Source organism: Shewanella sp. WE21, from assembly GCF_002966515.1.
GTDB lineage: Bacteria > Pseudomonadota > Gammaproteobacteria > Enterobacterales > Shewanellaceae > Shewanella > Shewanella oncorhynchi.
Genome location: NZ_CP023019.1, coordinates 4,786,070 through 4,843,740, shown reverse-complemented (window position 1 = coordinate 4,843,740; position 57,671 = coordinate 4,786,070). Strand labels below are relative to the sequence as shown.

The following is a 57,671-nucleotide window of genomic DNA, read 5'->3' as shown; positions in this document are numbered from 1 at the left end:
TGTGGCTCAGTCCCATCGAAACGATGTTGTCGTTTATTTGGTGCTAGAAAGTACCCATGATTTTTCCCGCACTATCTGCTTCGATACTCGAAATATTTGCCATATTGGTGGTTTTCACGAGCAAGCTTTGCTCACTAAAATTGCCAAAGCCTTAGATATTTCTCGGGGCATGACGAAGGAGCAAACCCGTGTTGTTGACGAGGGCATCAGTGTTAGCACTATCAGTTTTGAAAAGCTGGTACAGGACCTCGCGGTGGATTATCAATTGTTTATGATGGATAAGAAGGGCACGTCAATCCGTGAGCAAGAGTTTGTGGGGAATCCGTGCTTTTTGCTGACCGATCATATTCCTATGCCGAAGAAAAGTTTTAATACCTTGAAACGACTCGGCGCGCAAAAGATCAGCCTAGGGCCTAAGATGTTGTTTGCTTCTCAGTGTGTGGTATTGATCCATAATGAATTGGATATCAATCAATAGCCTCTGAGCCTTATGTATCCGTTGCTAACGCTGACTATTCCTGTGTGGCAACGTGTGTGTCGAGCCCCATTTTTTAATGGGGTTTTATATTTTCCCCTTTAAAAATGTAATCGCTTTTTGGGCTCTGCGTGACAAGGGCCATTCCGCGCGGTGGATAAGCCAAATAGTGTCTACAACTTGGCTGCCACATTCCACAACATAGATATCTTCTTGTCGTTCAAAGGCTTTGCGGGCGTATTGCGGTATAACCGTAAATCCTAGCCCTTTTGCGACAGGTTCGAGAATGAGGCTGATTTGGTTGGTAAATCCCTTGCAGGGGATCTCTTGAATGCCGGGGTGAGTTGGATATTTACGGCTAAGCAGCCGAGTCGCCATAGCCTCACCATCGGGATGGGAGATAAACCCTAGTCGTTGTAAATCAGTCCATTCATGTTGTTTATGGCTCGCCGGTACCACAAGTTCAAGCGGCTCTTCGGTAAAATGTGTGCTGTGAATACGAGGATCGGAAGGTTTTAAGGTTACCATGCCGATTTCATGTTCATTGGCCAACACTGAGGCCACTATCTCACTGTCAGGGGCAAAACGGTGGCGAATGCTTAACGCCGGAAAGGCTTGTTGTAATTCGATTAATAATGGAAAAAGCGTTAAACCAATGCTACCTGGAGTGATAAGGCTAATATCACCGGCATTGGCGTCATCATGGATAAGTTTCTGTTGTAGGCGTTTTTGCGCGCATTCAACTTCTTTAACGTAGGTCAGCAGGTTTTCCCCTATGGGAGTGATTTCAAGCTGGCGGGTGCGGCGTAAAAACAGTGTGCCGTAGGTTTCTTCTAAGCGACTGATATGCTGACTCACAGCTGCTTGGGTGATACCTATGGCTTCGGCGGTGCGGGTGAAATTGCCTTTCTCGACTAGCACGCTAAAGGTGTGTAACCACTGTGGATTTATCATAAGTAAAATTTATCAAATCTATAATCTGTATGTGCTTTTAATTATGGCACGATAAGACTAGTCTGTCGTCATTCAGTACTCAAATACCTTTTGATCTTAATAGACACAGGAAACACCATGGCCGATCTATTTTCATCCTTCAAACTTAAAGACATTACCCTCAAAAACCGTATTGCCGTTGCACCCATGTGCCAATACCAAGCCACTGATGGACTCATCAACGACTGGCATCAGGTACATTATACTAGCCTTGCCCGTGGCGGAGCGGGTCTTGTTGTGGTTGAAGCCACAGCGGTTTCTCCTGAAGGACGTATTACCCCAAAATGCCTTGGGTTATGGAATGACGAACAAGCACAAGGCTTAGCAAAAGTGGCTAGTGCGATTAAAAATGCGGGTGCTGTTGCAGGCATTCAGATTGGTCATGCAGGCCGTAAAGCGAGTGCCAATATCCCGTGGGAAGGGGATGACCATATTGCCGATAATGACGCGCGAGGTTGGCAACCGATTGCACCATCAGCTGTCGCATTTGGCGCAAACTTACCTAAAGTGCCTACCGCTATGACGATTGAGGACATTGAGCGGGTTAAAGCCGACTTTGTGGCGGCAGCAAAGCGTGCTTTAGCCGCAGGATTTGAATGGTTAGAACTGCATTTCGCCCACGGTTATTTAGCCCAAAGTTTCTTTTCAACCTATGCTAATCAACGCACCGACCAATATGGTGGCAGTGCCGAAGGGCGGGGGCGCTTTTTGTTAGAAACCATTGCCGCTGTAAGAGACGTTTGGCCATCGCATTTACCCTTAACGGCGCGATTTGGCGTGATTGAATTCGACCATAAAGATGAAGAAACACTGACGGAATCGATAACCTTGGTGAAGCAATTTAAGCAAGCTGGGCTCGATATGTTAAACGTCAGCATTTGCTTCTCGACCCCAACGGCAAATATTCCATGGAGTCCTGCATTTTTGGCGCCTATTGCAGCGCGGGTTCGTCAAGAAGTGGGGTTCCCCGTTGCGACTTCTTGGGGTATGGATGATCCACATCAAGCCAATGCGGCCATTGAAGATGAGCAAATGGATTTAGTGATGATAGGTAAAGCGTTTTTAGCGAATCCACATTGGCCGTATCAAGCAGCGCAAACCTTGAAAATTGCGCGCCCATCTTGGGTATTACCCGCTTCCTACGCCCATTGGTTAGCACGCTACTCTACGGTTAAAGCCGATTGATTGTAGAGTGAGTTGATTTAAGCCTAAGCCTTAAAAAGCCGTTATCTAAAGATAGCGGCTTTTGGCTTTAGTGGCAGGTAAGGTCCATCATAAGAGACTAGCTTCAAGATAATGGCCACGCAGCCCCCACGCAGTTAAATCCAAGCTTCGTGCATTTCGTATTCATCCAGTCGCCAGAGAATAAAAAAGCCCCAATCCTGCGGGAATGGGGCTTTTTTAACTAAGATGATGAAGCTCAGTGGTTATAGAAACGTCGACCTTCACGCATCACTTCAATCAATTCAGGCGCGCTCATTTTCTTATTGAGCCTATGTTCATAGTTTTCATCGTAAATACGATATTTACCGTGGCGGTCAATCACTGTCACTTCTGCTTCTTGATAGATAGCAAAAATACGGCTATCACCTATATAGATCCACGTTTCTTTGTCTGGTTGTAATAGGCTGCGGCCAGCGCTGTAATCTGTCGTGTTATTGGTGCAACCTAGCACGTGGGTCATTAAAGTCGGCGCAATGCCGTAATGGCTGGTGCGGTATTTGACCTTAGAAGCACCCGTATTCGGCCAGTGGATCACTAATGGCACTTTGACACTCTGTGGTGACAGGTTGCGATTAGCTTCATCACTATTGCTGGTGAACATTTTGCCACTGACCCCAGTGATAATCACTAAGGTGTCGTTGGACACATTGGCCAGTATTGCCTTGAGTTGTTGATCGACAAAATACAGAGATTGGCGATATTGATTAAACAGTACTTTTTGCGCTGGCATAAGGTCGGTATCGGCTTTCACTGTTTCGATACCCAGAAAACCCACGGGAGTATCAAAATTTTCTGGCGCTTTTAAGTTAACGAGCGCCAACCAAGGTTTATGTTGGATGCTGTGCCACTCGTTAAAACTAGCCACTGTGTGCAAATCGGCATCGGCACTGCCATTGGTTTCTTTGGCTACGACAGGATTAAAGTCATTAAACATCGCCTGTGATGAACGCAAATTGAGATTGGTTTCAGGGAGGAAAAGCCCCAATTCATAGCCTGCTTGTTGAAAGCTTCTGGTCAGTAAAGGACTGGTGCTATTAAAAATTCGCGCATCGCCATAACTGCCTTGCAGGCCATAGAGTAGCGAAAACATGCCCGTTCTAAATTGGTTGCCGCCGCTGAAATGCTGGGTAAAAGATTGATTATTTTCAGTGTATTGGTGTAGGAATGGCATGCTTTTGCCATCGACCATATCCGCCCGTAAACTGTCGATGGTAATCATCAACACGTTGATTTTCGTGTCGGCCTGGCAGGTGAGTGGCTGCTCTGGATAACTGAGTACACTGGTATTGTGATTGACGTCATCGCCTTGGTATGAACCATCGATACCGTGACTTTCCATAAAGGAGCGAGCAGTCGCGGGATAAGATAAAGGATAAGTATCGTCGAAACGGGTAATTTCGGTGATATCGGCGGCATCGGCCCAAATGTGGATCAAGTGGCTGCTGATAAAACAGATACACACTAGGGTGATAACTTTATTGCCTAAATTGAGTTTTTGGATCTTCTCTATGCGTTTCCACAAAAAGTTCGCCATGGTCAGTTCAATGGCGATGATGGCCAGTGGTGTGACGATATAAGAAGTACCACGGAGCAGGGCATTGAGATCCGCCCAAGCTAAATCGAAGGCGAAGGGGCTCAAGTGCATGCCGTAATCGGCGTAAACAATGGTATCGTACAATAAGATACAAAGACTTAGGGTCGCGATCACCGCCGCGACACCTCTTAATATCTTTGAATAGGGCAATATCAAGGTTAGTGGAAATAGGCAGATCAAATATGCGATAAAGGCGAGAAAGCTAAACTGACCAATAGTGCTGACGCTCAGATAAAACCAGCCATACCAAGTTTCTGGATAACCCACGCTGCCAAGATATCGGCTTCCGACTATCATGGCTAATAAGCCATTGAAGAAGGCGAACCAATGCCCCCAGTTGATGAGCCGGGAAACCCGATCGCGGCTCATTTGCTTTTTTCGCTCGACCATAGTGATCCGCTTATTCCTAAAAGGCCTTGTATCTTATATTCTTTTGATGATTATTACCCAGTTAACTTACTGGGATTTAACCGATTGTGCGAGTGCTTTTGCAAATTGTTCGGCCACGGCTTGGCGCGATTCGCTGGGCACTTTACGTTCTAGCAGGTTAGTCACGCAGTTACCCAATGCCATCAGGCTCAGGTCAGTCGGTGCTTTATGCTTTTCTAACACAGCCAATATTTCGGCGATTAATGATTCAACTTGGGTGTTTGAGTATTTCGATTGGATTGCCATAATCAAAAAATGTTTCACTTTGGAATGGATTAGCGGCATATAATAGCGGATTTATCCCAGTATCACTATCAGGGCTTATGAGTATTAACATCGAACACGCAATTATTCACGAGATTTCTCAGGACAGTCAGGGGCAATTACGCTGCCGTTTACGTCCTCAACCTCTGCTGAACGGTCAGGCGGTCGAGGTGATGCTCGACGAGTTGCATCAGACATATACGGGAAAGGCCGGTAAAGGTTTTGGCTATTTTGGTATCCATGGTGACGACGGTGAGGCTAATCCCGCCTTTGCCAATGCGCTAACTCAATACCGTGGCGGCGATTTAGGGTTTGTGGAGTTTTCCGGTCAAGCCAGTAAATTACTGCAAGAAGAATTGTCAAAGTACGACTTCAGTCAAGGCGGTTTCCTGTTGATGTCTTGCTATACCAGCATCACCAGCGATTATTTGTTTGTGGCTTTATTAAGTGCTAAGTCGTCAATGACAGTATTAGACGATATGGAACTGTCGCAAAATAACCATTTGGATTTAAATAACATCCAACTCGCGGCACGTATCGATTTAACTGAGTGGCAAGCCGATAAAGACTCGCGTAAATACATTTCCTTTATCCGTGGCCGTGCGGGACGCAAAGTCGCCGACTTTTTCCTCGACTTTATGGGCTGCGTCGAAGGCGTTAACACTAAGGCGCAAAACAAAACCTTAATGAATGCGGTTGAAGATTTTGTTGCCAGCAGTGAGTTGACGAAAGACGAGCGTCAGCAGTGCCGTAATAAAGTGTTTGAATATTGCAGTGAGCGTTTCGATGAAGGCGCTGACATTGAGATCAAAGACTTGGCCGATGAGTTAGCCGATCAAGGTATGGACTCCTTCTATGATTTTGCCCGTGGCGGCAGTTATGATCTTGATGAAGAGTTTCCGGCCGACAAATCAACCCTGCGCCAATTGAAGAAGTTTTCTGGTACGGGTGGCGGCGTAACGTTAAGTTTTGATGGCGGCCACTTAGGCCAACGGGTGATTTACGATCCCATCTCGGACACTATTTTAATCAAAGGTGTGCCAGCAAACTTAAAAGATCAGCTTGATCGTCGCCTTAAAGGCGAATAGTACTTAATTCATCCATCGTTTTTTAAGCGAACGAATAACTAAAGGCCGAAAGTTTTTACTCTCGGCCTTTTTGCTAACTAAGTCGCGCTGACTTAGTGTCTATGCTTAAGTGAGTACAGCTAAGTGAGTACTTCTTAGTCAGTGACTCGTTGCCTATGTTAATTATTGGAGCTAAATGGCACTGGACGTGGCGTATCTTTATTCGATGGTGGCAAAATAGGTAGCGTGATTTGCGGCTGATCGCCCGTTAAGGACTCAAGGAAGGCGACCATTTCTTTCACTTCTTGGTCAGAGAGTTTTTGCCCTAATTGAATGTCTGCCATGGTATTCACCGCTTCTTCCAAGGTCCAGACGCTGCCATCATGGAAGTAGGGGTAGGTGAGTTCAATATTGCGTAGTGTCGGCACTTTAAACACATATTTATCCGCTTCTTTACCAGTGACCCCCTTACGACCTTCTGCTGGGTTATTGGTGTGGAACGGTTTGATGAGTCCCATTTTCATATACATGGTTCCACCGACAGCGGGGCCGTTATGGCAACTCACGCAACCTTTATCCTTGAAGAGTTGGTAACCCGCTTTGGCATTCGCGCTGATGGCCTCTTGCTTGCCCAGAAGATATTGATCGAAGGGGCTATTAGGGGTGACTAAGGTTTTTTCAAAGGTGGCAATCGCATCGGTTAAACGGTCAATTGTGACTTTTTCATCGCCATAGACCTTGGCGAAGTGCGCTCGGTAGGCGGGCATAGAGGCGATAGTTTCAGTTGCGAGTTCATGGGTAAAGCCCATCTCTTTCGGGTTGGCGATAGGGCCCGCGGCTTGTTCTTTCAAATCACTGGCACGACCATCCCAAAATTGAGCCAGCATAAAGTCGGCATTAAGCACTGTGGGTGAGTTAATTGGGCCTTCCTGCCAATGGTGACCAATAGACGTTGGCAGTGCATCGACACCACCAGTGGATAAATTATGGCAAGAGTTACAAGAGATAAAGCCAGATTTAGACAGTCTGGGTTCGAAGAACAGCATTTTACCTAATTCAACTTTTTCAGGCTCAGTGATCTTGGCTGCTGTAATGACTTCGATGGGTTCTGCACTGATAGCATGGGTACTGGCTAACATACCTGCGATGAAGATTGCGATAGATGTAAGTTTGGTCATCTTATTTCTCCCTATATAACCTTGGTTTTTGTATGGTTTAACAGGGATGCTAGCGGTTAATAATGCTGAGTGATAATGCTTTGTTTCGATTGGGTCTATCGTTGTTGCGGATTAAGCTTTTGCGATCTAATTCGCTGTTTTTACGTTGTTATTTTGCTAGGTTGAGTGGTATTTCTGTTAAGGCTTTATCTGTTAATCGACAAGGTCGATGCATTGTTGCTTTCTGCCTATCGGTACCTGATGGTTGCAATGAGTTGAATTGCTGGATTTTCGAAAACCTGATACACACATCTGATACAAAATATTGGGCCGAGTGGATTCATTTGTCGCGACAACAGACGGAATTGATTAGAATCTCCATTCATGTTGAGTTAACTCGTGTTGAGTGCCTCAAGTTAGCATGCTCGGCCATCGCCAAGCGGTGCTATAAAATTATATAGGTGGACTGTTTTTCTGCCGAGGAGCGTTAATGCAATTGTTTGTCAAAGATTTAACTGTGATCGATTTTTCCTATTTGTGCCCAAAGCGCGGCATGGTGGGGGAGAGTTGGATTGTTGATGTTCTGCTAGAAGGCGGATTAGACGAGCAAAACATGGTACTCGATTTTGCTAAAGTCAAACGCACGATCAAGCAAACCATAGATGCGGTGGCCGATCATCGTTTATTAGTGCCTACGGCCTGCAGCAGTGTGCGATGGCAACAGCAGGGCGATAGAGTATGGATGGATTTTGATAGTCAGTTAGGTGAAATTCATTTGGCCTGTCCTTCACAAGCCTTTGCCTTAGTGCCGACCGAAGAGATTGATATTCCCAGCGTGAATGCCTTTTTACAGAAAGCATTGCGCGAAGCTTTACCTAAGAATGTCGAAGGGATCACGCTCACCTTGAGACACGAAATCCTCGATACGCCTTATTACCATTACAGCCATGGTTTACGTAAACACGATGGTAATTGTCAGCGTATCGCCCATGGGCATCGTAGTCCTATTCACGTTTATGAAAATGGCAGCCCAGCAGCTAAGTGGGATGAGTATTGGGCCAAACGTTGGCATGATATTTATTTAGGCAGTGAAGAAGACTTGGTTTCAGTTAAGACCCTTAATCTTTCGCCGCAAACGCGGATAACCGATGACAGCCACTATGGCTTTCATTACCAAGCGCCCCAAGGGGATTTCCAATTGGCAATGCCAAAGGAATGCTGTGATTTAATTCCCCACGACACGACGGTTGAGTTGTTAGCCGATTATATTGCCACGACATTAGTCGCTAAAGTGCCAGGAAGTCAGTTTAAAGTGGTGGCGTTTGAAGGTGTTGGCAAGGGTGCGATCGTCGTTAAGGGATAGGCACTACGAGCTGATATAAGTGAATGGACTTAAACTATTCACCTTTTAATCACGGATTTAATAGGCCTCGGTAGATTATCGGGGCTTTTTTGTTTGTTTTTATCATAGGCTGAACTGAAATTACGACAGGGATGTGGGTTTGCAGAATCGATTTTTATGGTGCGTTAGGTTAACGTGGCATTGATTGAATTTGGCTGCGTTTTGTGTCGCGATGAATGTATTTAGTGGGTCTTGATCCCTATTGCCCCTCGATAAGGATTTTTTGAAGATGTTGGAAACTAGGATATTGGAAACTAAGATGCTGGAAAATAATAAGATGTTGGGAAATAAAGTATCGCAATTTTTATCTCACGGTGGAGCCCCCCTAAGTTCAAATCCAGTGCGCTGCTTATCGGCATTATTCACTTTGGGCCTAGTGCTCATTGCGCCTCAGGTACAAGCTGAGGTGAGTTTACAGGGTAAGTTAGAGCAAGGCGCATTAATGCGGGGTCAAGCGCCAGCGGGCACTCAGATTAGCTTAAATGGTGAAGCCATCAAGGTCACGCCTGACGGCCATTTTACCTTTGGTTTTGATCGCGACGGTGAACTGAGCCAGCAGCTAACCTTGGTTTATCCCGATGGTTTGACTGAGGTTAAGCCTTTAACCTTAACCAAGCGAGAGTACGATATTCAAAGTGTAAAGGGCATTAGCTCGAAGATTATGAAGCCCGATCCTGTCGCGCAGGAAAGAGCGGCGAAAGACACGGCGCAGGTGAAAGCGGCGCGGGTAACATTTAGCGAGCAAACTGCATTTTTACAGGCGTTTATTTGGCCTCTGACGGGGCGTATTTCTGGTGTTTACGGTAGCCAGCGTATTTATAACGATGTACCCGGTAATCCACACTTTGGGGTGGATGTGGCGGCGAAAACCGGCACTGTAGTGGTCGCCCCCGCCGATGGTGTTATTAGTCTTTCTGTGCCTGACATGTTTTATTCGGGCGGGACTATGGTGATCGACCATGGTTATGGGGTGAGTTCGAGTTTTTTGCACTTGAGTAAGCTGTACGTCAACGCGGGTGAAGCGGTTAAGCAAGGCCAAGCCGTGGCAGAGGTGGGCGCAACAGGCCGTGCAAATGGTCCACACTTAGATTGGCGAGTGAACTGGTATCAAATGCGCCTCGACCCTACGACCATAGTGCCGCCAATGGCAACAGTGCTAGCGAATGAGAAAGCTAACAAAGCGGCCAAAAAGGGCTAGGTTTGATATCCAGTTCTGGCTCACTTAAATGGCGCAATGATGCGCCATTTAATGGTGATCCTTATCGTGAACACTTAGCGAGTTGGCTTCTTTCTAGGCTAGCTTCAAATGTCCGCTTGCCAATAATCATTTTTAACCGAGTCGTCTAAAAAGATTATTTCAACAGTGGATGATCAGCAGGCAACTGGCGGGTGATCCATAAAATCAGTTTGTGTTTCATGTTTGGCCCATCTTCTTTATCTTTGGCCAGTGGCTGAATCAAGTTGTCAGTGACCAATAAACGGTAAATGCATTCCACTTTGTCTTTGGGTGAGATGCCTTTGTCAAAGTCTGCATATCCGCGTTTTTTGGCATAGCCCACGCCGATTTCCATGGCGAACTTCAATATTTGTGCTTCGTTCTTGTGTGGCTTCATTGGCGATCCTCTGTTTGCACATAGCATCCATCTACTGGACACGATAATTTGTGCCTGATGGCATCTGCGAGTTATATGTCCTAAGTTACGCTAAATATGCTGTTTTTTAGATTTAATTTTGGCGATTTTTGACAAAACTACCAAAAAACTGACCTAAAAATAACGAGAATATTAAATCTGATTAAATTGTCATCAACTCAGATGTTAACTCAGTTGCTGTCGTAGGTTTTAGCTAAGGCAAGTGCCAATGAAAATCTAAGCTCAGTTTTATCTGCCTGAGTTTAAGTCTGACTTAACATTCAGATACTTGTTCGCTCGCGATGACCGCTTTTATGCCATGGGGATGCACTTTAATGCATATATTGCCGCGTTTAAAGGCGATAGTTGGATTGGCTAAACGTTCTTTATCGCCTTTGGGCGAGCTCATCTTGACCTTAATCTCAGCAAGGGATGGTAAGTCTGGTAATCTTGAGTGCTCTGATTCAGCTGTCTGCTCAGATTGCGGCAATGGACTCAGTTCTTGGTTGAGTAAAGGGCGGAGTGTTGGACATAAGACCAGTAAATCTTGGCTCAAGGTATCGAAATCTTTGGCTTTAGAATCAATAACTAATTCTATGTGCTCCCAGCCTTCCTGTGGATAAACTTTATCACTAGGATAGGGAAGCTCGACGCAGGCAATGCTAAATTGACCGAGTGTGAGTGGCGTGTCTAGCTCGATGATCAGAATCGTACGGCCATTGATGATGTTGTCTGAAATGATTTTACCTATGCGGCTAAAGGCGTCGCGCAGGGCATCGGCACTGGCGATGGAATTGACTCGCAGCGCGACATGGTCGCAAACCAGTGCTTTATCTGCTAAGTCTAAGGTTTCAAGCAAGGCTAAAATTTGTGCTTCGAAGGCTGGCCAGTATTGGATTAATTGCTCATAGCTGAGGTTTGTACTGTGCGGCGCAACAGGCTCGTTGAATTTAGGCATAAATACTCCAAGGCATTTCTATTGGCGTTAGTTTTTATCCCTTAAGTAAATGACTGAGAATATTACAACTAACATCATGCTTTTAATGGTTAAATAAAAACGCCCATTAAGCTGGGCGTGTTTGATATCGTTCAATTATCTATTTGGCATTTTGCCATCTGGATATTGGCTAAGATTAAGGCCAAATCTCAATTGGCGTTCCTTCATCGACTACTTTCCACACTTCATCCATTTCGGCGTTGGTAATCGCGATACAGCCGTCAGTCCAGTTGTATTGCTGGGCTTGTTCTGGTGGCAGTGACGACTTAGGGTTTTGGCCGTGGATCATGATCATGCCTCCGGGTCTAATGCCCAAGGCTTTGGCTCTGAGTTTATCCTCTTCATTAGGATAGGAAATATGGATCGATTTATAATAAGCACTATCTGGCTTTTTATAATCTAGGGTATAACGCCCCTGTGGTGTGCGTTGATCGCCTTCCTTTAATTTGTGTCCAGCGGGTAGGTCACCCATGGCGATACGATATTGTTTGAGCACTTTGCCATCGCGCAATAAAGCCATACTGGATTCGGATTTAGTGATCACCACCAGATCCACTTTACCCATGCCAGAGGCATGTAATTCGGGTGAAACGAGAGCCGCGATAGTCACAGTGAGAGATGTCAATGTGGAAAGTAGGGTGGCGCGCATGAAGTCCTCGAAAATAAACACAGGTTGTTGGCTTTTTTCGGCATCATACCGCAATTTTATCCTACTGTGAGTAGATAATTTTGAGCTAGGTGCAATTGCATGGCAGACTCGTGGCATATTTATGCTGTAATCCCTGTGTTAGTCAGTTTGTTGCAAGGAAGTAAAAGTTTGTATGTCTGAGAATATCGAATCCGAAAGTCCGTTAAAACGTCAATTACGTACCATTATTTTTGGCACTGATACTCCCGCTGGCCGCTATTTTGATATCGCCCTCATGGTGTGTATTGTGTTGAGTGTCGGCTTAGTGTTCCTCGACACAGTAGAGATATTCCATCGTGAATACGGCCAGCTTATTTCTGTGTTGGAATGGGTATTCACCATTATTTTTACGATTGAATATGGCCTACGTTTGTACTGCGCGACTCATCCTGTGTTATATGCTCGCAGCTTTTATGGTTTAGTGGATTTGTTATCGGTATTGCCAAGTTATCTGGCGTTGCTGATCCCTGGCGCTAACTTTACCTTAGTTATCCGGATACTTAGGCTGTTTAGGATTTTCCGCGTACTCAAATTACTGCGTTATTTGAGTGAAGGAAATGTTCTACTTAGGGCGATGATGCAGTCGAGTCGTAAGGTTTTTTTGTTTTTCTTCTCGGTCAGTTTGATCGTTATGGTACTGAGTTCAGTAATGTATGTGGTTGAAGGGCCTGATAATGGTTTCAGTTCAATCCCTAAATCTGTGTACTGGACAATTGTGACTATTACTACAGTCGGTTACGGCGACATTACCCCGAAAACCGGATTAGGTCAGGCGATTGCGGCTTTTACTATGCTGATTGGTTACTCGATTATTGCAATCCCAACGGGGATTTTAACCGCCGAGATATCCCAAGAAGTGGGGCGTCATCGAGATTTACGCTCGTGTAATCAATGCCATAAGACAGGTCATGATATTGATGCCATGTATTGTAGTCGTTGTGGATGTGAGTTAGATAGACTAGATGTGCCCGTTGATAAAGGCGTTTCCTGATGACTTCGGCGAACACTTTTTATTTTTGTAGGTAAAAGACACGTATGACGCAAGCCAAGTTTGTTGAAGGCCCCATATTACGCCATATCTTAGTGATGAGTTCGACCGCCGCGGTAGGGATTTCTGCCTTATTTGTCGTGGATTTACTGGATATCTTTTTCCTGAGCCTATTGGGAGAGCATGAACTCGCCGCGGCTGTGGGCTATGCGGGGAGTATTTCGTTTTTTACCACATCGATTGGAATTGGTTTATCGATTGCATTAGGGGCTTTAGTGTCTCGCTCGATTGGCGCAAAAGAGGTGGTGTTGGCAAAGCGCTTATTACTCAATAGCGCGGTTGTGACGACACTGATCAGTGTGCTGGTGGCGGCTGTGGTCACCATCTTCATTCCTGAGCTAGTTGCCTTAGTGGGCGCGAATGGTCATACGGCAGAGCTTGCTGCGAGCTATTTGTATATTCTCGTGCCTTCCTTGCCTTTTATCTGTCTTGCAATGGCGCTCGGCGGAGCTTTGCGCGCTGTGGGTGATGCAAAGTTATCTATGATGTCGACCTTAGCGGGGGGCGGCGTTAATGCGGTACTCGATCCGATTTTTATCTTCATGTTCGCCATGGGGATTGAAGGCGCTGCATTGGCATCCGTTTTAGCGCGGGTGGCGGTATTTGTGATTGCCGCTCGCGGTGTGGTGGTTAAGCATAAGTTGTTAGGCCATTTTGATAAGGCACATTTTGTCGCCGATCTTAAGCCCATCTTTGCCATTGCAGGCCCTGCGATGTTAACCAATGTGGCAACTCCCATCGGAAATGCCTTTGTGACCCGAGCGATCGCTGATTTCGGTGACGCTTATGTGGCAGGCTGGGCAGTATTAGGGCGTTTAATCCCTGTGGCTTTTGGGATGATCTTTGCACTGTCCGGCGCGATTGGACCTATTGTTGGGCAAAACTTTGGTGCAGGTCAGTTTGACCGAGTACGTGAGAGTTTAACGCGGGCGATTCAGTTTTGTACTGTGTATGTGCTGGTAATGTCTTTGCTGCTGTTTATGCTTAAGTCACATTTGGTCAGTGTGTTTGATATGAAGGGCGACAGCGCTGATCTTATTCACTTTTTCTGCAGTTATATTGCGGTATTCTTTATCTTTTCTGGGATTTTATTCGTGGCGAATGCGTCCTTTAATAATCTTGGCAAGGCCAAATATTCCACGCTATTTAACGTAGGTAAAGCCACTTTAGGCACTGTGCCCTTTGTGTATTTGGGTGCGCTTTGGGGCGGGGTTTACGGCGTATTGATTGGGCAAATTTTAGGGTCTATTTTGTTTGGTACATTAGGTGTGTGGGTTGCCTATCGTTTAGTGGATAAAGTGGCGGCGCAGGCACAGTTTTCAGCCGCGCCTAATCTTGATGTTGCAAATGCTATCCCCCGCAATGTCGTACTGAGTGAGGAAGAGGAAATCGCTAATTGTGTTGCACAGAACTTACCGAGTGCGACCAATCCGCTTTCATCCTCTTGCGTGCAGATGGCGCAATTAACGGAGGAGCAAGAGAATGAGCCCGTATTACCCTATTTAGACGAGGGGAAAAAGCCTAATTGACGTTATGTGGCTTAGCTGTGCCGTGTAGAAGCTGTGGGCAAGAACGCAGATAAAAATGAGCTCTTAATAATGAGGAGCAGTCAGAAAGCTGCTAATGATAGGAATGCTGAAAAACAAAATGCCACAAGATTGCTTGTGGCATTTTGTTTGAAACGGCGTTTGCACTTCATTTAGTTAAGCTAACAATGCCAAAATACGCTGCTAAAAGACTATTCTGCTGAGCTTCTTATTCTTCGTTACTGCTTATTCTTCAATACTTGGCGTGTCTTGTTGGCCTTCGACTTGTTCAGTCGCGGCTTCTGATGCCGCCATTTTTGCGCGATCAGCCTTAGAGATGTAACCTGATTTTGCAGGTGAGCCGATAGTCACTGGGTCGACTTTATTCAGTCTGGCCTTAGCGCGTTTAGCTATTTTCTTGATGATCTTTTGTTTCTTGTTCATGACGTCTCTAATTTCGTTTCGCACCCGCTACGCGCAGGAATATGAGGCCAAGGGCTCAATTGAGGCGGGATTCTAACTCAATCTGAGCGAACTGACCATGTTTTGCTGAATTTTGTCGAAAACAACGGCTACTCTTTGGGAACTAGTTTTGCTATATGGCGTTAGCATAACCATTTGACTCAAACGGCGCTGTTAGTCTTTCACACTACAAATGCTGCGGTGTAGGCTGTCAGTGTGGATCAAAAGCCATTATATTGCCTAGTATTATGAGTTTGAAAAATTGACTCTACTGTTATTTTATTGCTCATATCCTGAGCCGAGGAAGATGTGTGTTATTAACTAAAATCACTTTTTTTGAGCGTTTTGAGCACGATATATTAAGTGGCACTAAAACCATTACGCTGCGTGATGAAACGGAATCCCATGTGATTGCAGGTCAAACACTTCCCGTTTCAACCTTCGAAACCGACCGCTGGTTTTGTGATATCCATATTATTGATGTCGTGCCTATTTTATTTTCTGATCTGTCAGATCAACATGCCAAGCAGGAAAATATGTCACTCTCTGAGCTTCGTCGGGTGATTAACGAGATCTATCCTGGACTTGAACAGTTGTTTCAAATTCAGTTTTGTGTGGTGAGAGAAAAATAAAAATATTTATTACAAGGAGTTGAAATGAAAGTCTTGATGTTTAAAACCCCTTTACTGGTGATATTGGCTGTGAGCACTTTATCGGCCTGTACCATAGCCCCCTACAAGGTAAACCTTGATACTAACCAACAAGAAAAGCTCAATAATGCACAATTAGTCGTTGATTTATCAAATAAAAAATTAGGAGCTCAGTATCACTTATATGGCACGTCTGATGGTACGTTAGCTGCAGCGGGTGTCACTGCAGGGGCGCTTGGCGGTTTAATTGTCGGTTTGACTGAGGCTGCAATTAATGAATCCCGAGAGACTGATGCAGAAGAAGCGATAACAAAAATTAGAGAGTTACTTGCGGGCGATACCTTAAAAAAGGCCTATGAGAAGCAGTACCAAATGTTGATCACGACCTTACCTCAATTGGCTGACAATCAAGTGAAGGTTTATGATGAATGGCCTTCAAAAGGAATTAAAACCTTAGGATTAGCACCAGATGATACTGCGCTTATCCTCACACCGGAATACAGCTTAACACCGGATAACACAATGCTGCATGTATTGTTACAGGTCCAACTATATCAAGGTGCCGTTAAGGGGGAAAAGCCGCAATTGCTTTACCAAAACCGCTTCCTATACCAATCAAAATCGAATCCCTATGTGGATAGACTCCGCACCGAAGAAGAAAAGCAGGAGTATCTTGCGAAAATTAATGCCAAGTATGCCAAATTGCCTGATGGCATGCGTGAACGTTTAAGGGAGATTAAAAAGCGTGACAAAGCCTTAGCCGCGGTTAATGAGCCTTTAGATGAGCAAGCGTTCGCTGCAAAACAGGCTAAGACATGGCTAGCGGATAATGGTCAGCCGTTACGTCAGTATCTTGAGGAAGGGGTACAGGAAGTATTTAACATGTTTGCATATGATGTTGCTGAGCAAACTGATTTTACGCAAGGAAAGGTGTTTCCCATCGCTTTTCGCTCATTTTCGAATACATCCGGTGAGCGTCGTTGGTACCGACTAGGGGATAATTTCAGTAAAGGTATTATGTTATCACTCAATAGCAACGACTTTTTTAGAGGGACGAAAACTGCGCAAGGTCAGGTGATTGTCGCGCCGTTAAGGCAATAATTAATTATTTTTTAATAAAAAAGGCCGCACAGCAGCCTTTTTATTACAAATTCAATGGCATATTAAGTTGCCGAAGATTGCTGAACTGTTCAAGAACATCAGCTATCCAAGACAACTAAACCGTCCAAGGTAACAGTTTTTTGGCAAAGTGATCGGCTTGGTCTAAGCGAATCGCTGCGCGGTGACGCATCCGATAAAAAGCTTGATAGCACAGGGGGACTAAGTACAAGCTAGTCACTGTCGAGAACGATAAGCCACCGATAATGGCGATGGCCATGGGGTAATATGGCGGGCCGCCGCCACCGATTTGGGTATCACCCATCGCCAGTGGGACTAATCCCAGTACTGTTGTACCTACTGTCATTAACACAGGCCGCAAACGGGTGATACACACCTCCCGAATGGTGTCAGACAATTTGTCGAGATCCGGTGTCATCTGATTGATTTGATCCACCAGAACGATACCGTTGTTTACCACAATCCCCATTAAAATCAAGATACCTATCATTGCCATCACAGAAATAGGGGTACCTGTGATAAACAGCGCCCAGAATACACCTGTGATGGAAAATAGGATCGAGGTAATAATCGCCGTCGGTAACAGTAGAGATTCAAACAAGGCCGCCATAACAATATAAATCATCGCGACAGCCAAGAGCATATTAGTCACCATCACGTTCTGATCTTCATCTTGGCGCTCGAAGCCACCACGGAGTGAATAGTCGTAACCATCGGGGAAACGGATATTTTCCATCACTTGCTTGATCTTAGTTTGCGCCTCTTCTGTGGTGAGGTTTTCTAAGTTAGCCCCAATCGACAGCGAGGTTTGGCGATTGAAGTGTTTGATAGTATCGAAGCGGGGTTGGATCTCAATCTTCGCCAGATTATCTAAGGTGTACACTCTTTGGTCGAGGCGTACTATGGGTAACTGCTTGAGTTTCTCAAGTGACTTTTGCCATTCTTTCTCGTAGGCCATTTCGATGCGCAGCTCGCCATTAGGATCGTGGCGGAAGGATCGTAGCGGTGAACCGCGCAGTGCCATGGAGATACTTGAGGCAATTTCATTGAGTTTTAAATCTAACCGCGCCGCCATTTGTCTATCAATGCGGATAATCACTTCTTGCTGAGCGCCGTTAAGCTCGGAGCGAACATCTTGCAATCCTTTGATATTTTGCAACAAAGGAATAACTTGTTCGCTCAAATTAATCAGCTCAGAGGTTGAACGTCCTGTCAGTGTGACTCGCACGCCAGAGTTGTCATTGCCCCAGCCAAATTGCGGTTTGGCGATGGAATACTTAGGGAAGCCGCTGCGGATTTTCTTTTTTAACTCATCCACTGACATAGGTAAATCTTTCTTTAGGAGGATCACTGATGAGCCATCGTCAGAGGCATAATAGCTGTAGACAGAATCAATATGGAATTCCTCTTTATTGTTATAAAGATACTCTTCCATTTGGTTGATCATTGCCTCAGTAACATTGAGATTATGTCGACCTTCTACTTGGTAGTTAATGTAGATTCGTTCATTGCTCTCGCTGTCTTCTTGGTCCTGTTTAACCATAGATAGCGGCAGGGCGGTGGATGCGAGGATCGCTACAGCAATAACGCCTGAACGCCACGGTCTGAGCAATACCCAATCTAGGCTATTGTTGTAGAAACGCTGTAATTTACCCCCATCCTTTTCGGGGGCGATGTCGAAGTGGAGCTTAGTCAACATCAAAGGGATTAAGGTTTTTGCGACCAATAGCGACGCGGCGAGTGAAATACAAATCGCAATAGCAACATGCTCTAGAAAAATGGTGATCTCGACTTTTACGCCAAAAATATTAGGTAAAAATACAATGGCGGTTGTCATTGTGCCTGCCAATACCGCCAGAGACACTTTATCGACCCCCGTCATGACAGACTCTTCATTGTCCTTAGGGTGTTTACCTTGTTTTTCCTGCAGTACGCTCTCAGTGACAACTACAGCATTATCAATCAACATACCGACGGCAAGCAGGAGTCCCATCATAGACAGGATATTCAAGCTGTAGCCGAGTAGATACATAGCGGCGAGCGTCATACCGATTGAAATAGGCACGGATGACACAACCACTAAAGTTATTTTCAAATTACGCAGGAATAAGTACAGCACCACAAAGGACAGCAGTGCACCGATTAACCCTGAAAGCAGCAAATCCATTAGTGAAGATTTTACTCCAGAGGCTTGATCTTCCATGATAAATAGACGAATACCTTGGAACTGTTGGTCTTGCTTCGCAAGCTCAATTACCTTCATTACACGGTCTGACACTTCGACTAAGTTAGCGCCAGATTCCTTAAACACATCCAAACCCACGGCATAGTGCTTATCTAAATGTCGACCTTCGATACGTTCAGGTAGGGCAAATTGCACATCGGCGATATTGCCTAAGGTCAATCCGGGGATCAGTACTAGTGCTTTGATATCTTCAAGGTTTCTAAACTCACCCTTAGGTGAAACTTGATAAACGATATTACTGGCCCTGAGTGTACCTGCGCTCAGCACAAAGTTCTCTCTGCCGAGACGTTGTTGCAAATCTGTGGCTGAAAATCCACTGGCGGCAAGGCGGTCGGCATTGATGCGTACCTCAATTTGCTTTTGCTCAACACCGTACAGGCTGACCTTAGAGACACCTTCAACACGTTCAAGCGGACGCTTGAGCTGTTTATCGAGTAGATCGAATGCACCTGAAAGCTCACGATCACTTGAGATACGTATGGTGAGCACAGGCATGTCGGCGGTGGAGAATTGGCGGATAAAGACCCGCTCCACATCCTTGGGCAGTAAATGCCGCACTGCATCGATTTTTTCCCGCGCTTCTAAGCTCTTAGTTGCAACGTTTTCCCCCCACTTCATGTTGATTTCGATTTCGGCGCCTTCTTGGGAGGACTCTGATTCAAGCTCATCAATCCCACCCATAGTCGCGAGGGATTCCTCCAGCACTTTGGTAATATCGCGTTCCACTTCAGCAGGGGTCGAGCCTTTGTAAGGCACTTCCACCACTATCTGTGGGATATCAATACCGGGGAACATTTCCAGCGGTAATAGGCGACTCGAGGCGAGACCAAACAGCAAGATAGCAAAGAAAAACATGCTGGTGGTTACGGGGCGCTGAATGGCTAAACGGGTGAGGTTCATGGGCGAGCCTCCTCTACGTTTACATGTGAGCCAGTTACTGCGTATTCTTTACGGTCGAACAGGGCATAGAGCACTGGGAGCACAATTAAGGTCAGTAGTGTTGATAAACTCAGACCAAAGATCACCGTAATCGCCATCGGTGCGCGCACCTCTGAGCCATCACCTAGACCTAGCGCCATCGGCAATAAGCCTAAGATCGTGGTGAGGGTTGTCATCATAATGGGGCGTAGGCGCGATTTAGCTGCATCGCGAATGGCATCAAGTTTTTGAGCACCTTCGCTACGCAGTTGATTGATCCGATCCACAAGCACAATCGCGTTGTTCACGACGATCCCCGCCAACATGATAAGGCCAATAAATACCACCACACTCAAATGAGTTTGGGTGATATAAAGCCCAAGTACACTGCCACCTAATGCCATAGGTACGGCAAAGAGAATAAGCAAGGGATGTAATAGTGATTCAAACTGACTCGCCATGACTAAATACACTAAGAAAATCGCTAAGATAAGGGCAATTTTGAGTGATTGGAATGAGTGCTCCATTTCCTCATTTTGACCACCAAAACGGGCCTGAACCGATGCGGGTAACACTTGTTGCGATAGGATCTGCTGCGCCTGTGCAACCGCATCGCTTAAATCACCATAGGCGAGGTTAGCTGATACGAGAGCCACACGTTGTTGGCTGATGCGGTTAATCGCAGATGGGCCTAATTGCAATGAAACTTCTGCAACTGCGCTTAATGCAATAGGCTGACTGCTATTCGGATTGATGATTAAGGCATCGATATCGCTGATTTGATCCCGCTCTGCGAGTTCACTGCGCACCAGAATATCAATCTTACGGTCACGCACTGTGTATTGACTGGCAACAGTACCACCAACACGTTGGGCGATACGGTTCGCAACCGTTGGTGCATCCATTCCTAGAGCCGCTAACCTTGCATGATCGAAACGGATACTTAGCTCTGGTTGACCATCACGTAGACTGGTGTTCACGTCGGCAAAACGCTCCGATGCGGATAATGCTTTGACGAGACTATCTGCGCTGCGTTTGAGTAAGTTCAAATCGTAACCTGTGAGCTCAATCTCCAGTGGCGTTTTAAAGCTGAATAACTCAGGTTGCTCAATTTTCGCTTCAAGTTCAGGAATACGGCGCGCAGTATCACGTAATACTTGAGTGACTGCGTTATAGGCACTGTGGTCGTTAAGCACCACTTGCAAGCGGCCCCAGTTTTCACCCCCGCGGGCAGTATCCGAAGTCATCAAACCGCCGCTACCAGCTTGGCTATAAGCATGTTTAACTTCGGCTCTGTCTTTAATGGACAGTGCAAGTTGCTGTAATATCTTGTCGGTTTCGCTCACTGCCGTACCCGGCGGTAGCAAGATCTCCACATAAAACTCACCCTGATTCATTGGCGGAATAAGCTCCATACCAAGTCGCGGTAACAAGCTAATACAAGCGCCTGTTATTGCAATCGTGAGTAACAGCGTTGCTTTTTGTTGGCGCAGCGCCGAGGCCAGAAGTTTGTAATAAACCTTCTCAATACTGTGGTAGACAAAGTTAAATGCTGAGCTTAACGGGCGCATCACTAGACCAATAAGCCATGAGAAAAAGCGGCCTAAAATCAACACTAAGGTCAGTAGTGCACTGGGTAAGTAACTAACAATTAATAGAATAGGAAAGGAAAACACAGTCGCGCTATAGTGTTTAAGCTTGCCCATTTTAGTGGTGGGTTTATCCTTAGGTGTCGTTTTTATCAGCGCGGGTAAGGTTCTAAAGCCTTCACGTGATGCCAGCATTGGAATGGATGTTAACGCGACTAATAGCGATGCTAACAGCGCAAAAGTGACCGTTAGCGCTTGATCTGAGAAGAGTGCGCCAGCAATCCCATCCACAAATACTAGCGGCACAAACACCGCAAGAGTGGTGAGTGTTGAGGCAAAAATCGCGCCTGCCACTTCTTTAGTCCCTGTCACTGCAGCTTCTAATTTACTCATGCCTTCGCTACGGCAGCGGTCTATGTTCTCTAATACCACAATGGCGTTATCGACCAAGAGGCCGATGGCAAGGGCGATACCACCTAATGACATGATATTTAAGCTGATATCTGCAAAATACATCATGTTAAAGGTGGCGATGACTGAGAAGGGAATCGAGATAGAAATAATCAGTGTCGGGATGATATTACGCAAGAACAGGTAAATCACTAGCATAGATAACAAGCTGCCCATCAGCGCAGAAGAGGTGACTTCGCTGACCGCACTTTCGATAAACTCAGACTGATCGTAAATCACTTCGAGCTTATTTTGCTTAGGGTCTTGATTGATTTTGACGAGTTCATCGCGCAGTTTTTTGGCGACAGCGACAGTATTTGCATCACCTTCTTTATAAATGGCCAGTTCAATCGATTCTTGACTGCCGATGCGGGTGATATCACTACGCTCTTTGTAGGCATCTGTGATGGTAGCAACTTCGAATAAACGGACTAAAGCTTGCTCGTCGCGATAGACGATCACTTGGCCGAGTTCATCTAATGAGTTGAATTGGTTTAGCGTTCGTACTAAGTATTCGCGATCACCTTGGATCACTTTACCCGCAGAGAGGTTGATGTTTTCCTCATTAATACGACGTTTAATATCATCGGCATTGAGATTGAGCTGCGACAGTTTTTCTTGATTGAGCTGAATATGCACTTCTTGCTCTAGGCCGCCAGATAAACGCACGGCGGCGACCCCAGATAGCGCCTCTAAACGACGCTTAAGCTCTTCCTCTGCATAGGTGCGCATTTGTTTGAGATCGGCTTCAGATGCATTGGGCACCGACAGCGCAAGACGCATAATGGGGTCGAGATTGGGGTTAAAACGAAGTAATAAGGGCTTTTTTACATCGAGCGGCAGAGCGATAGTGTCGAGTTTTTCACGTACATCTAAACTCGCCATATCCATTGTTGTGCCCCATTCAAACTCAAGCACCACATCTGACATGCCTGAGCGCGAAATAGAACTGATTTTACGTAAGCCTTTGACCACGCCAACGGCTTCTTCAATTGGTTTAGAGACGAGCTGTTCGACTTCAACTGGCGCCGCGCCGTCATACATAGTGCGAATGGTTAATGTGGGATAGCTTAAGTCTGGCAGTAACTTCACCGCTAGGCGGGAAAATCCCACCATACCGAATAAAATCACTGCCAGCATGAACATCCATACCGTGACTGGCCGTTTAACGGAAGTGCTGATAATTGACATGAAAGGCTCCTATCAGTTCTTAGCGGAAGCAAGATCGAGTGGGGTGATCACTTCGACTAAGGATTGGTCTTTCAAGTTTTGCTGGCCACGGGTAACGACTTGCTCACCGGGGTTAATACCTGTAATCACTTCTACCGAATCACCTTCACGGTAGCCAATTTCGACTTCACGACGGTTCGCATTGGTACCATCAATAACATAAAGCGCTTGTTTGTTGTCTTGGTTAATCAAGGCGCTGTAGGGAACAGTAATCACGTTCTCGTGGGTATCGTATTTGAGCTCAACCCGGGTAAACATGCCTGCTTTAAGGCGCGCCTCTTGATTCGGCACAGCAAGTGTCACCTTAAAGGTGCCACTTTGTGGGTCCACAATCGGGCTTATGCGCAACACTTTGGCGTGGATAGCATTCTTGCTATGTTGATTACTAAACACTTGTGCTTCTTGGCCGAGTTTTAAGCTCGCAAGTTGTTGCTCTGGCAAATGAACTATACCGTGGAGTTCATCTTGGTTGACTATATAAAACAAGTCGCCAAATTCCTTCGCCATATTGCCAGCTTTAACATAGCGTTTAGCAACGACGCCGCTAATAGGGGAAAGGACGCGGCTTTCTTTTACTTGCAGTTCGGCGAGATCTTTTTTAGCGATAGCGGCTTGCAAGTTATATTCAAGTTTGGCCATTGAATCTGCGCTGATAAATTCTCTGTTGCTCATTTTCTTCAGACGATTCAATTCCTGCTCGATGATTTTGACTTCGGCTTCTGAGCGGTCTAAATCGTATTGCTGTCTTTTGGCATCAATAACAGCCAGCACTTGTCCCTTTTGAACGCGGTCACCTTCTTCAACAGCGAGAGATTCAATGAGCCCTGATATACGACTTACTACATTGGCTTCCTGTGGCGCTTCTAAGGTGGCAGTTGTACTGTAAAAAGAAGAAACGTTTCCTTGCATCACTGTAGTGGTTTCGACGGGAATGGCATATTTTTCTTCTTTTTTGACCACTTCTTCCTCACCACAGGCTGCTAGCATCGAAATCATTAGCAGTGGCAGGGTGAATTGAGCAATTTTTGACTTTTCCATAAGAATGTTACCTGTTGTCTTTATTGTGATGTCAGTTGTTAGCAGAAACCATGCCAATATTTAAAGTTATTTAATTTCAGGTTGTTAGCCGTATTTGGGGCTAAGTGTGATTTGTGATTCTTACTAAATGTAGCTAAAAGGTTTAAAAAGTGATGAGAATAACTAAACGCGGTTAATTAAGATTACACAAGTGCGCAATTGCAACAATGTATTTTGTCAGGAGAAGTAAGTTTAAAAGAGGATTATTTGAAATGAAAAAAGCGCCCTTAGGCGCTTTTTAATGCGTAAGTCGTGGGACTTAGCGTTTGTCTTGTGCGACGAAATCACGCGCAGTTTCACCAGTATATAACTGACGTGGACGGCTGATTTTGTGGCCTGGTTGATCTAACATTTCTTTCCAGTGAGCAATCCAGCCTACAGTACGTGCCAGTGCGAACAGCACAGTGAACATACTGGTTGGAATACCAATGGCTTTCATGATGATGCCAGAGTAGAAGTCGACGTTTGGATACAGCTTTTTAGAAATGAAGTATTCGTCTTCAAGTGCAATACGCTCAAGCTCCATTGCCACATCCAAGAGTGGATCTTGTACTTTCAGTTCTTTCAGCACTTCATGACAGGTTTCACGCATCACTTTGGCTCGTGGGTCAAAGTTTTTGTAAACACGGTGTCCAAAGCCCATCAGACGGAAAGGATCATTTTTATCTTTAGCGCGTTCAATGAATTCAGGAATACGGTCTACTGAACCGATTTCTTCTAACATTTGCAAACAGGCTTCGTTAGCGCCGCCGTGTGCAGGGCCCCAAAGAGATGCGATACCCGCTGCGATACACGCAAATGGGTTTGCACCTGAAGAACCGGCTAAACGTACTGTTGAAGTCGATGCATTTTGTTCATGATCAGCATGTAAAATGAAGATCCTGTCCATTGCACGTTCAACAATAGGGTTCACGACGTATTCTTCGCACGGTACAGCAAACATCATGCTTAAGAAGTTGCCTGCATAGCTTAAGTCATTACGTGGGTACACGAATGGCTGGCCTGAAGAATACTTGTAGCACATGGCTGCTATCGTAGGCATTTTTGAGACTAAGCGATAAGCGGCGATTTCGCGGTGACGTGGATCGTTAACATCCAGAGAGTCTTGGTAAAATGCAGATAATGCACCCGTCACACCACATAACATGGCCATAGGATGAGCATCACGACGGAAACCTCTAAAGAAGAAGGCTAGCTGCTCGTGAACCATAGTGTGGGTTTTAACTGTATGTACAAACTCAGTATATTGCGCTTTGGTCGGCAGTTCACCGTAAAGCAGCAAATAACACAGGTCTAGGTAATCGGAGTCAACGGCAAGTTGATCGATTGGATAGCCACGGTGTAACAATATACCCAGATCACCATCAATATAGGTAATTGCAGATTCACAGGAGGCAGTCGCAAGAAAACCTGGATCAAAAGTAAAGTAACCTTTGCTGCCAAGTTTACTGATATCGATTACGTCAAAACCAGCGGTTCCCTGCTTTACTGGCAATTCTATCGAGTCGTTCCCTGGTAATTCTAATTTGGCTTTTAAATCAGCCATACCCCGTTCTCCTTACTTAGTTCTTATCTGTGAGTGCGGCATGTCAAACCGCCATTACTTTACAGCCATTCTAGATCACATTTCAATTTAAATAAGCGTTTAAATTTGTTAGACCATGGTATAAAAGCCTTTACTTTTCTATTTGTAACTGGCACTTACAGTAAAAAATAGTCAAAAAAACATAATTTGCATTCTGTGATGTTTGTATTTGACATTTGCCGCGAGTATACTTGCCTCGCCCAATAAGGGCCGCAAACAACGATTATAAAGCACCCTTTGTTTACATGTTAAATGAGTGCGTGCTCAGATAGTTAACTGTTTGTTTAAACTTTGCTTTTGTGTTTACTTTTGCAGTGATCAACCTCCTGTTTAAAGTTTGTACAAAAGCGGTTCACATAACAAAAAAAATGCTCAATGGAGCTGAGTGAGCAGAACGTGAAAAAGCAAAGACCTGTCCATTTAGATCTGCAGACCATTCGCTTTCCTGCAACAGCGATTGTGTCAATTCTTCACCGTGTTTCCGGTGTCATCATGCTGTTCGCAGTTGGCATTCTCATTTGGTTGCTAAATTCATCTTTAGCATCAGCTGAAAGTTTCGCTGGCGTACAGTCTCTATTCGATAACTTCGTGATGAAGTTTATCCTGTGGGGCATTATGACTGCACTGGCCTATCACTTGTTTGGTGGCCTGCGCCACTTAGTAATGGATACCGGTCGTTGGGAAGAATTGTCATCGGGTGCCGCATCAGCGAAAGCTGTATTTGCCTTAACGGTAGCCTTTTCAATCATAGCGGGGATCTGGGTATGGTAACCAATGCAGCAAGTTTTGGACGCAGTGGTGTTCATGACTATATTCTACTACGCGCTAGTGCAGTGATCCTCGCCTGTTACACCATTTTCTTGGTTGGCTTTATTGCATGTAGTTCCCCTCTCACCTACAACGTCTGGCATGGCCTATTTAGTGCTCTGCCGATGAAAGTGTTTACACTTCTGACGCTGGTAGCCTTATTAGTACATGCTTGGATTGGTGTATGGCAAGTGCTGACAGATTACGTTAAGTGCACGTCGTTACGTGGTGTTTTACAGTTCACCTTTGTCGTTACCGTATTTTGTTATTTAGCGGCCGGCATTGTTATTGTGTGGGGTGTCTAAGTGAGTATTCCAGTACGCGAATTTGATGCTGTAGTGATCGGTGCCGGTGGCGCTGGTATGCGTGCAGCGCTGCAGATTTCCAAAGAAGGTAAAAGCTGTGCGCTTTTATCAAAAGTATTCCCAACCCGTTCTCATACCGTATCTGCGCAGGGTGGTATCACTGTTGCGTTAGGTAACGCCCATGAAGATCATTGGGAACAACACATGTACGATACCGTGAAAGGTTCCGATTTTATCGGTGACCAAGAAGCGATCGAGTTCATGTGTAAAACCGGTCCTGAAGCCGTGATTGAACTTGAGCAAATGGGTTTGCCTTTCTCTCGTTTCGAAAATGGTACGATTTACCAACGTCCATTTGGTGGTCAATCTAAGAACTTTGGTGGCGAGCAGGCTGCGCGTACTGCGGCAGCTGCCGACCGTACTGGTCATGCTTTGCTTCACTGTTTATACCAACAAAACGTTAAGCATAAGACGCAAGTCTTCTCAGAATGGTATGCATTAGATCTCGTTAAAAACGATGATGGCGCCGTTGTGGGTTGTACTGCGATTGAAATTGAAACAGGCGATATCGTTTATTTCAAAGCCAAGGCAACGATTCTAGCGACGGGTGGTGCAGGACGTATTTACGCCTCTACCACTAACGCGCATATCAACACCGGTGACGGCGTCGGTATGGCAATGCGTGCTGGCGTGCAAATGCAAGACATGGAAATGTGGCAATTCCACCCAACTGGCATCGCCGGCGCGGGTGTACTTGTGACTGAAGGTTGTCGTGGTGAAGGCGGTTATCTGCTGAACAAAGACGGCGAGCGTTTCATGGAGCGTTATGCCCCTAACGCGAAAGATTTGGCATCACGTGACGTGGTAGCACGTTCAATGATGACTGAAATCCGCGAAGGTCGTGGTTTAGACGGTCCATTAGGCCCACACTGTTTACTGAAGCTTGATCACTTAGGTAAAGAAACATTAGAAGCACGTTTACCAGGCGTGTGTGAATTGTCTCGTACTTTTGCACATATCGATCCAGCCGATGGTCCAATTCCAGTACTACCAACGTGTCACTATATGATGGGCGGTCTACCAACTAAGGTCAGTGGTCAAGTTATTCGTAAGAATGAAGACGGCACTGAACAAGATGTTATTGGTCTGTTCGCTGTGGGTGAGATTGCCTGTGTATCTGTTCACGGTGCAAACCGTTTAGGTGGTAACTCACTGCTTGATTTAGTGGTCTTTGGCCGCGCAGCGGGTCAGCATTTAGGTAAAGCTTTGGATGAGACTGACGATCCAAAAGATGCTAGCGATGCGGATATTGCTGCCTCTCTGGCGCGTCTGAATCGTTGGGAAAGCAACAAAGATGGCGAAGATCCAGCGCAAATCCGTAAGGATCTGCAACTGTGTATGCAATTAAACTTCTCTGTATTCCGTCGTGGCGATGCTATGGCTGAAGGGTTAGAGCAGTTGAAAGTGATTCGTGAACGTCTTGCAAATGCTAAATTGTCTGATAACTCTCGTGAATTCAATACTCAACGTATTGAATGTTTAGAGTTAGATAACTTGATGGCAACGGCAATCGCCACGGCTTATGCGGCTAACTTCCGTACTGAAAGCCGCGGTGCTCACTCACGTGAAGATTATTTAGAGCGTGATGATGAGAACTGGTTATGCCACAGCTTATTTGACCCAATCACTGAAACGATGGATCGTCGTGCAGTGAACATGGCACCTAAGTTACGTGAAGCATTCCCGCCGAAGAAACGTACCTACTAGGAGTTGCAAAGATGAAATTGACATTTGCAGTTTATCGCTACAATCCTGACGTAGATACTAAACCGTATATGCAGGATTACAGCTTAGAAGTGGCTGAAGGCTCTGACATGATGGTGCTCGATGCACTGATCAAGTTGAAAGAGCAAGATCCGACTTTGTCATTCCGTCGCTCATGCCGTGAAGGCGTGTGTGGTTCAGACGGCGTGAACATGAATGGTAAGAATGGTCTGGCGTGTATTACCCCAATTTCAACCTTTAAAGGTAAGAAATTAGAAATACGTCCATTACCAGGTATGCCAGTTGTTCGTGACTTAGTTGTTGATTTAACTCAGTTCTATAAGCAGTATGAGAAGATCAAGCCTTACCTCATCAATGATGAGAAACAACCTGCTCGTGAACACTTACAATCCCCTGAAGAGCGTGCTCATTTAGATGGTTTGTACGAATGTATCATGTGTGCCTGTTGTTCTACGGCTTGCCCATCATTCTGGTGGAATCCTGATAAGTTTATCGGTCCAAGCGGTCTGCTTCATGCATATCGTTTCTTGATCGACAGTCGCGATACAGCTACAGAAGAACGTTTATCTGAGCTGGACGACGCCTATAGCGTGTTCCGTTGCCATGGCATCATGAACTGCGTTGACGTTTGTCCAAAAGGTCTTAATCCGACTAAAGCAATTGGTCATATTAAGTCCATGCTGTTGAAGCGAGCAGTGTAATGCGAGAACCCGAGCTGAAACCAATAATAATATAGCTCTTGAAGAGTCACTTTCTGGTAGCAGAAGGTGACTCTTTTGCGTATGTAATGGAAGACAACGCGCCGTATATCTGGACATCTAGGGGCGGCAGAAATTATGCGTCGAAGGTAATCTCTACAGACTGCATATTTAATACTATGGCTAAGCACGTGTATAAAGTTTGAAAGGAATAGAAATGCACCAAGGCATCATGAAAGCCTGGCTCGAATCATCTCACTTAAGTGGTGCAAATTCGACCTACGTAGAAGAGATGTATGAAGCCTATCAAGAAGACCCACAGTCAGTCGCTGATGATTGGCGTGCGGTATTTGATAATCTCCCTCCTGTGAACGGTGCCTCTGTTGATGCGCCTGAAGCTGCTCACTCAAAAGTACGTGATTATTTTCGCAGTTTAGCGTTAGAAGGTCGCCATAAGAGCTCGGCTCGTGTGACGGATCCTGAAATGGATGCTAAGCAAGTTAAAGTCCTGCAATTAATTAACGCCCATCGTTTCCGTGGTCACCAAGGTGCTAATCTTGATCCCCTTGAACTGTGGAAACGTGAACCAGTAGCTGATTTAGATCCTGCCTTCCACGGCTTGACTAAAGAAGACATGGAACGTGAGTTTAATACAGGTTCTTTTGCTCATGGTGGCGAAACCATGAAGCTCGCGGATTTGGTAAAAGCGCTGAAAGCCACCTATTGTGGTTCTATCGGTGCTGAATATATGCACATTACCGATACCGATGAGAAACGCTGGATCCAACAACGTCTCGAACCTTCCTTAGGTAAAGCTAACTACGATAAAAGTGTTAAGACACGCATTCTTGAAGGCCTTAACGCCGCAGAAGGTATTGAAAAATACTTAGGTGCTAAATTCCCTGGTGCGAAACGTTTCTCGTTAGAAGGCGGTGATGCGTTAGTGCCTATGATGCGCGAAATTATTTATCGTGCAGGTGAAGCCGGTACCAAAGAAATCGTCGTCGGTATGGCTCACCGTGGTCGTCTGAACGTGTTAGTGAACGTATTAGGTAAGCGTCCAGCTGAACTGTTTGACGAGTTCGCAGGTAAGCATGCTGATACCCACGGTTCTGGTGACGTTAAGTACCACCAAGGTTTCTCCTCTGATTTTGAAACGCCGGGCGGCAATGTGCATTTAGCACTGGCCTTCAACCCATCGCACCTTGAAATCGTTAACCCTGTGGTCATTGGTTCTGTACGTGCCCGTCAAGACCGTCGCGGTTGTAAGGATGGCTTACAAGTCATGCCTATTACTATTCACGGTGACTCTGCCATTGCGGGTCAAGGGATAGTACAAGAGACATTCAACATGTCTCAAACCCGTGGCTTTAAAGTCGGCGGCAGTATTCGCATCGTAGTGAACAACCAAGTGGGTTTCACTACGTCTAACCATGCGGACACTCGTTCGACTGAATACTGTACTGACATCGCTAAGATGGTTCAGGCACCGATTTTCCACGTTAACTCTGATGATCCCGAAGCCGTTGCTTTTGTGTCGCAGTTAGCCGTTGATTATCGTAACGAGTTCAAACGTGATGTGGTGGTTGAATTGGTGTGTTATCGCCGTCATGGCCATAACGAAGCCGATGAGCCAAGTGCAACTCAGCCGCTGATGTATGCCAAGATCAAGAAACACCCAACGCCACGTAAGATTTATGCAGACAAGCTAATCGCTGAAAACGTGATGGCTGCTGATGATGTGACTGGTCTTATCAATAATTACCGTGATGCATTAGATCAAGGTGATTGTGTAGTTAAAGAATGGCGCCCAATGACGCTGCATTCTGTTGATTGGACACCGTATATTGGTCGTGAGTGGGACGAAGCGTATCAAGCCTCTATGTCGGCTGAGCGTTTACAAAGTCTGGCTGACAAACTGAGCTATGTACCTGAAAGTCATCCATTGCAATCACGGGTTGCTAAGATTTATAGCGACCGTTTAGCGATGGCAAAAGGCGAGAAGCCACTCGATTGGGGTTTTGCAGAAACGCTGGCTTATGCCTCAATTCTGGAAGACAACAAGCGTGTACGTATTACAGGTCAGGATTCTGGCCGCGGTACTTTCTTCCATCGTCATGCTGTATTGCACAATCAAAACGATGGCACGACTTACATGCCACTGCGCAATATTGCTGATGAACAAGGCCCAATTGATATTACTGACTCAGTATTATCTGAAGCCTCAGTACTGGCGTTTGAGTATGGTTATGCCACAGCAGAACCCGGTGGATTGACTATTTGGGAAGCGCAGTTTGGTGACTTTGCTAACTGTGCCCAAGTGGTAATCGATCAGTTCTTGTCATCGGGTGAGCAGAAGTGGGGCCGTTTATGTGGTCTGACTATGTTGTTACCCCATGGCTATGAAGGTCAAGGCCCTGAGCATTCAAGCGCCCGTTTAGAGCGTTTCTTGCAGATGTGTGCTAACCACAATATGCAAGTGTGTGTGCCTTCAACACCTGCACAGGTCTACCATATGTTGCGCCGCCAAGTGGTGCGTCCTATGCGTCGACCACTTATCGTCATGTCGCCTAAGTCATTACTACGTCATCCATTAGCAGTTTCAAGCTTGGAAGAATTAGCCAATGGCAGTTTCCAAAATGTGATCGGTGAAATCGATACGTTGGAAGCAAGCAAGGTTGACCGAGTTGTCTTCTGCAGTGGTAAGGTTTACTTCGAGCTGCTGGAAAAACGTCGTAAAGAAAATATCACTAACGTAGCGTTAATCCGTGTCGAACAGTTATACCCGTTCCCACATGATGAAATGATCGTTGCTTTGGCTGATTACCAACATGTGAAAGATTTTGTTTGGTGTCAGGAAGAGCCACAGAACCAAGGTGCTTGGTACTCTAGTCAACACCATTTCTGGGCCGCGGTTCCTGCAGGTGCACAGTTAACTTATGCTGGTCGTGAAGCGTCAGCTGCACCAGCGTGTGGTTACCCTGAGTTGCACACACATCAGCAAGAATCTTTAGTGAACAGTGCCCTGAAACTTACAATCACACTGTAGTAATAGACATTTTATAAAAGGATAGTTTTTCATGAGTATCGAAATCAAGGTACCCGTACTACCAGAATCTGTTGCCGATGCCACGATTGCCACTTGGCATGTGAAAGTGGGCGAGCAAGTTTCTCGTGATCAAAACCTGGTTGATATTGAAACCGATAAAGTGGTTCTTGAAGTGGTTGCGCCAGAAGATGGCCACATTGGCGAGTTTTTGTTTGAAGAAGGCGCCACTGTTCTGGGTGAACAAGTGATCGCTAAATTCATCGCCGGTGCTGTATCGGGCAAAGAAGTCACTAAAGCGCAAGCTGAAGCGGCAACGCCTGTAGCTGAAACCAGCGATGAAAGCAGTGATGCGTTAAGCCCATCTGTACGCCGTTTACTGGCTGAGCACAATGTTGATGCCAGCAAAGTAAAAGGCACTGGTGTGGGTGGTCGTATTACGAAAGAAGACGTAGAAGCCTTTGTTAAGTCTGCGCCTAAAGCAGCGGCACCAGCAGCACCTGCTGTAGCTCCGTTAGCGGCTGGCCGTAGCGAGAAGCGCGTGCCAATGACACGTCTGCGTAAGACAATCGCAAACCGCTTGTTAGAAGCGAAAAACTCTACCGCTATGCTCACGACGTTTAACGAAGTGAACATGAAGCCAATCATGGATATCCGTAAGCAATACCAAGATATCTTTGAAAAGCGCCACGGTATCCGTTTAGGCTTTATGTCTTTCTACATCAAAGCCGTGACTGAAGCGCTGAAACGTTTCCCAGAAGTCAACGCGTCTATTGATGGCGATGATATCGTCTATCACAACTACTTCGACATCAGCATCGCAGTATCAACACCACGTGGTCTGGTAACACCAGTGTTACGTGACACTGATACCATGAACTTAGCTGAAATCGAAAAAGCCGTTCGTGACTTAGCCCTTAAAGGCCGTGACGGTAAGTTGACTGTGGCTGACATGACTGGCGGTAACTTCACTGTGACTAACGGTGGTGTTTTCGGTTCACTGATGTCTACACCGATCCTTAACCTGCCACAAAGTGCGATTTTAGGCATGCATGCCATTAAAGATCGCCCAATGGCAGTCAATGGTCAGGTTGAAATCCTGCCCATGATGTACCTAGCACTCTCATATGACCATCGTATTGTTGATGGCCGTGAGTCTGTTGGTTTCTTGGTTGCGATTAAAGACTTCCTAGAAGACCCAACTCGTCTGCTGCTTGATCTGTAACACAACTCGATAAGAGATTGCGCTTAAAGAAATAGCCAGACATACCCTCGTGACTGGCCCAAACGGGCCAGTTGGATTTGATTAGAAGTATACGGATAGATCATCATGAATTTGCATGAGTATCAGGCAAAATCCTTATTTGCCGAATATGGTTTACCAGTGTCAGAAGGTTTTGCATGTGATACAGCCCAAGAAGCTGTAGAAGCGGCAGGCCATATTGGCGGAAATTTATGGGTTGTTAAGTGTCAAGTACACGCAGGCGGCCGCGGTAAAGCAGGTGGCGTTAAAGTCACTGGCGATAAAGAAGAAATCAGAGCCTTTGCCGAACACTGGTTAGGCAAAAATCTGGTGACTTATCAAACTGATGAGAAAGGCCAGCCGGTTGCTAAAATTTTAGTAGAAAGCTGTACCGACATCGCTAACGAACTGTACTTAGGTGCCGTTGTTGACCGCGCGACTCGTCGTGTTGTGTTCATGGCGTCGACTGAAGGTGGTGTTGAAATTGAGAAAGTGGCAGAAGAAACGCCAGAACTCATCCACACTGCAATCATAGATCCTTTGACTGGCCCACAAGGTTATCAAGCACGTGATCTTGGCTTCAAGTTAGGTTTAAACCCAACTCAAATGAAGCAGTTCACTAAGATTTTCATGGGTCTGGCGACTATGTTCGTTGATCATGATTTCGCATTGCTTGAAATCAACCCACTGGTTATTACCACTGAAGGCAACCTACACTGCCTAGACGGTAAAATCGGTATCGACGGTAACGCACTTTATCGTCAACCAAAAATCAAAGGCATGCACGATCCATCACAGGATGATGCCCGCGAAGCTCACGCTGCTAAGTTCGAGCTGAACTACGTTGCATTAGACGGTAACGTTGGCTGTATGGTGAACGGTGCAGGTCTGGCGATGGGTACTATGGATATCGTTAACTTGCACGGTGGCAAGCCAGCGAACTTCTTAGACGTAGGCGGCGGCGCGACGAAAGAACGTGTAGCAGAAGCATTCAAAATCATTCTGTCTGACAGCAATGTGAAAGCGGTTCTGGTTAACATTTTCGGCGGTATCGTACGTTGTGACATGATCGCAGAAGGTATTATCGGCGCTGTTAAAGAAGTGGGCGTTAAAGTACCTGTTGTGGTTCGTTTAGAAGGTACTAACGCTGAACTTGGCCGTGAAGTATTAGCTAAATCAGGTCTAGATATCATTGCAGCTACCAGTCTAACTGACGCGGCTGAGCAAGTAGTTAAAGCTGCGGAGGGCAAATAATGTCTGTCTTAATCAATAAAGATACCAAGGTAATTTGCCAAGGTTTCACAGGCGGTCAAGGTACATTCCACTCACAACAAGCTATCGATTACGGTACGCAAATGGTGGGCGGTGTGTCTCCTGGTAAAGGTGGTCAAACTCACTTAGGTCTGCCAGTGTTTAACACTGTGAAAGACGCTGTGGCTGCGACTGGCGCAACTGCTTCTGTGATCTATGTACCGGCTCCTTTCTGTAAAGATGCCATTCTTGAAGCTATCGACGGTGGCATCGAGCTTATCGTTTGTATCACTGAAGGCATTCCTACACTGGACATGCTGCAAGTTAAAGTGAAGCTTGAAGAAACTGGCGTTCGCATGATCGGCCCTAACTGCCCAGGTGTTATCACCCCAGGTGAATGTAAGATCGGCATCATGCCAGGTCACATCCACTTAAAAGGCAAAGTGGGCATCGTTTCTCGTTCAGGTACTCTGACTTATGAAGCGGTTAAGCAAACGACGGATGAAGGTTTCGGCCAATCTACTTGCGTAGGTATTGGTGGTGACCCAATTCCAGGTACTAGCTTCATTGATGTACTGGAAATGTTCCAAAACGATCCACAGACTGAAGCGATCGTTATGATCGGTGAAATCGGTGGTAACGCTGAGGAAGATGCGGCGGCTTTCATTAAAGCACACGTGACTAAGCCTGTTGTGTCTTATATTGCGGGTGTCACTGCACCTGCTGGTAAGCGTATGGGCCATGCTGGCGCGATTATCGCTGGCGGTAAAGGTACTGCAGAAGACAAATTTGCTGCATTAGAAGCAGCGGGCGTGACAACTGTCCGCTCGCTTGCTGATATCGGCAAAGCGCTGCGTATTCGTACAGGTTGGTAAGCTAACCTTTTCGAATATAAAAGGCGCCTAAGGCGCCTTTTTTATTGGCGGTAATTTACGCCGCTAAGCGCAGTAAATCATAGGAATGGGATTGAGCTAACACCATGAAGACTAGATATTTTTGCTTCTACGGGTTAGATTGATGCTTCTCTACTACGCGCTCGTCTGTGTCATTGGCGAGGATAATGTGAGTAGAGCCATTAACCATGAGCTAAGTGCTTATGGCTTCAGTGCTGTTCTGCAAAAAATCTTGAACTCAAATTTATTTAACACGGTTGCAGTCTATCGTTGCGAGCGTATTTGTTTTATGGGGCTTATCGCATTGGGGGAGGGTAAGCAACAGAGTCGATGTTAGCCACAGTAACGGCTTAAACATCACATTTTTTTACGAGGGAAAAACTGTGAAAACACCTAAAATCATTATTTCGGAAATTGACTTAGAAAGACTAGAGCGATTATTGGAGTCACTACCGGCAAATGCGTTTCCGGGCAAAGCGGCATTGGAGGCTGAATTAGACAGAGCCGATATTGTGCCTGCATCACAGGTGCCCGCGAATGTGGTGACCATGAATTCAGAAGTGAAGTTTAGCGTTTCATCCAGTAATGAGACTTTCTGTTTACGTTTAGTGTATCCAAAAGACGTGAACGGCGCAGGGACGATTTCTATTTTGGCGCCGGTGGGCAGCGCATTATTAGGGCTCTCTCAAGGTGATGAAATTGAATGGCCAGGTCCGGGTGGTTCTATGGTAAAAGTGCGTATTGAGGAAATCCTGTATCAGCCTGAACGCAGTGGTGATTTCCACCGTTAAGCTTGAGGTATTGGCGTAGTGTCGTTGACGTTACGCCAGTGCACTTTAAGCGAACCATTGGTTGATTTTTAAGTGCCATTTTTGAAGGAGCAAAGATGATAACCCAAACTGAACGGTTAATTATTCGACCATTTACTGAGCAAGATTGTGAAGCGCTTTATTTGATGAACAGTAATGCTGCGATGCTGAAATACATTCCCACCGCGGCATTTACAGCTCGCGAGCAGGCGGTTGAGTTGTTTCACAAGGTGATCCAAGTCGATTATCTGCAACATGGTTTTGGTCGTTGGGCGGTAGAGCATAAAGCTGATAAGCGGGTGATTGGTTTTTGTGGTCCGAAATTTATTCCAGAATTCAGCGAAGTCGAACTAGGTTATCGTTATTTCCCTGAGTATTGGGGAACAGGAATTGGTACTGAGGCCGCATTTGCTGCATTAGCCGAATTTAAACGTTTTGGTATTGATCAGACGATTGCACTTATCTTAGCAGGGAATCTCGGTTCTGAAGGCGTAGCTAAGCGTGTGGGCATGTATTGGCGTGAGCAAAATGAGTTTATGGGCCATAAAGTGAATATCTACGCCAAGGTGTTATAGCGGTTTACCCGTAAACATCATCCAATAAAAAACCAGCCTTAGGCTGGTTTTTTGCTTAATTCTTTATAAACACAATGGCCGACTTAGGCGTCGTTATGCTCACAGGTATCGTTGGTGCAAGTGCCGTACAAATATAAGCTGTGATTAGTCAGCTTAATATTGTGTTTCATGGCAATTTCATCTTGACGACGTTCGATGACTTCATCTGAAAACTCAATCACTTTGCCACACGATAGGCAAACTAAGTGATCATGATGATGCTGAGTCGATAGTTCGAAAACGGCTTTACCGCTCTCAAAATGATGGCGACTGACAATACCTGCATCATCAAATTGGTTTAACACACGGTAGACGGTGGCTAGACCAATTTCTTCACCGATATCGAGCAGCTTCTTGTACAAATCTTCTGCACTGATATGTTGGTTTTCAGGTCCTTGCATCAGTTCTAGGATCTTGACTCGTGGCAGGGTAATTTTCAAACCCGCTTTTTTTAGCGCTTGATTTCCATCTGTCATTGCTAATCTCTTGATTGCAGAACCAATAGGTTCATCCGTGGATAGTGTTTGCCATTATAGGTGCTCAGGTTGAAAACTTAAACCTTTGTTCTGGCTTTCTAGGGCGATATGCAGATAAATTGTGTCAATAGGCGTTAAATCACAATATTTTGCGGCAATTCAAGCATAGTTTTTGTATGGTTATACCAAGGAATAATATTCACGGCTGCCAAAGTCAGTGAGAATAATTCAAATCAATAAAATAATAAGGAATCGGCATGTACCAGCAAATTGTGGTGTTAACCGGCGCAGGGATTTCTGCTGAGTCGGGTTTACGCACCTTTCGCGATCAAGATGGTCTGTGGGAAGAGCATCATATTGAAGACGTTGCTACACCAGAAGGTTATGAGCGTGATGCTGAATTGGTAGAGCGATTTTACAATAGTCGTTGGTTGCAACTGCACAGTGGCACGGTTGAACCCAATGCAGCGCATGTGGCCTTGGCAAAGTTGGAAGCGGACTTTAAAGGTCAATTACTTATCATCACACAAAATATTGATGATCTGCATGAGCGTGCGGGCTCGCGCCGTCTATTGCATATGCACGGTGAATTATCCAAAGGCCGTTGTCCGCGCTCACGTCAGACCTTTATTTTACGTGAGCCCTTTGGTGCCGATAATTGCTGTACTTGTTGTATTCCGGCTCAGCGATTACGCCCCCATGTGGTGTGGTTTGGTGAAATGCCCTTAGGGATGGATCGAATTCACGATGCGCTCGATAACTGTGACTTGTTTATCGCCATTGGCACCTCTGGCACTGTGTATCCTGCCGCGGGCTTTGTGTATACTGCTAACCATCATGGGGCTCAAACAGTCGAAGTGAATATGATGGCACCCGATAGACACAGTCAGTTTCAATATCACCTCACAGGAAAAGCGGGGGAGTTAGTGCCTCAGTTGGTTGATACCATTTTAGCGGGTCGAGTGATTGGCAGTGAGTCGAACACATGAGCGAAAAAGTTGCGATTATAATGCGTGGCTTACCGGGCAGTGGTAAGTCACATTGGGTTGAAACTTACATTCTTTCCTTTCCTTTAGAAAAAGCCATTGGCGTGCGGCAACGTGGCGTATTTTCGACCGATAGTTTTTTCTACCATGAAGATGAATACCGTTTCGATGCCAAGAAATTACCTGAGTTTCATCAATGTAATTTGACGGGGTTTATTCAGGCACTTTCTTCAAGCGAGCCTGTGGTGATTTGTGATAATACCAATCTGTGCCACTGGGAATACATGGCCTATGAAGCGGCGGCAAAAGCCTTAGGTTATCAAGTTAGAATTGTGCTTGTGGGTGAACCAAACAGTCTGGCTCATCAGCAGGAATGCGCCAAACGTAATCGCCACGGCGTTCCTTTGGCACAAATTCAGCGGATGGCGAAGGTATTTGAAGATTTTTAATTTCAGGTACTTACTTATGTTGAGTGTTGTGATCTGTAGCAATCAATTTTAGGTATAGGTCCCGCAGTGTTTTCGCCCTGTCATAAGTCTGTTGTACTCTGTTTCAACGTTCTGCTTTGTCTATGTCTATGTCTATGTGCATGTGTATGGCTCGTACATTCGCCTTGTCTATTTGACTGTGCACTTTAAGCTTGATCCCAAAGACAGTTTATCCACATAAGTCTGCGTATAATGCGCTAACTTGTGTGGCATTGAAGGGTCAATGCAAGATTGCTGCTGGCTTGATCGAGACCATTGAGCACAAGCGGACGTTTATCAGAGGAAAGAGCCATGCTCATTAAAATTTTACTAACAGTCTTAGTCATTGCTGGCGCTTGGTTTTTACTGGTGAAACGCAAGCGTCAGATTGAACCTCTGGCAGTTAATCTCAGTTCAAAGCGTTTTAGTGAATCGCTGTGGCGCCGATACCTGTTGACGGGTGTGTTTGTAGTGATTGGATTTAGCCTGCTGAGTTACAGTGTTTGGTATTGGCGCGATCAGCATAGAATTGTCACTGTGAGAATTGTGTCACCGAATGCCGACAATAACGGCGAGTATCGTGTGCGAAAAGGGGATATCTCAGACTCGAAAATGGTCACTCTCGATGGCATCCATATTCGCTTTTCGACCCAAGAACGGTTGGCAATTATCGAAACCGATTAAGGCATATTTATTTTACTAAATTACCTTGCACGCCTTTTCATTGCCAACTTATGCGGTAAACTAGCGACAATTTTTTAGCCTGCACTTAAGTGGAATCGTTAACTTAAGTTTTTTTTCAGGAGGACAAATGATTACTGCTTATGTCTATGATAATCGTCACCTTACTGTGACAGAGCTCGGCATACTGGACAGTATTCCCGCGTCGACCATTTGGTTAGATCTGTATAAACCCGATGATGAGGAGCGAGAGTGGTTAAGTCATTTTTCTGTTGAAGAAGTGCCTGACGAAGAAGATATCAATGAAATTGAGGCCTCAGCACGTTTTTATCAAAACAGTGACGGCTTGCATATTAATTCGTTATTCCCACAGCGTGTCGGCCAAGATGTGCGCGGCGTTAACGTTTCCTTCAACCTTCGTAGCAATTTTTTACTGACAATTCGGGAAGAAGACGTAGGTCTTATCCGTTTGCTGCGTAACTATTTGCGTTTAGGGCGGTTAGAAGTATCGACCCCGCAGGAATTGTTTCTCGAGTTATTTAATCTGAAAGTGGATTATCTATCTGACTTAATTGAAGACGTTTACACTGTACTTGAAAATGTCGGTGAGCAAGTATTTGATAACGACGAACTTGACGATGTATTTAAACTCATCACTCTGCAAGAAGACTCTAATGGTAAAATCCGATTAAGTTTGCTCGATACTCAGCGCTCACTGCGTTATATGCAGCGTTATTATCGTGGCCAGTTATCCGATGAACATTTAAAGGACTTGCGGGAAATGTTGTCGGATATCGAGTCGCTGATGCCCCACAGTCAGTTTATTTTCGATAAGTTAAACTTTCTGCTCGATGCGGCCATGGGTTTCAGTGGTCTGCAGCAGAACAAAATCATCAAAATCTTCTCGGTTGCCGCTGTGGTGTTTCTACCACCGACCTTGATTGCCAGTAGTTATGGGATGAACTTTGCCAGCATGCCTGAGCTTGAGTGGCAATACGGTTACCCTATGGCGATTGTGATGATGTTAGCCAGTGCCGCAGGTACTTACTTCTTCTTTAAACGTAAGCATTGGTTATAAGTCTGGCGCTAGCTGTGTTGGTTTTCTCGAATTTAAAATAAGGGTCGAATGCAATATTCGACCCTTATTGTTATCACTTTTATTAATCATGTTCATTCAATGACTTTTATTCAATGAGTGAGACTCGATGACTTTGCTTAAATGAGTGAAGCTCGTTAGACATAATCGTTAAGCCAGTTTCTTAATCAACTACTTACGACTATCGCCGCCAAAGTAGTAACTCACTCGCTCGCGCGGATTCAAATATTCGTGGACTTTTTCAGGAAGCGCCGCAGGTGGTAAGCAACGCACTATGCTGATCCCTTCAATCTCTAAATCAACGATAGGCGCTTGGTCTTTAGGAACTAACGCATCGTAAACCAATATTTTTGGACATAGCAGTTTAGTTAAGTTAACCGACATCACCATGGCATATTGACCGCTGGATAATTCCACTACACTGCCTGGGGGGTAAATGCCCAGCATCTTGATCATCTTGCCAATATACTCTTGATTTAGCTTAGTTTTATATTGCTTATACAAATGCCCTAGTGCGGCGTAGGGCATTCTGGCTTTGCCCTGTTGGCTTGGGTAACACAAGGAGTCATATTCGTTCACTACCGCAATCAGTTGCGATACCTTATCGAGAGCCTCTTCCTTTAGGCCTTTGGGATAACCACTGCCATCGAGAAACTCGTGGTGATTGGTGATTGCAGGTAAGGCTGCTTGGGGAAAATTATCGGCTAATTTGAGCAGTTCAATCCCAAGTAATGGATGCTGCTTGATAAAATTAAGCTCTGGTGCTGACCAAGGTGTCGATTTTTTTAGAATTTGTGGTGGAATTTTTAATTTACCCACGTCGTGGAACAGGGCACTGAGACCGACCGTTTCGATTTCACTTCTATCCCATTCCATTTCTTTGGCGATCAGCATAGAGAGGATCGCAACATTCAAGGAGTGGTAGTAAATGCTTTCATCCTGCTTAGCATCACTCATCAAATGTAGCACTAAGTTATCTGAGTTGAGCAGCTGTTCGACTATGGTGTGGACCAAATCTTTAGCGTCATCGACCGCATTTAAGGGGCGATTACGTAGCTTAGAGATGAGGCTGCGCATCATGGCTACTGAGCGGGTAAAATTTTGCTCAGTTTTATTAATGTCACGGCGTAATTTTTTTTGCACTTCGATTTGCTCAGCCTTGTATTGATCCATGTCGTTTTTAAGCACATTGATTTCAGCACTTGGCGGCAATTTGATAGGGTTGACTGCATCAGCATGTATCGGGGCGACGTCGCTGCGTTCTAAATCGACGATGACATGTTCGATGCCCAGATTTTTAATCAACTCGATTTGCGCAGCTTGTTTAATATGAAAGCTACTGAATAAAAAGGGATGATCTTTCCAAGCCACGGGCAAACGCACAAAGTTGCCGACTTGAAGTTGATGGACTGAAACTTTACAGCTTTTTTTCATATTCTTGTTATCGTGAAGCGTAATGTGGGTTATTTTATCTCAATGATGCTGCTTTACAATTACTTAACTAACATGTCAGCATAGTAAGCCTAGAAAGTAGCCACTCCATTGAGGAAGTATGGACTTTATTGAAGTATACCCTAATGCGTTGCCGAATGACTTGTGTGACCGTCTCATTCTGGCATTTGAGCAACATGCTGGCGTTGTTGATGGACACACGGGCAATGGCGTCGATTTGGAGAAGAAGATCAGCCGCGATTTGACCTTAGATAGTTTCATCGACCTGCAGCCCATCAGAAACGAACTCTTAGGTTATACCTTAAAGGGCGCGGTAGATTATTTTACAAAATATTCAATGGCATTAATGGGTGCGGTTGCTGTGTCAGTGAGTGATGAGCAGGGCCAACCTGTAACGCTAACTCCGACTAATTTTGCGACGCTGGGTGCGCCTAGGGCCGATGGCTTAGTGAAGTATTTGTATCGCAGTGGCAGTATTAATATTCAAAAGTATCAGCAAAATAAAGGCGGTTATCCCCATTGGCATTCGGAACAATTCCCGCAGAATGGCCACAATGAAGCTCTGCATCGCGTCGTGCTCTATATGTTTTATTTAAATGATGTGGAAGAGGGCGGCGAAACCGAATTTTATTATCAACAGCGTAAAATCTCCCCTAAAAAAGGCACTATGGTGATAGCGCCTGCGGGATTTACTCATTCACATCGGGGAAATAAACCTGTGAGTGGTGACAAATATATTGCCACTTCTTGGATCATGTTTAATCGAGCCGAACAGCTATATGCGGTGATTGCCTGATAGTATCCCAGTTTCTTACACTGGGATACGGATCCTAAAGAGCGCACCTTCTAAGCGACTTTCTTCAATTTTTAAGCTGCCACCGTAGCTGTGAACGATTTCATCACAGACAGCTAATCCGATCCCTTGCCCTGGGGACTGAGTATCGGCTCGCACGCCACGTTGGATAATCTTCTGTCTTAAGCTTTCTTCAACACCTGGGCCATCATCTTCAACAATAAGTTCAAACTCACCTTGTGAGTTAATTTTAGCTGATACATGCACTTGGCTGATACACAGGCGGAAAGCATTTTCCATGAGGTTGCCACACAGCTCCATTAAGTCCCCCTTGTTGCCGGGGAACATCAAGGAAGGGGAGATGTTGGCCGAGAACTGCACTTGTTTTTCTCGATAAATTTTAAACAACATTTGTGCTAATTGATCGACTAAGGGCGCAATAACAGTTTGTTCTTGCTTCAGGCCTTGGCGGCCTAACATGGCCCGTTTTAATTGGTATTTGACCAGCTGATCCATCTGGCTGACTTGTTCCATGATCTTTTCGCTTGCCGATTGTTTACTCAAACTGGCGTCATCTGTAATGGCATGCACGGCGGCTAAGCGGGTTTTAAGACTGTGTGCCAAGTCATTCATAGCATTTTGATAGCGCTGTTGTTGGGCACTAGATTGTTGCAACATCTGGTTGAGTGCTTGCGTTACGCCTTCAAGTTCAACAGGATAGCCCTCAGAAAGTGATTTACTCTTACCTTGGTTAATTGATTGCAGTTCATTTTGCATCCGTACCAAGGGACGCATGCCCCAATAGGCGGCGCTGACCAATAGAATTAAGGCTAAGGCCAATACCATAGCTAAACGAATATAAGTACGTTTACTGAACTTACTGTATTCTTGCTCCAGTTTGGCGGCATCTTTCATGACGAGGAGGTTGTAATGCACACTGGCAATTTCTACCGCGAGCAAATAGACGAAATAACCTCTGTCGTCAGCCATGGTGAGGTAGTAGGGCGGGGAGTCGTTACGGATTTCGTTAAAACGCTCACAGGTATCAAATAAGCCACGATCTACTGCGAGGGATGAGGTCCAAACCTGCTTAAATTTGTCATCGCAACTCGCTATTACATAGCGCTCTTGTTTATTATTTTCTTCTAACCAAGCACTGGTATCGGGGATAAGATCGTGCTCCCGTAATTCGGCGGCGACTTGGGGAATTTCGGCAATGAGTTGGGCAGTTTCTTCGTTATAACTATTTTGCGCATGCAGAATATTAACCATCCATGCGAGACCAAAACCCACTAAGGTAATAATTGATAGCGAGGTGAGAAACATCCGTGTCAGCAGACGTTTCTTGAATTTTAATCTTAATTGCATGGCAGGTTAAATTTATATCCTTGGCCGCGGATGGTCACTATGGGGTTATCGATACCATCGCGGGTCAGTTTTTTACGCAGGCGGCTGACCATGACTTCAATCGTATTGGGATCGCCTTCCTTATCACCATAAATCACATCGAGTAAACGTTGCTTGGCGACAACCTCATGACAATGGCGCATCAAATATTCGAGGATTAAATATTCAAAGGCAGTGACCTCCATGACTTCGTCACCCAGAGTGACTTGTTTGGCGGCGAGATCGAGTTTCAATTCTCCACTGCAAATCACGGGTTTAACAAAACCTGCGCTACGGCGCACTAAGGCATCAAGCCTTGCGACAAGCTCTTCTTTTTGAAAGGGTTTCACTAAATAGTCATCGGCTCCGGCGTTTAGGCCTTCAACTTTATCCTGCCAATTAACTCGTGCCGTGAGAATTAATATCGGTGCTTTAAGACCCGCTTCACGGAGTTGTTGAATTAAGCTAATACCATCTTGATCGGGTAGCCCTAAATCGACAATGGCGACATCTATGGGATAATTAGTGGCTTGATAAAAACCTTCTTTGGCAGTCAGTGCCACTTGAACTTGATTGCCGAGATCGCTTAATTGCACTTTTAAGTGGTGGGATAAAATAGGATCGTCTTCAACAACCAAAATTCTCATAATATAATGCCTTAAAGTGTATGAGCTAAAGCTTTAGCAAACTAGTCTACGCAAAATCACACTGATAACCAAATAGAGGATCAGCATATCTTAGTTGAACTTAACCTTTGCTGACCGAGTTGAACTTGTGGTCAAAATAAGTACTAATTAATTGTTGAATAAGAAGGTTTTCCGTTAAAGTGTTAGCGTATCGGGGAATTTCCCCAAGGCGATTTTTGTTTTCTGATCCGCAAAATGCCGTTGCCACACATAATCGCGCCTAAGGTAAATAACATCACCGCCATCATGATAAAAGACAATCTCAACCAAGGCATTTCTTGCGCTAATCGCAGATGTATCGCTTCAATGGTTGTGACGCCCCATACGGCAAAGACACTTATAAATAATAAAATTTGTAATAAACGAAGTAAGTAAACTGAGTTAAAAAATAAGACCAAAGGCGCAAGTGCAAAAGGAATAGCAAAGTTAATTTGTTCGTAACGTACGAAGTGGGCACTCAATAACCAGCATGCAATCAGGATCCAAAGACTTCTCCACCACATTTATACCCCTCCCATTAAACGTATTAAAATAGTAAACATAATGTATCTAAAAACAAACTTCCGTACTATTGGTGCGTTCACATTTTGCTAACAATAGACATGTTAACTGTATTGCGTTCAAACAAAAACGCCCAACACTGAAGCTGGGCGTCATTTTGGTCTTTGTGAGGTTTAGTTCGATTTATCTAAATGATGAACTTGCTCATCAAAACTTCTAGCAACTTTACCCGCTTGAGTGTTGTTAAACACTTGCTCGTTAAATTCGCCCTCTGATTTAGCAATAATTACAGTTGCTACGCAATCACCAGTGACGTTTACAGCAGTACGTACCATGTCGAGTAAGCGATCGACACCGATAATCAGGGCAATCCCTTCCACTGGTAAGCCAACTTGATTTAACACCATGGCCAGCATGATAAGTCCGACACCTGGAACACCCGCGGTACCAATTGATGCTAACGTGGCTGTCACAACAACAACGGCATAATCGGTTAGTGAGAGCTCAATGCCAAAAACCTGCGCAATAAACACAGTGGCAACGCCTTGCATGATTGCTGTGCCATCCATATTAATGGTAGCGCCTAACGGTAGCGTAAAAGCGGCGATTTTATTATCGACACCTAATCTATGTTCAGACGCTTCTATGGTAATGGGTAAAGTGGCATTTGAACTGGCGGTTGAAAAAGCAAACAACTGCACATCGCGCATTTTACGAATGAATATTAAGGGGTTGAGGCCTGAGAAAAGTTTTAAAAGGATTGGATAAACGATAAACGCATGGACCAGTAATACACCTAAGACCACGAAGAAATATTGAACCACACTACCAAAGGTCTCTAAACCGAGTGTTAATGCAAGTTTTGCCATCAGCGCAAACACACCATAAGGCGCGAGTTGCATGATCAGTGTCACGACACGCATGATGACTTCATTTAAATCTTCAAACAACGCCGCAATACGTTTGCCGCGCTCACCAATATGGGCAATAGCAAAGCCAAAAATGACCGCAAAAATAATAATTTGCAGCATATTACCTTCGCTCAATGCCTGCATCGGATTGGTAGGCACTATGTTTATCAGCACATCAGCAAGACTTGGGGCTTCTTTTGCGACGTACTCCATTTTTTCTGACGCCAGTGAGGCGTTTCCAGGATGTATAAGGACTGCGCTGACAATCGCAATCACTAAGGCAATGGCGGTTGTGAATAAATAGAAGGCGAGGGTTTTCCCCCCTAAGCGGCCTAATTTTGAAGGTTCACTCAGTGAGCAAGTTCCGCAAACTAATGAAATAAAGACTAAAGGAACGACTAACATTTTTAAGCTGGAGATGAAGATAGTACCGATAACATGCAAGAAACCTTCAGTAATATAATCTTTTACTATATCGCTTTCTGGAAAGGCATTGCGGAGAATGAGGCCTAAAGCAATACCTGTTCCCATACCGATCAGAATTTTACTTGTAAGGCCGAGTTTATTTTTTATAGAAATTGCCATAGAGAGTCCTGTGTGTTTTTTATACATTCTATTTTTTGGCGCTCACAAGACTAGCAAGAAAATCGTGAAGATGAAATGACAATTAATGTTAAAGTATTTATCAGATTTGCGAAATAAAATAAGATAGTTATGGGAAAGTTGCGTGAAAATTGTGTAATGTTAGCCTATAAGTAATAAGCGTCTCGCTTAGGTATTATCATCAGAGTAACAGGGAGCCTGACAATGAAGTCAGCGTATAAGGTTTTTCTCGCAGGATTGTGTTCGCTTTTATTATCAGCATGTGGTGGTGGGGGCAGTATCTCTGATGATGGTTCCGGTACTCCGCCGACGCCAAGTGTCGTCACTGTCACTCTGAGTATTACTAATACGGATATTTCTGCTTTAGCACCTGCCACAGTATCAGCTAAAGTTGTTGATTCGAAACTCGGTTCCTTGGCTGGTGAATTAGTTACTTTTACTCTGAGTAATTCTAATATTGGGTCTTTTGATCCTAGTACGGCAACGGCATTAACGAATACCGAAGGTGTTGCTACTATTATTTTAAATACAGCAACTATTGCGGGTGCAGGTACTGTCACTGGCAAAGTTGATACTGGGGAGTCTGGGAAAATTGGTTTTGTGATGAAAGGTGATGGCGGTGAAGCGGGTGGAGGTGCACAAGTTAATTTAGCCTTAACTGATATTGCAGGCTTACCTATTCAAACTATTACATCCTTAAATCCAGGTAAGTTAACTGCTACTATCACCGGCATTAATAAACCCACGATAGTGACCTTTGACAATGATATTGGGGACCTTCCTATCAAAACTGCTGTAACAAATAGTCAGGGAAAGGCTAGTGTTGATATTTATGCTGGTAATACGTTAGGTGCAGGAACTATCGTTGCCTCTTTAGCTAGTGGTGAAAAAGGTAATACAGTAGTGGTGGTTGGTGCTACAAATGTAGTCATGGGTAGTGGAAGTCCTTTTGTTGCTGGTAAAGCAAGTGTTAGTTCAAGTGATTTAACTGCAGGTGGCACCGCGACTATTTCTGTCGTTATCCAGGACGATCAAGGTAAGCCTTTTACCCAACCTGTGGATGTTAAGTTTTCATCGGCCTGTTCAACTAAATCATCACCAGAAGCCATAATAAGTTCACCCGTACCCTCTGTGAATGGCGTAGCTACAACGACTTACCTTGCAAAGGGCTGCGTTGGAGATGATCCTATTAATGTTACTGCTAACGCAGGTGGATTAAATCTTTCAGCTACGGGCACTATTAAAGTACTTCCTGCTAACGTGGGAAGCATTATATTTATGTCTGCGACACCGCAAAATATCGCCATTTTAGGTACAGGTGGCTCAGAATCTTCTGAAGTTAAATTTAAGGTACTTGACACAAATAGTAATCCGGTAAGTAACCAGTTAGTTAACTTTAGTTTGAACACTACGACGGGAGGCATAGTGCTTGACCCATCAAGTGCAACGACTAACAATCAAGGCATTGTTCAGACAGTTGTAAGAACAGGGACTGTTGCTACTTCGGTAAGAGTAACAGGCACTATTGCTGGCTCTTCGCCAGTTATTTCAAGTCAATCAAGTCAGCTCATCATCTCGACAGGGATACCCGATCAAGACAGTTTTTCACTTTCTGCAACAGTACTCAATACTGAAGGTTGGAACGTTGATGGCACCAAAGTGACCGTTACTGCACGCCTAGCCGATGCATTCAATAACCCTGTTCCAGATGGCACAACAGTATCTTTTACCACTGAAGGTGGCTCTATTGAAGATGCTTGTCAGACTGTTAAAGGTACATGTAGTGTTGTTTGGACGAGTCAGTTAACTAGGCCTGAAGGGCAGTCTCTTATTGACGCAACAGGCGCATTAATTCGCAATCCTATTGCGATACTTGCGCCTAATTTAGGTAATTATTATGGCCAGAAATATGGTGGTCGAGCAACTATTACTGCAACTGCGATTGGCGAAGAATCCTTCCCAGATCTTAACGGCAATGGCCGCTTTGATTCTTCTGAAGCAACAGCATTTTTAACTCAAAAGGATGTAAGTGGTAAGCCATTTGATTTGGATGATGCTTTCAATGATTATAATGAAGATGGCATTTTTAATCCTCAGCAAGCGGGTGGACAAATTGGTGGGGAATTAGAAGAGTTAATTGATTTTAATTCTAATGGTGTTTTTGATATAAAAGATAGTAAATATAACGGTGTACTCTGCTCTGAGCCTGCACATGCTGCTTGTGCTGATGGTATTACAGATTCAAAATCACTATATGTGAGAGGCAGTTTAGTGATTGTCATGTCAGGAAGTACTGCTTATGCGACTCCGATTGCTGATGTGCTTATCGACGATAGTTACAGCATCAGCAAAGACCAACGTATTGACTTAATAGGTAAAGATGCCGCTACTGTTTATTTCACTATATCTGACTTACATAACCAACAAATGCCTGCTGGTAGTATTGTTAGATTTAAAGCAAGCGCAGGTTCTGTTGCTAGTAGTGCTCAATATATTTGGCCAAGTAGTAACTATAACGCGGGACGTGAGTTTAGTGTGACACTGAAAGGTGAAGAGCAACCTAATGCAGGTACTCTTATTGTTGAGGTTGAAACCCCTAATGGGTCAGTGACTCAGGTTCTATCTATTCCGATTAGAATCAGCTAGTTTTAAGAACCTTATCCAAATAAAAAGAGCATCTAAGGTGCTCTTTTTCTATTGTAGGTCTGTCGAATTTTATAATGATGTAGTTCAAAAAGTTAGGAATAATTCCTAACGCTGGAACTGATACACGCTACCTAGTTTCATGATCTGTGTCAGTTCATCCAGAGCTGTTCGAGATTCGATGATTAGCTGAGGGTCTGCAAGATCTTGGGTGGTTAATCTGTCACGGTAATGTTTGTCTACCCAAAGGTTTAAACGAGTAAATAAAGCATCATTCATCAGAGTGTGTTGATTTACCGCTGCGACTTCCACTTCATTCATAGCGACACGTAAACGAAGACAGGCAGGACCGCCACCGTTTTGCATGCTTTGTTTTACGTCGAAGTAAAGCACTTGCTTAATCGGCGTTTTTAATGCGAGTAATTCGTTCAAATAGGCAAATACCGCGGGATTTTCTTGGCAATCTGTTGGGGCAATAATCGCCATTTCACCGGATGGCAACGTAATAATTTGAGTATTGAATAAATAGCTTTTGACTGCGTCGTTAATTGCTACTTTCGCGGTTGGCACTTCAATGAAATACAGCTCAGTGTCGAGTTTACGTTTAATTTCATCGATCTTATTCTGGGTATTTAAGAAGGCTTGTTCGTGGTAGAACAGGACGTTTTGATTACCTACTGCGATAACATCATTATGGAATACACCTTGATCAATCACATCAGGATTCTGTTGGATGAAGACGCAATTATCGTCTTCCAGCTGATGTAAGCGTGCGACTGCCATCGACGCTTCTAAGGTTTGTCTTGCTGGATATTTTTGCGGTTTAGGTGCGTTGGGATTGGTGGCTTCTTGTCCATAAACAAACAGCTCAACACCAGCATGGCCGTATTCATTGCAGAGACGAGTGTGGTTTGCGGCACCTTCATCACCGAAGCTATTATGCTCAGGTAAATGACTATGGTGATGAAAATAGTGGGGATCACTGAAAGTTGCTGTTAATATGCGCCCCGTTGTCAAAGGTTCGATGCTGCGATGCAGTTTATCGACTAAATTTGCTGGGGTGAAATGCAGTTTACCGTCACGTGTATCTGCACTTGGTGAGACGGTAGCGGCATTGGCTGTCCACATACTGGAAGCACTGCAACAGGCATTAAGTAATATGGGCGCTTCTTTTGCCGCTTGTTTTAATACATTAGCATCAGAGCCAGAAAATCCAATTCGGCGCAATGTATAGAGGTCTGGGCGCTCTTGAGGAGCTAATATTCCTTGAACCATGCCCATATCGGCTAGTGCTTTGGCTTTTTGGAGTCCTTGTTTTGCAGCAGCTTTGGGGTTGGAAACTAAGGCGGCATTGCTGAGAGAGGCGACATTGCCAAAAGACAACCCTGCGTAATTGTGTGTTGGTCCAACGAGTCCATCAAAATTCGCTTCAAAGTGCTTCATTGCTTATCCTTGTGATAGGGAAAGTTATTATTTGTTCATATGGTCCCTGAGGGAACCCAGTATACTGAAGCTTTTCGAGTGCACAAGCGGACGGTTTTGTGCTCAAAGCGACTTTTTCACGATAAATGCATAACTATTTCTTGCTTGCTGGCAAATAATGAAATATTAGTTTTTAATTACGCATATTATATTTTTACATTTTTTCAACTTTGATTAAAAAGTGACTCGCTGGTACATATAAAAGAGAGATTAACTTGAAACTATCAGTACAACCCTCTATATATGGTGCCAATTTCCACCTTCTTGAGATTTTTTGGCGCAAATTAAACTATGGGTAAATCGCTAGTTATTGTCGAATCACCGGCCAAAGCTAAGACTATTAATAAATATCTTGGCAAAGAATTCATCGTTAAATCGAGCGTAGGTCACATCCGTGATCTGCCGACATCATCGACTTCAGAAGGCAATGAAAAGGTTAAATCCGCTGCCGAAGTTAAGAAGATGTCGCCAGAAGAAAAAGCTCAATATAAAAAGGTGAAAGATCAGCAAGCGCTAGTGTCTCGTATGGGCGTAAACCCTGAAAAGGGCTGGGCGGCTAAGTACCAAATTTTGCCGGGCAAAGAAAAAGTCGTTAAAGAGTTACAGGCACTTGCCGATTCTGCTGACCAAATCTATCTCGCAACCGACTTAGACCGTGAGGGAGAAGCTATCGCCTGGCATTTGCAAGAGGTGATTGGTGGTGATCCTTCACGGTATCAACGTGTGGTTTTCAACGAAATTACTAAGTCTGCGATTCAAGATGCTTTTAGTAAACCGTCGACACTCGACACTAACATGGTGAATGCTCAACAAGCCCGCCGCTTCTTAGACAGAGTTGTCGGTTTTATGGTGTCGCCTCTACTGTGGAAAAAAGTCGCTCGTGGTTTATCCGCTGGGCGAGTGCAGTCGGTTGCCGTGCGTTTAGTGGTCGAACGCGAAAGCGAAATCAAAGCCTTTGTGCCTGAAGAATTTTGGGATGTACACGCAGAGCTCAATACGCCCGCTCAAGAAGCTTTGCGGATGGAAGTGGTTAAGCATCTAGATGCTGCCTTTAATCCTATCAATGAACAGCAAGCGATGGCTGCGGTTCAAGCGTTATCTGCGGCAAGTTTTACTGTGCTGGCCCGCGAAGATAAAGCGACTCAAAGTAAGCCATCGGCTCCTTTTATTACGTCGACACTGCAACAGGCCGCGAGTACACGTTTAGGTTTTGGTGTAAAGAAGACCATGATGATGGCTCAGCGACTTTACGAAGCTGGTCATATCACTTATATGCGTACCGACTCGACCAATTTGAGTCAAGAAGCCGTTGAAAACTTGCGCGATATGATTGCCAAAGAATTTGGTGATAAGTATCTACCCGCCGAACCGATTCGATACGGATCAAAAGAAGGCGCACAAGAAGCTCACGAAGCGATTCGCCCATCAAACGTTCAAGTGCAAGCAGCGACCTTATCTGACATGGAACGTGACGCTCAGCGCTTATATGAGCTTATTTGGCGCCAGTTTGTCTCATGTCAAATGACACCTGCACAATATGATGCCACTAAGTTGACCGTAAAAGCGGGTGATTATGAGCTCAAAGCCACGGGACGTACCTTACGTTTTGATGGTTGGACTCGCGTACAAACAGCACTTAAGAAGAAAAACGAAGAAGACAATACGTTACCATTCGTGGCTCAGGGCGATGTATTAGCATTAAAAGAATTGCAGCCTAAACAACATTTTACTAAGCCGCCAGCACGATACAGCGAAGCTTCTTTAGTTAAAGAATTAGAAAAACGCGGCATTGGCCGCCCATCAACCTACGCAACCATCATTTCAACGATTCAAGATCGTGGTTATGTAAAAGTCGAAAATCGTCGTTTCTATGCCGAAAAAATGGGTGAAATTGTCAGCGAACGATTGGTGAGCAGTTTTGCTGATTTGATGAGCTATGACTTTACCGCCAGCATGGAGCAAACATTAGATGATGTGGCTCGGGGCGAATTAGACTGGAAAAAAGTACTCGATGGTTTCTATGCTGACTTTACTAAGCAATTAGAAAAAGCGGAGCTGGATCCTGAAGAAGGTGGCATGCGTCTTAACCAAATGGTGATGACGGATATCAAGTGCCCAACTTGTGGTCGTCCTATGGGGATCCGCACGGGAACGACTGGCGTTTTCCTTGGTTGCTCTGGTTATGAATTACCCCCTAAAGAACGCTGTAAGACGACGATGAACCTCACGCCTGGCGTTGAGGCGATTAGCGAAAACAGTGAAGATGCCGAAACAGATGCACTGCGTGCGAAGCACCGTTGTAGTATTTGTGGCACGGCAATGGATAGTTACCTAATCGATGAGAAGCGTAAGTTACACGTCTGCGGTAACAATCCAATCTGTGAAGGCTATGAAGTCGAAGAAGGCCAATTCAAGATCAAAGGCTATGAAGGTCCACTGATTGAGTGTGATCGCTGTGGTCACGATATGGAACTGAAAAATGGTCGTTTTGGTAAGTACTTTGGCTGTACCAATGAAGAGTGTAAGAATACCCGTAAATTACTGAAAAATGGTGAGGCGGCGCCGCCAAAAGAAGATCCTATTTATTTACCCGAACTGAAATGCAGTAAATCGGATGCCCATTTCGTATTACGTGATGGTGCAGCGGGTATCTTCTTAGCGGCCAGTACTTTCCCTAAATCACGTGAAACCCGTGCGCCTCTGGTTGAGGAACTTGTTCAATACCGTGAGCTGCTATGGCCTAAGTATCAGTATTTAGCGGATGCGCCAGTCACTGATGATGAAGGCAATAAGGCTGCGGTGAAGTTTAGCCGTAAGACGAAAGAGCAATACGTTGCGACTGAAGTCGATGGTAAAGCCACGGGTTGGTCTGCGCATTACGTCAATGGTAAGTGGGTGAGTGAATCTACCAAGAAGGCCAAGAAAGGCGCATAGCGACGGATTAAGCTAGCTTAACGCTAAGAGAACAACAAAAAGCCAAGTCAAATATGACTTGGCTTTTTTGTTTGTGTTTTTTCGATATTAATTTGTTGCTATAGATAATAATTCAAACATGTTAAGTACTTTACACGTACAGATACAAACTGACTCACAATGACGCGGTAGCATGAGTGGCAAATGTGTCGCTAATTCAACTTAACGGTAAGCAAATAGAGACTGATCACCATTTCTTTTTAGGTTGAAACAGCATATCGATATCATCTTCTTCATTTTTAGGTCTAGGTGCACTGGGCTCAGATTGTTTCTGTGCACCCATAATTTCATCAAGTAATTGTTTAGCCTCATCGACTTTACGCCCAATGAAGGGATCATTAGGCGTTTGTGCCTTAATGGCGTGTAATGTTGATAGGGCTTTGGTTACCATTTGTTTTGATGAGCCATATTGCTTCATAAAGCTGGCCGCGCGGGCACGAGAAAGCATAGAATCGACATTAATTCTGAGCTGTAAACTGTCGATGCGGCTTTCTTCTTGAGCAAAAATGCTCGGATCGACTTTACCTTTATTATGCTCGGCTCTGAGTATCGCCTTTAATTTTTTTAAGGTTTGAACAAGCGCTAAAATTTGTTTGTCATTATCGGGTAGTCTGAAATTCTCAATTGGAGGAGTTTGAGGTTGTCCAGACTGTAAGCTTGTTATTTGATTATTAATATCGGCTAAGCGACGTTGGTAGTCAGACTGTTGTTGGCCATTACTGATCGCTGTTGCAGACTGCAAGGCATCTTGTACACGCCGGTACAAAACCAATACTATATTCGTGCTACAAGGCATCATTCCTGTGTTTGATAACACAGTTTCAGTTTCATCGATAATTGCTCTTTGACGGGCAAATTCAATGCGACGCTCAGCCTCTACACGTTCTTTTTGTTGCTGTAATACGTTAATTCCGATAACAAGCAGTAAAAGCGCACCGATGAGGATCAGAACCAAGGTGAATGACATAGATGTTCCATTATTTATCCAATTGAGCTAATGCTACAATAAATCAATAAACTAGCATAGTTATCTTAGCCTAGGTTATCATTTCTGTCGTATGAATCTGTAGACTTGTGCTCTATATTCCTATTTGCTTTAATTTTTACTATATACTATAACGATTGATTATAGCTGAGAGTGCTTTGAGGGCTCAGTTGTTAATGGCATTTTGCGTGTTTGAGACAAGGAAATAAGATGAAACTGCAACAACTCAGGTATATTGCTGAGGTCGTAAAACATAACCTCAATGTATCGGCGACAGCTGAAAACTTGTATACCTCTCAACCTGGGATCAGTAAACAAGTTCGTATGCTTGAAGATGAGTTGGGGATCCAAATATTTGGTCGTAGCGGTAAGCATTTAACCCATGTCACACCTGCGGGTTTGCAAGTGATCAGCATTGCCAATGATATTTTAGGTAAAGTTGAAAGTATCAAAAAAGTGTCTGAAGAATATACTAAGCCAGATCAAGGTGAGTTAAATATTTCCACAACAGATACTCAGGCACGCTATGCATTACCGACGATAATTCGTCAGTTTATTGATCGCTATCCTAAAGTGAACTTGCATATGCACCAAGGGACACCGTCGCAGATCAGCGAACAGGCGGCTCGCGGTGATGCAGATTTTGCCATTGCGACCGAAGCAATGCATTTATATTCAGATCTGATCATGTTGCCTTGTTACCACTGGAACCGCTCTATCGTTGTGCCCAAAGACCATCCTCTTGCGACCCGCAATCAAGGCAGCTTGATTAGTATCGAAGATTTAGCCCGTTTCCCCTTAGTGACCTATGTCTTTGGTTTTGATCGTGCTTCTGAAATTGAGAAAGCGTTCAATCGGGCCAATTTAGAGCCGCGTGTTGTCTTTAGTGCGACCAGTGCCGATGTGCTTAAAACCTATGTTCGTTTAGGATTAGGCGTGGGGGTCATCGCGTCTATGGCCATTGATCCAAATGTTGATAAAGATTTAGTCGCTATTGATGCTGGTCATTTGTTTGCCCACAGTACGACTAAAATTGGTTTTAGGAAGGGCAGTTTCTTGCGCAGTTATATGTATGATTTTATTCAGCACTTTGCGCCGCATTTAACCCGTGATGTGGTGGAGAAAGCCGTAGCATTACGGGATCAACAGCTCATAGATGAAATGTTTGCCGATAAAAATCTGCCAATGCGTTAACTTGGATGATTTACAAACATAAAAATGCCGCTAATAAAAGCGGCATTTTTTATGGGTTTAGCGATTAAGATAAATCGACTTTATCCATCTCGAGTTGCGTAAGGGCAATAACTGCTTGAGTGCGGTTGCGAACGCCAAGTTTTCTAAATATGGCAGTCGCGTGCGCCTTGATGGTCGCCTCAGACACGCCAAGATCGTAGGCTATTTGTTTATTTAATAAACCTTCGGCAAACATCTGCAACACTTTATATTGTTGCGGCGTGAGATCGGATAACTTGTTGGCCATTTTATCAATGGCATCGTCATTGATAGCAATAATCTCAGTGCCTTTAGGCAACCAAATATCACCGAATAACACCGCACTTAGCGCCTCTTTTAGGGTTTCCATTGAAGCTGATTTAGGGATAAAACCACTGCTGCCATAATGAATCGCACGGCTAATGGTATTGATATCCTCGTGGGCTGAAATCACCACAACGGGTAACTCAGGATAATGTGAGCGTAGGTGGATAAGCGTGGAGTAGCCGTGGGACCCAGGCATCTGCAGATCTAACAGTACAAGATCGTAATCGACGCTTCGAACATCCAATACAGATTGCAGTGCGTCAGCACTGTCGGCTTCAAACCACTGTGCATGCTCGAAAGCGCTGGTCAGCGCTTGACGTAGTGCATTTCTGAACAATGGATGATCGTCTGCGATAATAATATTTAAGTTTTCTAGCTTCATGGCTTTTATGATTATGTTCGGTGCGCGTGAAGATTGAACTCAATGTAACAGAAAAGTAATCAAGGATCCTATTGCTTTATTCAGGAATAAGGACAAAATTTTGATATGTTTCTGGTTGTTAGACTTTGGTCGGTGTTTTACAGGGAAAAAGATGGACAGTATAGTTTCAATTGAAAGCCCGAAAGTACGGGCTAACCTATACTTTAAAATCGTCTAAAAACTACCCATATGTCCACACTTTTGTAGGATTTCGTTGTTCGTCAACCGCAACAAAGGTGAACACACCACGTATGGCATGCTCTCGATGGTCTTGATACATGTCTTCGACATAGATGTTGACTTCAACTTTTAATGACGT

At 44.7% G+C, this 57,671-nt stretch carries 49 protein-coding genes (2 of these 49 running past the window's edge); 27 read left to right on the top strand and 22 right to left on the bottom strand.

Going from position 1 to position 57,671, the window contains the following annotated elements:
• Nucleotides 1–478, top strand: partial view of a tRNA (pseudouridine(54)-N(1))-methyltransferase TrmY gene (gene trmY, locus CKQ84_RS21600; RefSeq protein WP_028759682.1) — the 3' portion only. 119 nt of this gene lie to the left of the window's left edge; 478 of the gene's 597 nt are visible here — the last part of the coding sequence; the start codon falls outside the window, past its left edge; it ends in the stop codon at nucleotides 476–478.
• Between the two features lie 84 nt (nucleotides 479–562).
• Here trmY and CKQ84_RS21595 read toward each other — a convergent pair whose 3' ends face one another.
• Nucleotides 563–1,429 (bottom strand): LysR family transcriptional regulator, encoded by an 867-nt coding sequence (locus CKQ84_RS21595; protein ID WP_028759683.1) that lies wholly within the window; start codon nucleotides 1,427–1,429, stop codon nucleotides 563–565.
• Nucleotides 1,430–1,546: 117 nt separating this feature from the next.
• On the opposite strand from CKQ84_RS21595, the gene CKQ84_RS21590 reads away from it, so the two are divergent.
• Complete coding sequence (locus CKQ84_RS21590; RefSeq protein WP_105252707.1) at nucleotides 1,547–2,653, top strand: NADH:flavin oxidoreductase/NADH oxidase; 1,107 nt, start codon at nucleotides 1,547–1,549, stop codon at nucleotides 2,651–2,653.
• Between the two features lie 235 nt (nucleotides 2,654–2,888).
• Here CKQ84_RS21590 and CKQ84_RS21585 read toward each other — a convergent pair whose 3' ends face one another.
• Both CKQ84_RS21585 and CKQ84_RS21580 read right to left on the bottom strand, forming a co-directional pair.
• A complete protein-coding gene (locus CKQ84_RS21585; protein WP_105252706.1) occupies nucleotides 2,889–4,676 on the bottom strand; it encodes a DUF3413 domain-containing protein in 1,788 nt (595 codons plus the stop codon).
• A gap of 66 nt (nucleotides 4,677–4,742) precedes the next feature.
• Nucleotides 4,743–4,961 carry a YejL family protein gene (locus CKQ84_RS21580; RefSeq protein WP_011847036.1) on the bottom strand — a complete coding sequence of 73 codons (219 nt, stop codon included), beginning with the start codon at nucleotides 4,959–4,961 and terminating at the stop codon, nucleotides 4,743–4,745.
• A 77-nt stretch (nucleotides 4,962–5,038) separates the two neighbouring features.
• Between CKQ84_RS21580 and yejK the strand changes: the two genes are divergently transcribed.
• A complete protein-coding gene (gene yejK / locus CKQ84_RS21575; protein WP_006081997.1) occupies nucleotides 5,039–6,067 on the top strand; it encodes a nucleoid-associated protein YejK in 1,029 nt (342 codons plus the stop codon).
• A gap of 158 nt (nucleotides 6,068–6,225) precedes the next feature.
• Here yejK and CKQ84_RS21570 read toward each other — a convergent pair whose 3' ends face one another.
• Nucleotides 6,226–7,224, bottom strand: a complete 999-nt coding sequence (locus CKQ84_RS21570) for a cytochrome-c peroxidase (protein WP_105252705.1) — start codon at nucleotides 7,222–7,224, stop codon at nucleotides 6,226–6,228.
• Nucleotides 7,225–7,693: 469 nt separating this feature from the next.
• On the opposite strand from CKQ84_RS21570, the gene CKQ84_RS21565 reads away from it, so the two are divergent.
• Entirely contained in the window at nucleotides 7,694–8,566 is an 873-nt protein-coding gene (locus CKQ84_RS21565; RefSeq protein WP_105252704.1) for a 6-carboxytetrahydropterin synthase, read from the top strand.
• 316 nt (nucleotides 8,567–8,882) lie between these two features.
• Nucleotides 8,883–9,803, top strand: coding sequence for a M23 family metallopeptidase (locus CKQ84_RS21560; RefSeq protein WP_105253133.1), 921 nt, complete (start codon nucleotides 8,883–8,885; stop codon nucleotides 9,801–9,803).
• A 154-nt stretch (nucleotides 9,804–9,957) separates the two neighbouring features.
• Here CKQ84_RS21560 and CKQ84_RS21555 read toward each other — a convergent pair whose 3' ends face one another.
• From CKQ84_RS21555 to CKQ84_RS21545, 3 genes are all read right to left on the bottom strand, one after another.
• On the bottom strand, nucleotides 9,958–10,218 hold the full coding sequence (locus CKQ84_RS21555) for a DUF5062 family protein (protein WP_006081993.1): 261 nt from the start codon (nucleotides 10,216–10,218) through the stop codon (nucleotides 9,958–9,960).
• Between the two features lie 292 nt (nucleotides 10,219–10,510).
• Complete coding sequence (locus tag CKQ84_RS21550) at nucleotides 10,511–11,194, bottom strand: VOC family protein (protein ID WP_105252703.1); 684 nt, start codon at nucleotides 11,192–11,194, stop codon at nucleotides 10,511–10,513.
• A gap of 175 nt (nucleotides 11,195–11,369) precedes the next feature.
• Nucleotides 11,370–11,882 (bottom strand): murein L,D-transpeptidase family protein, encoded by a 513-nt coding sequence (locus CKQ84_RS21545; protein WP_028759690.1) that lies wholly within the window; start codon nucleotides 11,880–11,882, stop codon nucleotides 11,370–11,372.
• Between the two features lie 172 nt (nucleotides 11,883–12,054).
• Here CKQ84_RS21545 and CKQ84_RS21540 point away from each other — a divergent pair, with 172 nt between their 5' ends.
• Both CKQ84_RS21540 and CKQ84_RS21535 read left to right on the top strand, forming a co-directional pair.
• On the top strand, nucleotides 12,055–12,912 hold the full coding sequence (locus CKQ84_RS21540; protein WP_105252702.1) for an ion transporter: 858 nt from the start codon (nucleotides 12,055–12,057) through the stop codon (nucleotides 12,910–12,912).
• Between the two features lie 44 nt (nucleotides 12,913–12,956).
• Complete coding sequence (locus CKQ84_RS21535) at nucleotides 12,957–14,498, top strand: MATE family efflux transporter (RefSeq protein ID WP_105252701.1); 1,542 nt, start codon at nucleotides 12,957–12,959, stop codon at nucleotides 14,496–14,498.
• Nucleotides 14,499–14,741: 243 nt separating this feature from the next.
• On the opposite strand, the gene CKQ84_RS21530 is transcribed toward CKQ84_RS21535, so the two are convergent.
• Entirely contained in the window at nucleotides 14,742–14,939 is a 198-nt protein-coding gene (locus tag CKQ84_RS21530) for a DUF2986 domain-containing protein (protein ID WP_028759693.1), read from the bottom strand.
• A 329-nt stretch (nucleotides 14,940–15,268) separates the two neighbouring features.
• On the opposite strand from CKQ84_RS21530, the gene yqfB reads away from it, so the two are divergent.
• Entirely contained in the window at nucleotides 15,269–15,589 is a 321-nt protein-coding gene (yqfB, locus tag CKQ84_RS21525) for a N(4)-acetylcytidine aminohydrolase (protein WP_028759694.1), read from the top strand.
• A 24-nt stretch (nucleotides 15,590–15,613) separates the two neighbouring features.
• Entirely contained in the window at nucleotides 15,614–16,708 is a 1,095-nt protein-coding gene (locus CKQ84_RS21520) for a hypothetical protein (protein ID WP_028759695.1), read from the top strand.
• 115 nt (nucleotides 16,709–16,823) lie between these two features.
• On the opposite strand, the gene CKQ84_RS21515 is transcribed toward CKQ84_RS21520, so the two are convergent.
• The 4 genes from CKQ84_RS21515 to CKQ84_RS21500 all read right to left on the bottom strand — a co-directional run bounded on the left by CKQ84_RS21515 (nucleotide 16,824) and on the right by CKQ84_RS21500 (nucleotide 25,781).
• Nucleotides 16,824–19,871 (bottom strand): efflux RND transporter permease subunit, encoded by a 3,048-nt coding sequence (locus tag CKQ84_RS21515; RefSeq protein WP_105252700.1) that lies wholly within the window; start codon nucleotides 19,869–19,871, stop codon nucleotides 16,824–16,826.
• A complete protein-coding gene (locus CKQ84_RS21510; RefSeq protein ID WP_105252699.1) occupies nucleotides 19,868–23,119 on the bottom strand; it encodes an efflux RND transporter permease subunit in 3,252 nt (1,083 codons plus the stop codon). The genes CKQ84_RS21515 and CKQ84_RS21510 overlap by 4 nt, the downstream gene beginning before the upstream one ends.
• A gap of 12 nt (nucleotides 23,120–23,131) precedes the next feature.
• Complete coding sequence (locus CKQ84_RS21505) at nucleotides 23,132–24,196, bottom strand: efflux RND transporter periplasmic adaptor subunit (protein WP_105252698.1); 1,065 nt, start codon at nucleotides 24,194–24,196, stop codon at nucleotides 23,132–23,134.
• Nucleotides 24,197–24,494: 298 nt separating this feature from the next.
• The gene (locus CKQ84_RS21500) at nucleotides 24,495–25,781 is read right to left on the bottom strand and encodes a citrate synthase (protein WP_105252697.1); all 1,287 of its coding nucleotides are present in this window, start codon (nucleotides 25,779–25,781) and stop codon (nucleotides 24,495–24,497) included.
• Between the two features lie 414 nt (nucleotides 25,782–26,195).
• Between CKQ84_RS21500 and sdhC the strand changes: the two genes are divergently transcribed.
• The 10 genes from sdhC to CKQ84_RS21450 all read left to right on the top strand — a co-directional run bounded on the left by sdhC (nucleotide 26,196) and on the right by CKQ84_RS21450 (nucleotide 37,232).
• Nucleotides 26,196–26,591, top strand: a complete 396-nt coding sequence (gene sdhC / locus CKQ84_RS21495; RefSeq protein ID WP_012089416.1) for a succinate dehydrogenase, cytochrome b556 subunit — start codon at nucleotides 26,196–26,198, stop codon at nucleotides 26,589–26,591.
• The gene (gene sdhD / locus CKQ84_RS21490; RefSeq protein ID WP_105252696.1) at nucleotides 26,585–26,932 is read left to right on the top strand and encodes a succinate dehydrogenase, hydrophobic membrane anchor protein; all 348 of its coding nucleotides are present in this window, start codon (nucleotides 26,585–26,587) and stop codon (nucleotides 26,930–26,932) included. The genes sdhC and sdhD overlap by 7 nt, the downstream gene beginning before the upstream one ends.
• Nucleotides 26,933–28,699, top strand: coding sequence for a succinate dehydrogenase flavoprotein subunit (gene sdhA, locus CKQ84_RS21485; RefSeq protein WP_105252695.1), 1,767 nt, complete (start codon nucleotides 26,933–26,935; stop codon nucleotides 28,697–28,699). It begins immediately after the preceding gene.
• Between the two features lie 11 nt (nucleotides 28,700–28,710).
• A complete protein-coding gene (locus CKQ84_RS21480; protein WP_028759701.1) occupies nucleotides 28,711–29,418 on the top strand; it encodes a succinate dehydrogenase iron-sulfur subunit in 708 nt (235 codons plus the stop codon).
• Between the two features lie 214 nt (nucleotides 29,419–29,632).
• The gene (gene sucA / locus CKQ84_RS21475; RefSeq protein ID WP_028759702.1) at nucleotides 29,633–32,464 is read left to right on the top strand and encodes a 2-oxoglutarate dehydrogenase E1 component; all 2,832 of its coding nucleotides are present in this window, start codon (nucleotides 29,633–29,635) and stop codon (nucleotides 32,462–32,464) included.
• Between the two features lie 31 nt (nucleotides 32,465–32,495).
• Entirely contained in the window at nucleotides 32,496–33,686 is a 1,191-nt protein-coding gene (odhB, locus tag CKQ84_RS21470) for a 2-oxoglutarate dehydrogenase complex dihydrolipoyllysine-residue succinyltransferase (protein WP_105252694.1), read from the top strand.
• 105 nt (nucleotides 33,687–33,791) lie between these two features.
• On the top strand, nucleotides 33,792–34,958 hold the full coding sequence (gene sucC / locus CKQ84_RS21465) for an ADP-forming succinate--CoA ligase subunit beta (protein ID WP_006081976.1): 1,167 nt from the start codon (nucleotides 33,792–33,794) through the stop codon (nucleotides 34,956–34,958).
• Nucleotides 34,958–35,830, top strand: coding sequence for a succinate--CoA ligase subunit alpha (gene sucD, locus CKQ84_RS21460; protein WP_028759703.1), 873 nt, complete (start codon nucleotides 34,958–34,960; stop codon nucleotides 35,828–35,830). The genes sucC and sucD overlap by 1 nt, the downstream gene beginning before the upstream one ends.
• A gap of 401 nt (nucleotides 35,831–36,231) precedes the next feature.
• Nucleotides 36,232–36,639 (top strand): nucleoside diphosphate kinase regulator, encoded by a 408-nt coding sequence (rnk, locus tag CKQ84_RS21455; protein WP_028759704.1) that lies wholly within the window; start codon nucleotides 36,232–36,234, stop codon nucleotides 36,637–36,639.
• A 95-nt stretch (nucleotides 36,640–36,734) separates the two neighbouring features.
• Nucleotides 36,735–37,232, top strand: coding sequence for a GNAT family N-acetyltransferase (locus CKQ84_RS21450; protein WP_105252693.1), 498 nt, complete (start codon nucleotides 36,735–36,737; stop codon nucleotides 37,230–37,232).
• Nucleotides 37,233–37,315: 83 nt separating this feature from the next.
• Here CKQ84_RS21450 and fur read toward each other — a convergent pair whose 3' ends face one another.
• Nucleotides 37,316–37,747 carry a ferric iron uptake transcriptional regulator gene (gene fur, locus CKQ84_RS21445; protein ID WP_028759706.1) on the bottom strand — a complete coding sequence of 144 codons (432 nt, stop codon included), beginning with the start codon at nucleotides 37,745–37,747 and terminating at the stop codon, nucleotides 37,316–37,318.
• Nucleotides 37,748–38,004: 257 nt separating this feature from the next.
• Between fur and cobB the strand changes: the two genes are divergently transcribed.
• From cobB to corA, 4 genes are all read left to right on the top strand, one after another.
• Nucleotides 38,005–38,736: a Sir2 family NAD+-dependent deacetylase gene (cobB, locus tag CKQ84_RS21440; RefSeq protein WP_105252692.1), complete on the top strand. Its 732-nt coding sequence runs from the start codon at nucleotides 38,005–38,007 to the stop codon at nucleotides 38,734–38,736.
• Nucleotides 38,733–39,182 (top strand): ATP-binding protein, encoded by a 450-nt coding sequence (locus CKQ84_RS21435; RefSeq protein ID WP_105252691.1) that lies wholly within the window; start codon nucleotides 38,733–38,735, stop codon nucleotides 39,180–39,182. The genes cobB and CKQ84_RS21435 overlap by 4 nt, the downstream gene beginning before the upstream one ends.
• 330 nt (nucleotides 39,183–39,512) lie before the next feature.
• Nucleotides 39,513–39,884 (top strand): hypothetical protein, encoded by a 372-nt coding sequence (locus CKQ84_RS21430; RefSeq protein ID WP_105252690.1) that lies wholly within the window; start codon nucleotides 39,513–39,515, stop codon nucleotides 39,882–39,884.
• A 127-nt stretch (nucleotides 39,885–40,011) separates the two neighbouring features.
• Nucleotides 40,012–40,959, top strand: coding sequence for a magnesium/cobalt transporter CorA (gene corA, locus CKQ84_RS21425; RefSeq protein ID WP_105252689.1), 948 nt, complete (start codon nucleotides 40,012–40,014; stop codon nucleotides 40,957–40,959).
• 189 nt (nucleotides 40,960–41,148) lie between these two features.
• Here the strand turns inward: corA and CKQ84_RS21420 are convergent, their stop codons facing one another.
• Nucleotides 41,149–42,411: an HD-GYP domain-containing protein gene (locus tag CKQ84_RS21420; protein WP_028759711.1), complete on the bottom strand. Its 1,263-nt coding sequence runs from the start codon at nucleotides 42,409–42,411 to the stop codon at nucleotides 41,149–41,151.
• A gap of 118 nt (nucleotides 42,412–42,529) precedes the next feature.
• On the opposite strand from CKQ84_RS21420, the gene CKQ84_RS21415 reads away from it, so the two are divergent.
• Nucleotides 42,530–43,225 (top strand): 2OG-Fe(II) oxygenase, encoded by a 696-nt coding sequence (locus CKQ84_RS21415; RefSeq protein WP_105252688.1) that lies wholly within the window; start codon nucleotides 42,530–42,532, stop codon nucleotides 43,223–43,225.
• Between the two features lie 15 nt (nucleotides 43,226–43,240).
• Here CKQ84_RS21415 and CKQ84_RS21410 read toward each other — a convergent pair whose 3' ends face one another.
• The 4 genes from CKQ84_RS21410 to CKQ84_RS21395 all read right to left on the bottom strand — a co-directional run bounded on the left by CKQ84_RS21410 (nucleotide 43,241) and on the right by CKQ84_RS21395 (nucleotide 47,291).
• Nucleotides 43,241–44,590 (bottom strand): sensor histidine kinase, encoded by a 1,350-nt coding sequence (locus CKQ84_RS21410; RefSeq protein ID WP_028759713.1) that lies wholly within the window; start codon nucleotides 44,588–44,590, stop codon nucleotides 43,241–43,243.
• Entirely contained in the window at nucleotides 44,581–45,255 is a 675-nt protein-coding gene (locus CKQ84_RS21405) for a response regulator (protein WP_028759714.1), read from the bottom strand. The genes CKQ84_RS21410 and CKQ84_RS21405 overlap by 10 nt, the downstream gene beginning before the upstream one ends.
• A gap of 182 nt (nucleotides 45,256–45,437) precedes the next feature.
• On the bottom strand, nucleotides 45,438–45,797 hold the full coding sequence (locus tag CKQ84_RS21400; protein WP_105252687.1) for a hypothetical protein: 360 nt from the start codon (nucleotides 45,795–45,797) through the stop codon (nucleotides 45,438–45,440).
• Between the two features lie 171 nt (nucleotides 45,798–45,968).
• Nucleotides 45,969–47,291 carry a dicarboxylate/amino acid:cation symporter gene (locus CKQ84_RS21395; RefSeq protein WP_105252686.1) on the bottom strand — a complete coding sequence of 441 codons (1,323 nt, stop codon included), beginning with the start codon at nucleotides 47,289–47,291 and terminating at the stop codon, nucleotides 45,969–45,971.
• A gap of 222 nt (nucleotides 47,292–47,513) precedes the next feature.
• On the opposite strand from CKQ84_RS21395, the gene CKQ84_RS21390 reads away from it, so the two are divergent.
• Nucleotides 47,514–49,955, top strand: a complete 2,442-nt coding sequence (locus CKQ84_RS21390) for a hypothetical protein (RefSeq protein WP_105252685.1) — start codon at nucleotides 47,514–47,516, stop codon at nucleotides 49,953–49,955.
• Between the two features lie 105 nt (nucleotides 49,956–50,060).
• Here the strand turns inward: CKQ84_RS21390 and astB are convergent, their stop codons facing one another.
• Nucleotides 50,061–51,395 (bottom strand): N-succinylarginine dihydrolase, encoded by a 1,335-nt coding sequence (gene astB / locus CKQ84_RS21385; protein ID WP_105252684.1) that lies wholly within the window; start codon nucleotides 51,393–51,395, stop codon nucleotides 50,061–50,063.
• A gap of 330 nt (nucleotides 51,396–51,725) precedes the next feature.
• Between astB and topA the strand changes: the two genes are divergently transcribed.
• The gene (topA, locus tag CKQ84_RS21380; protein ID WP_105252683.1) at nucleotides 51,726–54,368 is read left to right on the top strand and encodes a type I DNA topoisomerase; all 2,643 of its coding nucleotides are present in this window, start codon (nucleotides 51,726–51,728) and stop codon (nucleotides 54,366–54,368) included.
• A gap of 226 nt (nucleotides 54,369–54,594) precedes the next feature.
• Here the strand turns inward: topA and zomB are convergent, their stop codons facing one another.
• Nucleotides 54,595–55,374 carry a flagellar motor control protein ZomB gene (gene zomB / locus CKQ84_RS21375; protein WP_028759720.1) on the bottom strand — a complete coding sequence of 260 codons (780 nt, stop codon included), beginning with the start codon at nucleotides 55,372–55,374 and terminating at the stop codon, nucleotides 54,595–54,597.
• A gap of 228 nt (nucleotides 55,375–55,602) precedes the next feature.
• Between zomB and cysB the strand changes: the two genes are divergently transcribed.
• Nucleotides 55,603–56,586, top strand: coding sequence for an HTH-type transcriptional regulator CysB (gene cysB, locus CKQ84_RS21370; protein ID WP_028759721.1), 984 nt, complete (start codon nucleotides 55,603–55,605; stop codon nucleotides 56,584–56,586).
• Between the two features lie 64 nt (nucleotides 56,587–56,650).
• Here cysB and CKQ84_RS21365 read toward each other — a convergent pair whose 3' ends face one another.
• Both CKQ84_RS21365 and CKQ84_RS21360 read right to left on the bottom strand, forming a co-directional pair.
• Nucleotides 56,651–57,313 (bottom strand): response regulator transcription factor, encoded by a 663-nt coding sequence (locus tag CKQ84_RS21365; RefSeq protein WP_105252682.1) that lies wholly within the window; start codon nucleotides 57,311–57,313, stop codon nucleotides 56,651–56,653.
• Nucleotides 57,314–57,533: 220 nt separating this feature from the next.
• A protein-coding gene (locus tag CKQ84_RS21360; protein WP_168825401.1) for an acyl-CoA thioesterase crosses the window boundary here: on the bottom strand, nucleotides 57,534–57,671 show its 3' end. It continues 327 nt past the right edge of the window; only the last 138 of its 465 coding nucleotides appear in the window; its start codon lies beyond the right edge, outside the window; its stop codon occupies nucleotides 57,534–57,536.

Bases quoted from the DNA above. Each gene is read 5' to 3' on its own strand.
- CKQ84_RS21500 (WP_105252697.1), bottom strand. From the start codon at position 25,781: ATGGCTGATTTAAAAGCCAAATTAGAATTACCAGGGAACGACTCGATA.
- CKQ84_RS21390 (WP_105252685.1), top strand. From the start codon at position 47,514: ATGAAGTCAGCGTATAAGGTTTTTCTCGCAGGATTGTGTTCGCTTTTA.
- CKQ84_RS21510 (WP_105252699.1), bottom strand. From the start codon at position 23,119: ATGTCAATTATCAGCACTTCCGTTAAACGGCCAGTCACGGTATGGATG.
- CKQ84_RS21405 (WP_028759714.1), bottom strand. From the start codon at position 45,255: ATGAGAATTTTGGTTGTTGAAGACGATCCTATTTTATCCCACCACTTA.
- CKQ84_RS21540 (WP_105252702.1), top strand. From the start codon at position 12,055: ATGTCTGAGAATATCGAATCCGAAAGTCCGTTAAAACGTCAATTACGT.
- corA (WP_105252689.1), top strand. From the start codon at position 40,012: ATGATTACTGCTTATGTCTATGATAATCGTCACCTTACTGTGACAGAG.
- sdhD (WP_105252696.1), top strand. From the start codon at position 26,585: ATGGTAACCAATGCAGCAAGTTTTGGACGCAGTGGTGTTCATGACTAT.
- CKQ84_RS21570 (WP_105252705.1), bottom strand. From the start codon at position 7,224: ATGACCAAACTTACATCTATCGCAATCTTCATCGCAGGTATGTTAGCC.
- CKQ84_RS21400 (WP_105252687.1), bottom strand. From the start codon at position 45,797: ATGTGGTGGAGAAGTCTTTGGATCCTGATTGCATGCTGGTTATTGAGT.
- CKQ84_RS21535 (WP_105252701.1), top strand. From the start codon at position 12,957: ATGACGCAAGCCAAGTTTGTTGAAGGCCCCATATTACGCCATATCTTA.
- CKQ84_RS21515 (WP_105252700.1), bottom strand. From the start codon at position 19,871: ATGAACCTCACCCGTTTAGCCATTCAGCGCCCCGTAACCACCAGCATG.
- CKQ84_RS21435 (WP_105252691.1), top strand. From the start codon at position 38,733: ATGAGCGAAAAAGTTGCGATTATAATGCGTGGCTTACCGGGCAGTGGT.
- CKQ84_RS21590 (WP_105252707.1), top strand. From the start codon at position 1,547: ATGGCCGATCTATTTTCATCCTTCAAACTTAAAGACATTACCCTCAAA.
- yejK (WP_006081997.1), top strand. From the start codon at position 5,039: ATGAGTATTAACATCGAACACGCAATTATTCACGAGATTTCTCAGGAC.
- CKQ84_RS21560 (WP_105253133.1), top strand. From the start codon at position 8,883: ATGTTGGGAAATAAAGTATCGCAATTTTTATCTCACGGTGGAGCCCCC.
- sdhC (WP_012089416.1), top strand. From the start codon at position 26,196: ATGGAGCTGAGTGAGCAGAACGTGAAAAAGCAAAGACCTGTCCATTTA.
- cobB (WP_105252692.1), top strand. From the start codon at position 38,005: ATGTACCAGCAAATTGTGGTGTTAACCGGCGCAGGGATTTCTGCTGAG.
- CKQ84_RS21555 (WP_006081993.1), bottom strand. From the start codon at position 10,218: ATGAAGCCACACAAGAACGAAGCACAAATATTGAAGTTCGCCATGGAA.
- CKQ84_RS21565 (WP_105252704.1), top strand. From the start codon at position 7,694: ATGCAATTGTTTGTCAAAGATTTAACTGTGATCGATTTTTCCTATTTG.
- astB (WP_105252684.1), bottom strand. From the start codon at position 51,395: ATGAAGCACTTTGAAGCGAATTTTGATGGACTCGTTGGACCAACACAC.
- CKQ84_RS21585 (WP_105252706.1), bottom strand. From the start codon at position 4,676: ATGGTCGAGCGAAAAAAGCAAATGAGCCGCGATCGGGTTTCCCGGCTC.
- topA (WP_105252683.1), top strand. From the start codon at position 51,726: ATGGGTAAATCGCTAGTTATTGTCGAATCACCGGCCAAAGCTAAGACT.
- cysB (WP_028759721.1), top strand. From the start codon at position 55,603: ATGAAACTGCAACAACTCAGGTATATTGCTGAGGTCGTAAAACATAAC.
- sucD (WP_028759703.1), top strand. From the start codon at position 34,958: ATGTCTGTCTTAATCAATAAAGATACCAAGGTAATTTGCCAAGGTTTC.
- CKQ84_RS21395 (WP_105252686.1), bottom strand. From the start codon at position 47,291: ATGGCAATTTCTATAAAAAATAAACTCGGCCTTACAAGTAAAATTCTG.
- CKQ84_RS21450 (WP_105252693.1), top strand. From the start codon at position 36,735: ATGATAACCCAAACTGAACGGTTAATTATTCGACCATTTACTGAGCAA.
- CKQ84_RS21420 (WP_028759711.1), bottom strand. From the start codon at position 42,411: ATGAAAAAAAGCTGTAAAGTTTCAGTCCATCAACTTCAAGTCGGCAAC.
- sucC (WP_006081976.1), top strand. From the start codon at position 33,792: ATGAATTTGCATGAGTATCAGGCAAAATCCTTATTTGCCGAATATGGT.
- CKQ84_RS21480 (WP_028759701.1), top strand. From the start codon at position 28,711: ATGAAATTGACATTTGCAGTTTATCGCTACAATCCTGACGTAGATACT.
- CKQ84_RS21545 (WP_028759690.1), bottom strand. From the start codon at position 11,882: ATGCGCGCCACCCTACTTTCCACATTGACATCTCTCACTGTGACTATC.
- CKQ84_RS21530 (WP_028759693.1), bottom strand. From the start codon at position 14,939: ATGAACAAGAAACAAAAGATCATCAAGAAAATAGCTAAACGCGCTAAG.
- CKQ84_RS21415 (WP_105252688.1), top strand. From the start codon at position 42,530: ATGGACTTTATTGAAGTATACCCTAATGCGTTGCCGAATGACTTGTGT.
- CKQ84_RS21595 (WP_028759683.1), bottom strand. From the start codon at position 1,429: ATGATAAATCCACAGTGGTTACACACCTTTAGCGTGCTAGTCGAGAAA.
- CKQ84_RS21520 (WP_028759695.1), top strand. From the start codon at position 15,614: ATGAAAGTCTTGATGTTTAAAACCCCTTTACTGGTGATATTGGCTGTG.
- odhB (WP_105252694.1), top strand. From the start codon at position 32,496: ATGAGTATCGAAATCAAGGTACCCGTACTACCAGAATCTGTTGCCGAT.
- CKQ84_RS21365 (WP_105252682.1), bottom strand. From the start codon at position 57,313: ATGAAGCTAGAAAACTTAAATATTATTATCGCAGACGATCATCCATTG.
- CKQ84_RS21550 (WP_105252703.1), bottom strand. From the start codon at position 11,194: ATGCCTAAATTCAACGAGCCTGTTGCGCCGCACAGTACAAACCTCAGC.
- sucA (WP_028759702.1), top strand. From the start codon at position 29,633: ATGCACCAAGGCATCATGAAAGCCTGGCTCGAATCATCTCACTTAAGT.
- CKQ84_RS21430 (WP_105252690.1), top strand. From the start codon at position 39,513: ATGCTCATTAAAATTTTACTAACAGTCTTAGTCATTGCTGGCGCTTGG.
- CKQ84_RS21410 (WP_028759713.1), bottom strand. From the start codon at position 44,590: ATGCAATTAAGATTAAAATTCAAGAAACGTCTGCTGACACGGATGTTT.
- CKQ84_RS21505 (WP_105252698.1), bottom strand. From the start codon at position 24,196: ATGGAAAAGTCAAAAATTGCTCAATTCACCCTGCCACTGCTAATGATT.
- zomB (WP_028759720.1), bottom strand. From the start codon at position 55,374: ATGTCATTCACCTTGGTTCTGATCCTCATCGGTGCGCTTTTACTGCTT.
- CKQ84_RS21580 (WP_011847036.1), bottom strand. From the start codon at position 4,961: ATGGCAATCCAATCGAAATACTCAAACACCCAAGTTGAATCATTAATC.
- fur (WP_028759706.1), bottom strand. From the start codon at position 37,747: ATGACAGATGGAAATCAAGCGCTAAAAAAAGCGGGTTTGAAAATTACC.